Source organism: Streptomyces sp. NPDC058052 (genome assembly GCF_042885515.1).
Classification (GTDB): domain Bacteria; phylum Actinomycetota; class Actinomycetes; order Streptomycetales; family Streptomycetaceae; genus Streptomyces.
Genome location: NZ_JBHVRX010000035.1, coordinates 1 through 56,195 on the forward strand (window position 1 = coordinate 1; position 56,195 = coordinate 56,195).

The window sequence follows — 56,195 nt, forward strand, 5'->3', positions numbered from 1 at the left end:
ACTGCAGGGGGGACCCTGTGGGAGAGTAGGACGCCGCCGAACAATTTTTAGCCTCAACCCCCGGACTCTGTCCGGGGGTTGAGGCATTTTTGCGTGGTGCGTCCCTTCACTTCTCCGGGGGGCGGGCCTACCGTCGGCGGCCGGCGCGACCGACGTACGGACCAGAGGAGAGCTGCCGTGACCAGACGCTCAGCCGTGGCCGCTGTCCTGGGGGCCGTCCTGCTGGCCGGTTCGGCGCCCGTCGTCCAGGCCGAGGAGATACCCCTCGCGCTCGGGCACCGGCTCGTCGACCACTACGAGGGCGCCCCCGGGACCGCGCGGCCCCTGCCCGGAGCGGGGCCCGCCCAGCATCCGTACCTCGCACCCAACGGGCGCAGCGGGATGCACGCCGACGGGGCCGGCAGCGGGACCCACCCCTTTCCGGGGCCGCTCGGGAGGAGGCCCGAGGTGGTGAGCGAGAGGATCGCGGCGGTGGGAGGGGAGTGCGCCACCGTCACCTTCGACTCCGGCGGGCGGCTGGTCACCGTCTGCGGGACCTTCGGCGGGTTCCTGCTCAAACTGCTCGACCCGCGGAGCCTCGACACCCTCGCCGAGTACCGGTTGCCGCAGCGGTCCTCCACGGTGGAGGCTCTCACCCGTCTCGACTTCGGGAAGATCTTCAAGGACACCTCGGGAGGGGCGTACTTCTACCTGGACGACCGTGACCGGGTGGTCCTCGCCGACTCCCGGCAGCACGTGCTGCGGATCGCCCACGGGCGGACGGCGGACGGGGGCTGGGAGTTCAGGGTCGAGGACGACTGGGACCTCACCCCGCTCGTGCCGCACGACTGCGTCAGCTGGACCAACCTCCTCCCCGACGGGGTCTGCGATCCCGTCACCTCCGTGATGCCGGACTGGGACGGGCGGATCTGGTGGGTCACCCGGCTCGGACGGGTCGGGACCGTCGACCCCGGGAGCGGGGCGGTGCGGGCGACGCGACTGGAGGGGGAGGAGATCCAGAACTCGTTCTCCGTGGCCGAGGACGGCGTCTCGATCGTCACCGATCACGCGCTGTACGGCTTCCGGGCCGGCGCCGACGGGACCCCGAGCGTCGTGTGGCGGGAGGCGTACGACCGGGGGAGCGGGACCAAACCCGGGTCGGTGAACCAGGGGTCGGGGACCACGCCCGACCTCTTCGGCCGGCGTGACGCCTACGTGGCCATCACCGACAACGCCGACGACCGCATGAACGTGCTCGTCTACCGGCGCGGGGCGGACGTCGCCGCGGGGGAGCGGCTCGTCTGCGAGGTGCCGGTCTTCCGCTCCGGTGCCTCCACCACCGACAACTCGCTGATCAGCTGGGGCGACAGTCTCGTCGTGGAGAACAACTACGGGTACGAGAACCCCTCGTCGCTCGGGTTCGGGCGGAGCGTCACGGGCGGGGCGACGCGGATCGACGTGCGGGCCGACGGGAGCGGCTGTGACGTCGTCTGGGAGAGCGACGTGCGGTCGCCGTCCACCGTCCCGAAGCTGTCCGCCGCCAACGGGCTGCTCTACTTCTACGAGAAGCGCCCCCACCCCTTCGGCATCGACGCCTGGTACCTCACCGCCGTCGACTTCCGCACCGGCGCCCGGGTGTACTCGCGCTTCACCGGGACCGGGCTCGCCTACGACAACAACTGGGCACCGATCACCCTCGGTCCCGACGGCACCGCCTACGTCGGCGTCTTCAACGGGATCCTCGCCGTGCGCGACACCGCCTGAGCCCGCGGAGCACGGGAACGGCGCGGAACCCTCGGCCGGGCGCCGCGCCGTTCCCCGTACCCTCCGGCTCACTCCATCGGCGGCATCTCGCCGACGGTCGTCCGGACGTCGATCACCGCGAACGCGGCGCCCTGCGGGTCCATGAGGGCGGCGAAGCGGCCGAAGGGGCTGTCCATCGGGCCGAAGAGCTTGCGTCCGTCGAGCCGTTCGGCCGCGCCGACCGCCAGGTCGCAGTTGTCGACGGCGAAGTAGATCTGGATGTACGACGGGATCTCCGGAGGGAACTCGTCGGGGGACATCCGCATCCGGCCCAGGAGCGGATCGCCGCCGAGGTCGAAGACCTTGAAGTCCATCTTCTCGTCGGCCATCTTCTTCGCGTTGTAGCCGAAGACGCTCGTGAAGAAGGCGTCGGACTTCTCGGGCTCGCGGGTGAACACCTCGGCCCAGACGTACGAGCCGGACTCCCCTTCGAGCTCGAAGCCCTCGTGGACGCCGGCCTGCCAGAGGCCGAAGACCACGCCCGCCGGGTCCTGGGCGAGGCACATCGAGCCGAAGTCGCCGACCTTCATCGGCTCCATCAGCACCGTGCCGCCCGCGGCCTTGATCTTCTCCGCGGTGGCGGCGACGTCGTCCGAGGCGAAGTAGAGACACCACGCGGACTGCGGTGGGGTGTCGCCGCCGGGCATCGGCGGGACGACGGCGGCGACCGCCTTCCCGTTCTTGTACGCCTGGGTGTAGTTGCCGAACTCCGTCGACTCCTCGCCGAAGGTCCAGCCCAGCACGTCGGCGTAGAACGTCTTGGCGCTCCCGGCGTCGGTGAACATCGCGTCGGTCCAGACCGGGGTGCCTTCAGGTCGTGCGGCCATGACGTGACTCTCGCTTCCGATCGGTGACGTTTTGCGTGGCTCGTGGCCCCCGCCCACGCTAGTCACGACCCGCCCGTCCCGCGCGGTGACGCGCGGTCCGGCTCAGCGCGGCGGCCGTCCGAGGGTGTAGCGGTGGAAGGGGGCCTCCGGCAGGGCGAGGTCGGGCCGCCACACGGCGAGGACCTGCGCGGAGGGCAGGAACAGGGCCGCCGGCAGCTCGTCGGGGGAGGTCCACCGCCAGCGCACGATCTTCTGCGGCTCGGCCACCGCCGGGCTCCCCGAGAAGGTACGGACGACCGTCGCCGCCGTCATGCGGGTCAGCTCCGGAGAGGTGACCGTGTCGAGGAGCAGGCCGAGGACCTCCACGTCCGCCGCTCCGGTGACCAGGGTGGTCTCCTCGGCCAGCTCGCGGGCCGCCGCCTCCTCGATCGACTCGCCCGGCTCGACCCCGCCGCCCGGAAGCTCCCACACGCCGGAGCGGTCCAGGCCGAGCAGGACCCGGCCCCCGGCGTCGAGCACCACGATCCCGGCGCCCAGCGCGGCGGTCGGGGTCGGCGGGCGGGTGTTGCGGGAGGCGGCGGCGGGATCGGGGGCGTACGCGTCGGACGTCATGCGCCCTGTCTACCAGCCGTGACCGACAGCGAGGTCACGTCCCGGCGGCCGGCGGGACCACCGCCACCGGGCAGGCGGCGTGGTGGAGCACCGCGTGCGCCACCGAGCCCACCAGGAGCTCCGCGATGCGGTGCCGGTGGTGCCGGCCGACGACCAGCAGAGCCGCGTCGGCGGAGGCGTCCACGAGCAGACCGGCCGCGTCGCCCGGGGCCACCGTGCGCACCAGCTCCACGCCGGGCCGGCGCTCGGCGAAGGGGCGCAGCCGGGTCTCCTGTTCGCGCCGGGCCTCCGCGAGGAGCTCCTCCGTGTCGTCCGCGAGCGGGATCGGCGGGGGCATCTGGAGGGCCGGGGAGGGGGCCGCGACCAGCGTGGACGGGTTCGGCGGGAGCCGGAGCGCGGTCATCGCCTCCAGCGGGACGCCCCGTAGCCCGGCGGTCTCGAAGGCGAAGGCCACCACCTCGTCCGGAGTCTCCTCCGGGTGCAGGCCGAGCAGGATCCGTCCGGCGTCCGGGCCGCTGTCCAGGGAGGCGGTACGGGCCTCGTGCGGGACCACGACCAGAGGGCAGGGGGAGCGGGCGGCCAGGGCCCGGCCGGTGGAGCCCAGCAGGAGGCTGGCGAAGCCGCCGTGCCCCCGGGAACCGGTCACCAGGAGGCGGGCGCCCCGGGCCGCGTCCGGCAGTACTTCGGTGACCGTCCCGTCCAGGGAGGCGTACCGCACCGGCACCGTGTGCCCGCGCTCCTCCACCACGGTGCGGACGGCGTCCAGGACCGTGTCCGGCAGCTCCGGCTCCTTGCCCAGCGAGGCGATGCGGGCGGCGCCCAGCTGGAGCGCCTCGGAGCGGACGTGTGCCACGACCAGGGGGGCGCCCATGGCCTCGGCGGCGCCCAGCGCCCAGGCGAGGGCGCGCAGACTGTGCTCGGAGCCGTCGACGGCGGCGACGACGGGCGGGTCGGTTACCTCGTTCATGAGGGGATGCCTCCCGCGCCCGGCGCCGCGCCACACCGGCGGCGGCGCCCGGGTACGTCAGGCGTTCTGCTCGCGGGCGGTCTGGTCGGCCGCGCGCTGGGCGTTGCGCTCCTTGATCCGCACGTTCTCCTTGCGGACCTCGGACTGGGTGGCGCGCTCCTTGGTGAGCCACTCCGGGGCCTCGGCCTTGAGGGCTTCGATCTGCTCGGTGGTGAGCGCGTCGGTGACCCCGCCGCGGGCGAGACCGGAGATGGAGATGCCGAGCTTGGCGGCGACGACGGGGCGCGGGTGCGGGCCGTTCTGGCGCAGCTCCTGGAGCCAGGCCGGCGGGTTGGCCTGGAGCTCGTTGAGCTCGCCGCGCGTGACGACACCTTCCTGGAAGTCGGCGGGGGTGGCGTCGAGGTACACACCCAGCTTCTTCGCCGCGGTCGCGGGCTTCATCGTCTGGGAGTTCTGGTGCTGCGTCATGGTGTCCAGGGTATCGAGCACACGGGGCTCCGCCGACCACGGCCGCCCGCCGACCTGCGCCGACGGGGCGGACCGGCGGGTAATCTTGCGGGGTGACTGACTCCTCCCCGTCCCCCACGACCTTCCGGCTCGCCTTCGTGCCCGGTGTGACGCCCTCGAAGTGGGTGCGGATCTGGGAGCAGCGGCTGCCCGACGTGCGCCTCACGCTGCTCCAGGTGACGCCCGGTGAGTGCTTCGGGACGCTCCGGGAGGGGGCCGCGGACGCGGCGCTGCTGCGGCTGCCGGTCGACGGCGAGGACCTGGCCGCCATCCCGCTGTACGAGGAGACCACGGTGGTGGTCGTGCCGAAGGACCATCTGTTCGCCGCGGCCGAGGAGCTGAGCCCGGCGGATCTGGCGGAGGAGCTGGTGCTGCACCCGCTCGACGACACCCTGGAGTGGGAGGCCCCGCCGGGGCGGCCCGCCTTCCAGCGGCCGGAGACCACCGCCGACGCGATCGAGCTGGTCGCCGCCGGTGTCGGCGTGCTCGTCGTCCCGCAGTCGCTGGCCCGGCTGCACCACCGCAAGGACCTGACCTACCGCACGATCACCGGCGTCCCCCAGTCGCGGGTGGCGCTCTCCTGGCCGAAGGCGGAGGAGGCGCCCGACCTGGTGGAGGAGTTCATCGGGATCGTCCGCGGCCGGACCGTCAACAGCACCCGCGGCCGGCGGGCCGAGGCCCAGAAGGGGCAGAAGACCGCCAAGCCGGCGCCGAAGGCCGCGAAGAAGGCCGCCGGGGCGAAGCCGCAGCGGCAGCCGGCGAAGCCCGCCCGGGGCAAGGGCGGAGCCGCGGGGCGCGGCGGGAAGCCCCGCCGCGGGCGCTGAGCCGGCCGCTCGGCATACTCCTCCTGACGATCAAGCGCCCACTCCCGTGGGCGGTGAGAAGAGGAGAAGCCCTTGGCCGCCAGTTTCAGGACCGTGATCGAGGTGGCGCCCGCCCACCTCGACGAGGCCCGGTCGATCGACCGGGTCTTCCAGGAGGCGATCGCGCCCGCCACCGTCAACTTCGATTTCGGGGCCATCCACCGGGCGGCCGCGGCCGTCCCGGACTGCACCGTCGTGCGCATGGTGCGCGGCTGGGGTCTCAAGGAGCACGCGCCGCTGCTCGTCATGGTGCTCTCGCTGAAGGAGGCCGTCCGCCAGGCCCTGCCGACCGAGTGCGCGGAGGCGGGCTTCTGGGCGACCGTGGAGCGGGAGCTGGTCGCCGCGTTCACGGGGCTCGGTGAGGCGGCGGAGCAGGCGGGGCTGTCGTTCTACGAGGAGTCGGAGCAGCGCACCCGTTACTACCGGGACCTGTTCTTCGCGCTCCAGGACGAGGGCTCGGGCGACGCGCTGCACGCGCTCGCGTTCTGTGTGGACGTCACCGTCGAGCTGCCGAAGGAGCAGGTGCTCGGGCTCGGTCTGACGGACATCGCGCCGTTCTCGGTCGGGCTGAACGCGATCGTGCTGCGTCGCCCGCTCCCCGTCGCGGCCTGATCCGCCGCTTCCGCCGGCCCGCCGTCCCGGGCCGGATCCCAGGAGCGGTCGCTCAGTGCGGCCAGGGGCCGTAGCCGTCCTCGGCCTTCCTCTCGTCCCCGTCGTCGTCCTTGCCCTGGAGCCGGGTGACGATCGGCACCACGAACCAGCAGAGCCCCACCCACGCCGCCATCCCGATGAGCAGCCACATCGCGATGCCGTTGTCCAGCACCATGCGCATGATCAGCAGGAACGTCGACATGATCGTCAGGTAGAGCAGCACCATGCCGACCAGCGTCAGGCGCGCCGCCCACTGCACCGTCTCCGGTTTGAGCCGGCGCCCGGCGACCAGCCGGTGGACCGCCACCGGCGCGACCAGCGCACCGGTGGTCGCCGCCCCCAGGCAGAACGTGACCACGTAGATCATCCGGTCCGTCGTGCCCAGCTCCGTGAAGCGCGGCTGGAAGACGACCGCGACCAGGAAGCCGAACAGGATCTGGGTGCCGGTCTGGGCCACCCGCAGCTCCTGGAGGAGTTCGTTCCAGCGTCGGTCGGCCCGCTCCTCGCGGCTCTCGCCGCGCCCGTCGTGGTGGCGGATGGTGTTTTCCGTGGACATACGGGGCGAATGCCCTCGCATCCGCCCCGTATGCGTGCCGTACGCGTCCCGACCGGGGTCAGCCCACCGGTCCGCGCAGCCGGCCGCGGCGGGCCGCCGCGACCAGTTCGGGGACGGTGGCGAGCTTGACCCGCGGCCGGCCGGCCGCCGCGCCCCGGGCCCGCTCGGCCCGGTCGATGGCGGCGAGCCCGCGGGCGTCCACCAGCCGGCCGCTGCGGTCGCGGGCGAGGCGCCCGAACGCCTTCGCGGAGCCGGCCGGCTTCGGCAGCCGGCCGTCGACGGCGTCGGCCAGGAGGCTGCCGACGGTCTCGGCGGCGCAGGCGCGGTTGGCGCCGATGCCGCCGGAGGGGCCGCGCTTGATCCAGCCGACGACATAGGTGGCGGTCATGCCGTCGACGCGTCCGGCGGTGTGGGGGACGGTGCCGGTGGCCTCGTCGAAGGGCAGTCCGGCGAGGGGGACGCCCCGGTAGCCGATGGCGCGGACGAGGAGGCCGGCGGGGATCTCGGCGGGGCCTTCGGCGCCGCCGGTGCGGACCGCGCGGACCGCGTCGGGGCCGAGGGCCTCCTCGGGCGCCGAGTGGAAGCGGAGCACGATGCGGCGGCGGCCGGTGTCGGGTCCGCGCGTCCAGTCCACGGTCTCGCGGGCGACGTCCTTCAGCAGGGCGGCCCTGCCGTCGGGGGCCGCGGCGTCGATGGACTCCGCGATCCGGGGGTCGTGGGTGTCGACGACGAGGTCGACTCCGGGTAGGTCGCCGAGGGCGAGGATCTCGGAGGCGGTGTACGAGGCGTCCTCGGGGCCGCGCCGGCCGAGCAGGACCACTTCGCGGACCCGTGAGGCGCGGAGGGCGGCGAGCGCGTGGTCGGCGATGTCGGTGCCGGCGAGGGCGGCGGGGTCGCGGACGAGGATCCGGGCCACGTCGAGGGCCACGTTGCCGGTGCCGACGACCACGGCCCGCTCGGCCGTGCCGAGGGAGACGGCTTCCGGCGCGGTCTCCGGGTGGGCGTTGTACCAGGAGACGAGGGAGGTGGCGGAGAGGCTGCCGGGCAGGTCCTCGCCGGGGATGCCGAGGCGGCGGTCGGACGGGGCGCCGACGGCGTACACGACCGCGTCGTGGTGGGCGGCCAGTTCCCGCGGGGTGATGTCCTTGCCGATCTCCACGCCGAGCCGGACGGTGGCCCGGGGGTGGGTGTGGAAGCGGGCGAGGGTGTCGCCTGCGCCCTTGGTGCCCGGGTGGTCGGGGGCGACGCCGTAGCGGACGAGCCCGCCGGCCACCGGGAGCCGGTCGATGAGGGTGACCTCGGCGTTGGTGTGGAGCAGCAGGTCCTCGGCGGCGTACATGCCGGCGGGGCCGGTGCCGACGACGGCGACCCGGATCGGGGCGAAGTCGGAGGGCAGGGAGCGCGCGAAGGAGGGTCCGCCCCAGGGGTGGAAGGTGGGGGAGGCGAGGACGGGGGCGGGTTCGCGGCCCTCGTAGTGGGCGGCGTTGATCGCCTCGTACTTCTTCAGCGGCTCGGTGAGCCGGTCGGCAGGGAAGATCGCGTCGACGGGGCAGGCGTCGGCGCAGGCTCCGCAGTCGATGCAGCTCTTGGGGTCGATGTAGAGCATCTCGGTGGTGCCGAAGTCCGGCTCTTCGGGCGTCGGATGGATGCAGTTGACCGGGCAGACGGCGACGCAGGTGGCGTCGGAGCAGCAGGTCTGGGTGATGGCGTAGGTCATGGCGGCGGCTCGGCTCGGCTCGGCGGGGTCAGAGGAGGTGGGCGCGCTGGTAGAAGCGGACGGCGGGGCGGGTCAGCATGCCGACGTCGCCGAGGAACTCCATGAGGCCGGAGCAGCTGGCGCGGAGCCGCGCCTTGTAGTGCTCGTTGGACGCCGCTTCGCGGCGGGCGCGCTCGGGGTCGAGGCCGGCCCGGACGTACACCTCGGGGTTCACCAGGCTGGTGATGATGTAGTACGCGGCGACGGCGACGATCAGTGCCTGGAAGTGGCGGCGGGCTCGGCCGGCGCGGGCGAGGTGGCGGCGGGTCTCGTCCCGGGCGAACTTCATGTGCCGGGATTCCTCGACGACGTGGATGTTGTTGATGGTCCGGACGAAGGGGACGACCCGCTCGTCGCGCATCCAGTCGCGCTGCATGACGTCGAGGACCTCCTCGGCGACGAGGATGCCGGCGTAGGCGGCCTCGCCGAAGCCGACGGTCTTCATGACCCGGCCGAGTTCCATGATGGCGCGCTTGGGCCGGTAGGCGGGGGCGCCGAGCTTCTGGGAGCCGCGGGCGAACATGATCGAGTGGCGGCACTCGTCGGCGATCTCGGTGAGCGCCCACTGGAAGCGGGGGTCGGTGTGGTCGGTGCGGTAGATGTCCCGGAGGATCATCTGCTGGAGGATCATCTCGAACCAGATGCCGGTGGAGGCGACGGAGGCGGACTCCTGGCGGGTCAGCTCCTTCTGCTGCTCGTCGGTCATCTCGTTCCAGTAGGCGGTGCCGTAGAGGCTGTTCCACTCGGGGCTCTGTCCGTGGAAGGACTTGTCGAGCGGGGTGTCCCAGTCGACCTCGACGGCGGGGTCGTAGCTGAGCTTGGCGGCCGACCGGAGGAGCCGCTCGGCGACGTCGTCGTGGTCGTGGTGGTCCGGGCGAACGGTGCTGCTGGCCATCGGTGCGGCTCCTTGGGTCACGCGGTCGGCTCGTGGTCGTTCCTCCGCTTGTTAGACGTGGTGTCTAGCAAGCTTGTTAGACGGAACGTATAGCAAGGGTGTCGCGCGGGCTACCCCCCGGTACGGACTTTCTCGCCGATCGCCGCGCGGGGGCCCGTTCCCGGGCACGCGGAAGGGGCCGGAGCGTGGTCCGCTCCGGCCCCTTCAGATGCTGTCCGACCGTCAGAAGGTCAGGTTCCAGGCGTCGATCCTGCCGGTGTCCGCGCTGGCGTTGTCGTTCACGCGGAGCTTCCAGACGCCGTTCGCCACCTCGGAGGAGGCGTTGACGGTGTACGTCTGGACGATGTTGTCGGTGCCGCTGCCGGTCCGGTTGTGCACGGTGTAGACCGAGCCGTCCGGGGCGACCAGGTCGACCTTGAGGTCACCGATGTAGGTGTGCTTGATGTCCACGCCCACCTTGAGGGTCGCCGGCGCGTTGCCGGTCACCCCGCTGACGGTGATCGCGCTCTCGACGGTGGTGTTGTCGGCGATCGTCACGTCGGCCAGGTTCTCGAAGTACTTGCCGGGGGGCGGGGTCGAGCCGCCGACGGCCTTCAGCGCGTCCACGCGGCCCTCGCCGAAGAAGCCGTTCTTCGCCGTGGTGCCGGTGCAGCGGCTGTCCGAGGGGCAGGCCAGGTCGGTGGCGTGCTCGCCGAGCTTGGCCCGGATGTCCGCCGGGGTGTACGCCGGGTTGGCGCTGGCCAGCAGCGCGGCGACGCCCGCCACGTGCGGGGAGGCCATCGAGGTGCCGCTCAGCGAGGAGTACTTGCCGCCGGGGACGGTGCTGTAGACGGACTCGCCGGGCGCGGAGACCTCGATGACGTCGCGGCCGAAGTTGGAGAACGACGCCTTGGACGTGCCGCTGGTGCCGTTGGCCGCGACCGTGACGACGCCCGGCAGCTCGGCCGGGATGTCGAGGCAGTCGTTGGTGATGGTGCGGGTCACCGGCGTCGAGTCGTTCGGGCTCGACGAGTCGGTGGTCTTGTTGGCCAGGTCCACGTTGGAGTTGCCCGCCGCGGCGACCTGGAGCGAGCCCTTGCCCTCGGCGTACGCCTGGGCGCGGCCCACGCCCTCCAGGATGGCGGCCTGGTCCAGGTTGTTCGGGCAGTTGAACTGCCACGGGTCCGTGTAGTAGCTGTTGTTGGTGACCTTGAAGCCGTGGTCACCGGACCACACGAGGCCGCAGATGGTGTTCTCCGCGAAGAACAGGGTGCTGCCGGGCTCGGCGATGCGGACCGAGGAGATCTTCACGCCCGGCGCGACGCCGATGGCGCCCTTGCCGTTCTTGGCGGCCGCGACCGTGCCGGCCACGTGCGTGCCGTGCTGGTCGACGTCGCGCCAGGCGCCGGCGCGGGTGTCGGCCTTGCCGTAGGCGCAGGAGACCGAGTCGGCGGCGTTGAAGTTCGGCGCCAGGTCCTGGTGCTGGTCGTCGACGCCGGTGTCCAGGATGCCGACCTTGACCGAGGCGGAGCCCGGGTTGACGGCCCACGCCTGGTCGGCCTTGATCTGGGTCATGTCCGAGCGCACGGGCTCGGTCGTCGGAGCCGCCGACTGCGACGGGTTGGACGGGAGGGCCGGGTTGTACGCGTCGGCCGGGACGTCCGAGGTGCGGGTCGCGCCGACCTTCTGCACGCCCGCGACGCCACGCATGGTGGTGGCGAAGGAGGCGGAGGTCGAGTGGGCGACGATCACGCCGATGGCGTCGAAGGAGGAGAAGACCGAACCGCCGTTGGCGGCCACGGCGTTGCGGACCGCGGTGGTGTCACCGGGAGTGGTGATGACCAGGTAGGCGCGGGTGCCGGCGGCCCAGGCGGCGGAAGCCGCGGGCGCCTGCTGCGCGGCGCGGGCGGTCGCGGTGAAGGCCGCGAGCGGCTCGTTGTCGAGCGGGGCGGCCTGGGCGAGCGAGACCGGGCCCGCGAGCGCCAGCGTCGAGCCGAGGGCGATCGCCGCGAATCTCATCCGGCCGGATATGTGGGAAAACAATGCGTCCTCCGATGGCCCGGTGGCGCGGGTGGCGCCGGCCGGGCCCTGTGATGTGTGGGGTGGACGCAAGATCCCAGACGGGCGGAGCGGAAGGAAGCCTTCTGCCCGACAAGCCCGTTCATGTAACAGAATCTTGACTTGAACATGGCGAAAAGGGGGCGGATTTCCTCCGCCCGCCCCCTTTGCGCCCCGGTTGTGCGGCTACTTCAGGTAGGGGCCCGCGGTGCCGATCTTCCCGGGCCCGTTCAGGACGTACACCCGCAGGTTGCCCTTGCCGGGCGCGCCGACCGCGAGCGTGCCGCCGGTGACGACCTTGACGTCACCGGTGACGGCGTCGGTGTACGTGCCGTTCGGGATGCCGTTGTACGTGGCGCCGCCCGAGACGGTGACGAGCGCGAAGCTGTCCGTCGAGCCGCTGGTGTAGCGGCGCTTGTACGCCATGCCGCCCGAGATGCCCTCGGTCGAGTACTGGCCCATCTGGAGCGCGGGGACGGCCCGCCGGATCTCGTTCAGCCGCTGGACGTGCTTGACCAGGGGCTGCTGGAGCGTGGTCGCGACCTGGCCGCTCGCCTCGGAGACCTTCGAGAAGCCGGAGGCGGTGACCGTGCCGGCGAGGTGCGCGCCGTAGTAGGCGCGGCCGGTGGTCGCCAGCGGGCAGCTGGGCCCGCAGTCGATCTTCTGGCCCTTCTGGAACTCGATCTCGGAGCCGTAGTAGAGCGTCGGGATGCCGCGGAAGGTCCACATCAGGGACATGTTCTCGGCCCAGGCGTCGGTGCCGCCGGTGTAGCGCTCGCTGGACTTGTTCGGGCCGTAGTCGTGGCTGTCGACGTAGACGACGTTGTAGGTGGCGTCGTTGTAACTGTCGTCCGAGTCCTTGCCGTTGGAGAAGGCGTTGTACGCGTCACCGAAGTTCATGTGCATCCGCATGTCGATCACGTTCATGCCGGAGAAGCGGCTGTGGTCGGGTGCGTGGTAGCTGTTGCCGTCGAGGAAGGCGTTGGTCGAGGTCGGCTGGTTGCCGGTGCCCTGCTGCTGCTCGTAGTCGTACATCTCCAGAGCCGCCCTGGCGTCGTCGGCGGCGTACTCCTTGCGCTCCTTCCAGGTGAAGAACTGGGCGGAGTGGTTCACCGAGCCGCGGTTCCACTTGTCGTTGACGAAGGCCGCGACCTCGCCGAAGACGAAGAAGTTCTTCGCCGCCTCGGCGCCGTGGCGCTGGGTGACGCGCTCCTGGATGGCGGGGAGGAAGCGGCGGTTCCAGGTGGTGCGCGGGATGTGCACCGCGGTGTCGACGCGGAAGCCGTCGACGCCCATGTCGATGTACTTGTCGTACGCGCCGATCAGGTAGTTCTGGACGGCCGCGTTCTCGGTGTTGAAGTCCGCCAGGTCCTCGTGCAGCCAGCAGGACCGGGAGTCCTCGCCCTCCCAGTTGCCGATCCAGCACGGGTGGTAGAGCTCCTTCGGGAACATCCCCGAGGTCGGACTCGGCCACTGGCAGTTGTAGACGGTGTAGCCCTCGGCGCTCTTGCCGCCGGTCGGCTTGCCCCAGTTGACGCAGGTGTTGCCGGCGGGCTCGGCCGTCGACCAGAGGTCGCCGTTGTAGTACGACTTGCCGGTCTTGGTGTCGACGGTCAGGCCGTCGTACTCGAAGCCGGGCTGCTTCTCGTCGTAGTACCAGCTCCACTGGGTGTCCCGGACGCCGTAGACGGTCGGCGTGAACAGGCCCTTGGCGCCCCAGCGGGAGGAGTGGTTGTAGACGACGTCCTGGTAGATCTTCATGCCCTTGGCGTGGGCGGCGTCGATGAGGTCCTGGTAGGAGGCGCCGGCCGACTCCAGGCGCGGGTCGACCTTGTAGAAGTCGTAGCCGTGGTAGCCGTGGTAGTCGTAGTCCGAGCGGTTGAGGACCACCGGGGTGACCCAGACGGCGGAGAAGCCGAGGCCCTTGATGTAGTCGAGCTTCTGGATCAGGCCCTTGAAGTCGCCCCGGAACATGGGGTCGTCGCCGGCCGCGTTGCCCGACTTCACGTGCTGGCTGCCGCCCCGGTTGTTGGAGGCGTCGCCGTCGTTGAAGCGGGCGGTGAGGACGAAGTAGATCGGGTCCTTGCGCGGGTCGGTGCCGAGCGGCTTGCCGTTCGCCGGCGCGGTGGGTCTGTCGCCGGTCGTCGCGGTGGCCGGGGCGGAGGCGGGCGAGACGTTCCCGGCGGCGTCCACGGCCTTCACCGTGTAGGTGTACGCGGTCCGTTCGGCCAGGTCCGTGTCCGACCAGACCGTCGAGCCGACGTCCGTGACCACCGTGCCGGTGGTGCCGCCGACGCGGGTGACCTGGTACTTCGTCACGCCCCGGTCGTCGGTGGCGGCGTCCCAGGAGAGCAGGACGGAGACGCCGTCGGCGGTCGCGGTGACCCGGGCCGGGGCGGTGGGCGCCTGGGTGTCGGGCGGGGTGGCGGCGCAGGGATCGGTCGCGTTCGCGGTCACCACCCGGTCCCGGACGGTGGAGGTGCCGGTGCCGATCGTGTAGTCGGAGCCGCCGTTGTTGTCCCACACGCCGTTGCCGTTGTTGAACGCGGCCTTGAGGGAGCCGGCGGTGCCGAGGGCGAGCTCCTGCTTCCACCAGCCGGTGCAGGCGGCCGTCATGCCGAGCCCGGGCGCGGTCGTCCACGCGCCGCCGGCCGGCTGGTAGTGGACGTTGACCGTGGACCAGCCGAGGGAGGCCGAGGAGTAGTACACCGTCGCCTTGTTCGCGGCGGGCGGCGGCGTGTCGGCGCACGGGTCGGAGTGGGCGACCACACCGTCCTTCACGGTGATGTTCCCGGTGCCGAGGGCGTAGTTGCGGCCGCCGTTGTTGTCCCAGGTGCCGGCGCCGTCGTTGAAGGTGGCCTGGAGGCCGGCGGCGGAGCCGAGGCTGACGGTCTTCTTCACCCAGTCCGTGCAGGCGGGTTCCATCGCTGTGCCGGGGACCGTGGTCCAGGAGCCGCCGTCGGGCGCGTAATGCAGGTTGTGGGCCGGCCAGTTCTTGGTCTTGGTCCAGTAGTGGACGGTCGCCGTGTTCTCGGCGGCGGCCGCCGCCGGAGCGGCGGCGAGCGGGGCGGCGGCGGCCGGTGAGGCGCCGGGCGGCGCCGCGACCAGGCCGGTGAGGCCGGCGGCGACGGCGAGCAGCGCGAGCGCGCGCCGGCGCGGCCGTGTGCGGGTGGGGGACATGAGATCTCCAGACGGGGGCGCGCCGAGGACGGGGGCCGGTGGAGCGGCGGGGATCGGCCCCCGTGGAAGCGCGTGCGGAAAGTTGCGGAAAGTTCTTGCGTCGGCGGGAAGTTACCCCCGTGTGGCGCGCGCGTAAAGGGTCCGCGTCGAAGCGTTTCGAAGGGTGGGATTCACCGCTGCTTGAGGTGGGGGCCCAGCAGGGCGCGCCAGGACGAGTCGATCCGCCGGTACTCGGCCGGGCAGAGCGCGGCGCGGTCGCGGGGCAGCACTCCGTCCGGGTTGCCCTCGGCGTCCACCGCGTCGGCGAACCGCTCGGGATCGGAGCCGTAGAGCCAGCAGGCCCAGTTGAAGAACCGCTGCCCGTCCAGGGAGTGGACGTCGGAGTACGCGGCCACGCCCGGGTCGCCTCCCTCGGACGCCTGCCACATCGCGCCCCAGGCGTTGATGGCGGAGATCGCGTAGTCGGTGTGGCGTTCGTCGCCGGAGGCGAGGAGGAGGACGGCGAGCTGGTCGACCGCGTCCTCCTCGCGGCCGGTGACCGGCAGGTCGTACAGGTCCACGAGGGCGTGCCCGAGCTCGTGGAAGAGGACGCCGTTCGAGAGTCCGACGACGTCCTCGTCGGCGGCGGCGGTCCGCCGCGCCGGGGCGCCGTCGGTGTCGAGGGCGGCGAAGACCTTCCGGGCGTCGGGCACGAAGCCGTAGCAGTAGGTGATCCGCCCGGTCCTCCTGTCCCAGAAGGGGTTGGGCTCCGCGCAGCCGGCCGCGCGGAGCGGTACGTCCCGGGGCAGGGCGATCCGCGCGTCGGCGTAGGCGGCGGCGTCCTCCAGGACCCGGCGCTCCCGGAGGAAGGCGCGGGCGGCGCGCTCCCCGGCGGTCCGCGGCTCCTCGTACGCGACGACCAGCCGGCCCGCGCCCCGGCTCGGGCCGGTCGTGGGGGAGGGGCCCGCCGGGGTCGCCGCGCAGCCGGTCAGGAGGGCGGCGGCGAGGGCGAGTCCGCCGCGGAGGCGGGCGGTGGCGGGCATCGGCGGCACCTCGTCTCGTGGGCGTCCCTGCCGACGAGCCTGGCCGGAGCGTCCGGCGGGGGCGAGTCCGCCGCGCCGGACGGGTGAGGCGGGCCGTGCGGGGTCAGCTCCGGGGCCAGGGCCGGCCCTCCAGGCGTTCGATGTCCCGGTTGAAGCGCTCCAGGAAGTCCGCGAAGGCGGTCACGTCCCGCGGCGACCAGTGCTCCATGATCCGCTGGAGTCCGCCGATGTTGAAGGAGCGGTCGGCCTCCAGGCGGCGCTCGCCCTCGTCGGTGATGCGGAACTTGCGGGCGATGCCGCCGTCCGGGTCCGGGATGCGCTCGACGACGCCGGCCCGGAGCATGGCCGCGGTCTGCCGGTTGAGGGTGGAGGCGTCGAGCCCGAAGGCGTCGCTGAGCTGTCCGATGGACATCGGCCCGTGCATCCGGATCCGGGTGAGGAGCACGTACGCGCTGCGGTCGAGGCCGCCGGCGCCGACCCGGGTGCGGGGTGCGTGGAGGTGCGAGTGCCGGCTGAGCAGCATCGTCTCGAACTCGATGCGATCGGTCGCCTCGTCCGCCTCGTCCGGTGTGTTCACGGGAGGCTCCACGGGCGTGTCCTCGGGCTGGTCCATGGGGTCATTCTCTCCTGCGGCGGTGAGATGTGCATCATGCATGACTTGTGCATCATGCAATTGATGTGCATGATGCACAAGCCTTGCTTTCGTCACCCAGGGAGAAACCCGTGGACCGCGCCCAGACCGACGCACGCCCCGGAGGCGTCGTCGGCGTCCTCGCATTCGCCGGCATCGTGGCGGCACTCATGCAGACCCTCGTGGTGCCGCTCATCGGCGACCTGCCGAGGCTCCTGCACGCGAGCGCCTCCGACGCCTCGTGGGTGATCACCGCCACGCTGCTCGCCGCCGCCGTCGCCACCCCCGTCGCCGGACGCCTCGGCGACACCCTCGGCAAGCGGACCGTGCTGCTCGCCTCCACCGTCCCGCTGATCGCCGGCTCCGTCGTCTGCGCCCTCTCGGACTCCGTCGTCCCGATGATCGTCGGCCGCGGTCTCCAGGGCCTCGGCATGGGCGTCGTCCCCGTCGGCATCAGCCTGCTCCGCGACGTCCTGCCGCCCGAGAAGCTCGGCGGCTCCATCGCCCTCATGAGCGCCTCCATGGGCGTCGGCGGCGCCCTCGGCCTGCCGTTCTCCGCCGCCGTCGCCGAGCACGCCAGCTGGCGCGTCCTCTTCTGGGTGGCCGCCGCGCTCAGCGCCGTCGTCGCCGCCCTGATCTGGCGCCTCGTCCCCGCCGGCCGCCGCAACCCCACCCCCGGCCGCTTCGACGTGCCCGGCGCCCTCGGCCTCGGCGCCGGCCTCGTCGCCCTCCTCCTCGCCGTCTCCAAGGGCGCGAGCTGGGGCTGGGGCAGCACCACCACCCTCGGACTCCTCGCCGCCGCCGCCGTCACCCTGCTCGCCTGGGGCTTCTGGGAGCTGCGCACCCGCGACCCGCTCGTCGACCTGCGGGTCACCGCCCGCCCGGTCGTCCTGCTGACCAACCTGGCCTCGGTGCTCGTCGGCTTCTCGATGTACGCCCAGTCGCTGGTCGTCCCGCAGCTCCTCCAGCTCCCCGAGGCCACCGGCTACGGCCTGGGCCAGTCGATGATGGCGATGGGCCTCTGGATGGCCCCCGCGGGCCTCGCGATGATGCTGCTCGCCCCGCTCGGCGCCAAGCTCTCCGCCGCCCGCGGCCCCAAGGTCACCCTCTCCGTCGGCGCCCTGGTCATCTCCGCCGGCTACGCCTCCTCGCTCGCCCTCATGGGCTCCACCTGGGGCCTGCTCGTCGTCACCCTGATCTGCAACACCGGCGTCGGCCTCGCCTACGGCGCGATGCCCGCCCTCATCATGGGCTCCGTCCCCGCCGAGGAGACGGCCTCCGCCAACAGCTTCAACACCCTCATGCGCTCCATCGGCACCTCGGTCTCCGCCGCCGTCATCGGCGTCGTCCTCGCCCAGATGACCACGACCCTCGGCGGCCACACCCTGCCCTCCGAGAACGGCTTCCGGGCCGCGATGCTCATCGGCGCCGGCGTCGCCCTCCTCGCCTCGCTCGTCGCGGCCCTCATCCCCGCCCGGCACACCGCCGACGCCGGCGCCCCCGCCGAGGCCCCCGCCCCGGCGGCCGCCCGCGCCGCCTGACCCCCGGACACGGGCCCGCGAAGCGGTACGGGGACGAGGCGGCCGGCCCCGTACCCGTACCGCTCACGCCGTCCCGTCCGCCTCCAGCGTGAACAGCGCCCCGTCCGGATCCCGCACCACCACCCGGCGCCCGTTCCCGCCCGCCTCGGGCTCACGCGCCCCGCCCCACTCGCCGCCCGGCACCACGCTGCCGCCGTGCTCCGTCACCGCCGCCACCGAGGCCGTCAGGTCCGGCACCCGGAACCGCACCAGCCAGCGCGGCCGCAGCTGCGGCCGGGGCGAGGCGGCCTCCACCGGCCCGCTGTCCAGGCGGGCCACCGGCACCCCGGCCCGCCGCAGCACCACCCGGTCCTCCTCGTACGAGGTCTCGCAGTAGCCCGGCACGTCGTCCGTCCAGCCCAGCACCCCGCCGTAGAACACGGCCGCGTCGAAGGCGTTCCGGGTGTGCAGCTCCACCCACGCCGGCGCGCCCCGCTCGCCCACCTGCCAGCGCGACACCAGCCGGCCCTCCCACACCGCGAACGCGGCCCCGTCCCGGTCCGTCGCCAGCGCCGCCCGCCCCTGCGGCGGGTACGCCACCGGGCCCACGCCGACCGTGCCGCCCCGCTCCCGGATCCGCGCCACCGCCGCGTCGGCGTCCTCCACCGCGAAGAACACCGTCCACGCCACCGGCAGCGCCAGCTCCGCCGCCAGCGCGGCGATCCCCGCGACCGGCGTCCCGTCCCGCTCGCCCACCGCGTACGCCGACCCCGCCTCCAGGTCGCCCGGTCGGAACGTCCAGCCCAGCACCGCGCCGTAGAACCGCTCCGCCGCGCCCAGATCCCGCGCCGCCAGACTCAGCCAGCACGGCGCGCCCAGCGCCTCCGCCGTCGTCGGCTCCGTCACCGGACCACCTCCTTGACCGAGCGCCCGCCGGCCGGACGCCACCCCGCGCGCCTTCCCGGACCGGCCGCCCGGCACACCCCGCTTCACCCGGCCGGCGGCGGGGGAGACGTCAGGACGCCACCGGCGCGAGCCCCCGGGCCGCGTACGCCCGCACGTCGGCGTCCGGGTCCGCTGCCGCGGTCGCCAGCGCCGCCCGCGCCTCCGGAGCCGGGGCGTGCCCGAGGAGCGCGAGGACGGCCGCCTTGCGCACGTCCGCGTTCCCGTCCGCGAGCCCCTTCGCCAGCGCCGGCACCGCCCGATCTGCCGCGGCCGCCCGCAGCGCCGCCGCCGCCCCCGCCCGCACCTGCCACGCCGGATCGTCCAGCGCGGTCACCGCCCGCTCCGCCAGCGCCGGCGGGCAGCCGGCCGCCGCGAGCGCCCCGAACGCGGCGCCCCGCACCAGCGGGTCGGGATCGCCGAGCAGCGGGACCAGCGGCCCCGGCTCCGGCGACGGCACGGCCGCGAGCCCCCGGGCCACCGCCACCCGCACCTCGCGGGCCGGGTCGGCCGCGGCGCCGGACAGCGCGGCGACCGCGTCCACCGAGACCAGCGCCCGCACCGCCTGGAGCCGCACCTCCGTCGCCGTGTCGGCCAGCGCCGCCGCGTACACCCCCGCGTCCCCGAGCCGGCGGGCCCGCAGCACCTCGACCGCCACCGCCCGCACCGCGGGATCGGGCGTGTCCAGGGCGGCCCGCAGCCCGTCGCCCAGCGCGGCCCCGGCGTCCAGCACCTCCGCGAGCTCGCGGAGCGCCCCCACGGCCGCCGCCCGCACCGCCGTGTCCTCGTCCCGCAGCCGGGCCGCCAGCGCGGGCCCCGTGCCGGCGGGCACGGTCTCCGCCAGGACGGCGACGGCCGCCGACCGCACCTCTGGTTCACGGTCCGTCAGATAGGGTGCCAGAGCGTCGAGTTCAGGGGAGTCCTCGGCCAGCGCGAGCAGCCGCAGCAGCCGGGGGCCCGGGTCGCCGGGCCCGGCCGGCGCGGGCGCCGGAAGGGCCGACGCCGCCACCGGGGAGGCGGGCGGCACCTCGCGCGGTCCCGCCGTCGCGACCGGGACCAGCGCCACCTCGCCCAGCGGCCGCTCCGGGCCGCCGGGCGGCGCGAACTCCGGCACCGGCACCACGTACGGCTCCACCGGCCGCGCCGTGAACTCCATCGCCCCCGAGCCCGACCTGCGCAGGTCCAGATGGAACAGCCACTCCGCGTCGTTCTGCTCCGGGTGGTCGAGCCGCTCGTGGTACAGCCCCCAGCGCGACTCCGTCCGGGCGAGCGAGGCACGGGCCGCCATCTCCGCGCAGTCCCGGATGAACGACACCTCCGCGCAGCGCATCAGCTCGTGCGGCGTCCGCCCGCCCATCTCCGCGATCTCCCCCGACATCCGGTCGAACGCCTCGACCGCGAGCGACAGCCTCGCCCCCGACTTCGGCGGCGCCACGTAGTCGTTCACGAACCGCCGGAGCTTGTACTCGACCTGGGGCTGTGGCGGCCCGTCCGGGTTCCGCAGCGGGCGGTAGACCAGCTCGTGCGCCGCCTCCAGCTGCGCCCGGTCCAGCTCGCCCTCGTACGCCCGGTACCGTGCCGCGTCCTCGCCCGCCAGGTCGCCGTAGACGAAGGCGCCGATCATGTAGTTGTGCGGCACGCACGCCAGGTCGCCGGCCGCGTACAGGCGCGGCACGGTGGTGCGGGCGTGCGCGTCCACCCGCACCCCGGAGGCCGAGTGCCCGCCGCACAGGCCGATCTCGGAGATGTGCATCTCGATGTCGTGGGTGCGGTAGTCGTGGCCCCGGTTGGCGTGGAAGGTGCCGCGGGTGGGCCGCTCCGTGGAGTGGAGGATCGACTCGACCGCGCCGATCGTCTCCTCCGGCAGATGGCTCAGCTTGAGGTACACCGGCGCCCGGTCGGAGGCGAGTTCGGCCGCGAACTCGGCCATCATGTGCCCCGACCAGTAGTCCGACTCGACGAACCGCTCGCCGTGCCGGTTCACCTGGTACCCGCCGAAGGGGTTGGCCACGTAGGCGCAGGCGGGCCCGTTGTAGTCCTTGATCAGCGGGTTGATCTGGAAGCACTCGATGCCGGTGAGGGCGGCCCCCGCGTGGTACGCCATCGCGTAGCCGTCGCCCGCGTTGGTGGGGTTCTCGTAGGTGCCGTACAGATACCCCGAGGCCGGCAGCCCGAGCCGGCCGCAGGCGCCGGTCGCCAGGATCACCGCGCCCGCCCGGACGATCACGAACTCGCCGGTGCGGGTGTGGAGTCCGGCGATCCCGACCGCCCGCCCGTCCTCCGGGTGGGTCAGCACGCGCACCGGCATCACCCGGTTCTCGATCCGGATCCGCTCCCGCATCTCCCGCCGCCGCAGCTGCCGGTACAGGACCTTCTTCACGTCCTTGCCCTCGGGCATCGGCAGCACGTACGAGCCGGAGCGGTGCACCTGGCGGACCGCGTACGCGCCGTGCTCGTCCTTCTCGAACTTCACCCCGTACGACTCCAGGCGCCGCACCATGTCGTAGCCCCGCACCGCCGTCTGGCGGACCGTCGACTGGTCCACCAGGCCGTCGTTGGCACGGGTGATCTCGGCGACGTAGTCGTCCGGGTCCGCCCGGCCGGGGATCACCGCGTTGTTCACCCCGTCCATGCCCATGGCCAGGGCGCCGGAGTGCCGGACGTGCGCCTTCTCCAGGAGCAGGACGTCGGCGCCGTGGCCGGCGGCGGTCAGCGCCGCCATCGTGCCGGCGGTGCCGCCGCCGACGACGAGCACGTCGCAGGAGAGCTCGCGCGCGTCGGCGAGGGCGGGGACGGTGGTCAGGGGCGAGGACACGGAGGGCCTTTCTGGCAGGGGTCGACCGGGCGGGTTCAGAGGGAGTCGAGGACGCGGCGCCGCAGCGCCCGGGTGGCCGGGGCGTCCCGGGCCGAACGGTCCCGGGGGTGCGGCACGCCGAGCACCTCGCCGGACGGCAGCAGGGCGATCCGGTCCCCGAGGTGCACGGCCTCGTCCACGTCGTGCGTCACGAACACGACGGTCGCGCCGGTGCCGCGCAGGATGCCGGCCAGCAGGTCCTGCATCCCGGTCCTGGTGTGCGCGTCCAGCGCGCCGAACGGCTCGTCCATCAGCACCGCGCGCGGCCGGCCCGCCAGCGCCCGGGCCAGCTGCACCCGCTGACGCTGGCCGCCGGACAGCTGGTGCGGCCACTTCGCCGCGTGACCGGCCAGACCCACCCGGTCCAGCCACTCCCCGGCGGCCCGCCGGCGTCCGGCGCGGTCCACGCCCCGGATCGCCAGCGGCAGTTCGACGTTGGCCCGCACCGAGCGCCACGGCAGCAGCGCGTCGTGCTGGAAGACGAGCGCCCGGTCGGCGCCCGGCCGGCGGACCGGCTCGCCGTCCTGCGTGACCCGGCCCTCCGGCGGCGGCAGCAGCCCGGCGAGCGTCCGCAGCAGGGTCGTCTTGCCGCACCCCGACGGGCCGACCACGGTCAGCACCTCGCCCGGCGCGACCCGCAGGGTGAGCGGCCCGCCCAGGACGGTCCCGTCGGGGTGCCCGAGCCGCGCCCCGTCGAGGGCGAGCGCGGCACCCGCGGACGGGGAGGCGGCAGGAGGGGCGGAGGTGGCGCTCACGGGACCGGCTCCTTCTCGGGGACGGGGGTGTCGGTGGGTTCGGCGGGTTCGGCGGGTTTGCTGGAGCCGGTGGGTTCGGTGGATTCGGTGGGTTCGGTGGGTTTGGTGGATTCGGTAGGGCCTGTGGGGTCCGTGGGACTGCTGGGTTCGGTGGGGAGGGTGGGGAGGGGGGCGGCAGCGGGAAGGCCAGGGACAGTGAGGGGCGGGGGCGCGGTGCCGGTGGCTCCGGACTCCTCCGGGGGCCGCCCGGACGCGCCGCCGGCGCGCGGCGTCGCGCCCCGGGCCGCCGGGCCGGGCAGCCAGGCGGTGACCCGGCGCCCCACCCGTTCGACGCCGGTGGAGGTCAGCAGGCCCAGGGCGCCGATGGTGACCATGCCGACGAAGACGCCCGGATAGTCGACGACCGTGTAGTCCTGCCAGGTGCGGTAGCCGACCCCGTACTCGCCGGAGATCATCTCGGCGGAGATCACGCAGATCCACGCCACGCCGATGCCGACCGAGAGGCCGCCGAACACCCCGGGGAGGGCGCCCGGAAGGACCACCGACCACAGCACCCGGGCCCGGCCGCCGCCCATCGTCTGGACGGCCTCCTCCCACACCGGGCTCAGCGCCCGCACCGCGTGCCGGGTGGACACCAGGACGGGGAAGAAGGCGGCCGCGCAGGTGATGAAGACGATCCCCTGCTCGTTCGTCGGCAGCAGCAGGATCGCCACCGGCACCAGGGCGATCGCCGGGACCGGGCGCACCACCTCCACCAGCGGGCCCAGCAGGTCCGCCGCCCACCGCGAGCGGGCGATCGCCGTGCCGGCGGCCACCCCGAGGACCGCCGCCAGCAGGAAGCCCGTCACGATCCGGCGCAGACTGTGCCCGAGGTCCTGCCAGTAGGACGCGGTGCCCACCCGGTTGGCGAGCGCCGAGGCGACCTCGCCGACCGTCGGGAACTGCTCGAACCGCAGCCACAGGTTCACGTCGTACGCGGTGACCACCTGCCACAGGGCCAGCGCGGCGACCAGCGAACCGGCCCGGACCAGGCGGCGGCCCGCCGTCGTGGCCGCGCTCACGAGCCCGCCGCCCGTACCGCGTCCGCGTACGTCACGATCCGGGAGCCGGTGTGGGCCGCCACCCACCGCTCGGCCGCCGCCCGCGTCACGAAGGCGTGCCAGGAGCCGCCGCCGGTGACCCACACCGCCCGGTCCGCGAACCACGGGGTCCCGGTCGCCGCGTCCGGCACGTACGCCGCCCTGACCGTCCCCGGCCCCGCCTGCGCGACCGCCTTCAGCAGGTCGCCCGCCGAACCGAAGGCGCGGGTCGCGGACCGGCCGCGCAGCCACAGCTCCGCCTTGGCCGCGCCCGCCTTCGGATATCCGGCGGCGGCGACCGCGCGCTTCAGCGGTTCCGGGTCGACGAAGGCGTCCACGTCGACGTCCTTCACCAGACCGGCCTCCCGCAGCACCGGCACGTCCTCCTTCAGCGCGGCCAGCAGTTCGGGCTTCAGCTCGGGGTCGAAGGTCGCGATGCCCTGGGCGCCGTTGTAGAGGTAGACCACCTCCGCCGGCAGTCCCGTCTCCTTCGCGACCGACTCGGCGGACGCCACCGGAGCCGACCGCAGCCGGTCCGTGGCCCGCCGCTGCGCCCGGAGGAAGGCGTCCAGCACCCCGGCCCGCTCGCGCGCGAACTCCTCCCGCACGGTGACCCCGTGGAAGGTCGGCAGGTCCAGCTCCGCCCCGTCGTACAGCGCCCGCGCCTTGCCCTGGAAGGCGAGCAGCCCGGGCCAGGCCACGAACTGCGACAGGGCGTCCACACTGCCGCCCGCGAGCGCCGAAGCGCCCACGCTGGGCTGCTGGTTGAGCTTGGCGATGTCCTGCGCCGGATCGAGTCCCGCCCGGCGCAGCGCCCGGACGAGCGTGCCGTCGGCCGCCGAGCCGACGCTCGTCGACACCCGCTTCCCCTTCAGGTCCGCGAGCGACCGAAGCCCCGAACCCGGGGCGGTGACCACGGTGTTGAGGCCGCCGCGCAGGTTGTAACCGGTCACCGAGACGAGCCGGGTGGGCTCCTTCAGCTGCCGGCCCCGGGCCGCGTTGAGCAACAGCGGGAAGTCGCCCATCGACCCGATGTCGATCTTCCCGGCGGTCATCTGCGCGGTGATCGGCGCGCCCGTCGCGTAGTCCTGCCACTGGACCCGGTAGCGGACACCGTCCTTCCGGCCCTGGGCCGCCAGCTCCTCCTCGAAGTAGCCGAGCGAGCGGAGCAGGGTGCCGGCGGTCACCGTGTTGATGGTCTTCGACTGGTAGCCGACGGTCACCGTGACGGTCCCGCCGGACTCCTCGTCCGCGTCCGCGGGACCGCCGCAGGCGGTGGCGAGCGGGAGCAGCAGCGCGAGCGGCAGCAGTGACCGCGTGAGTCTCTTCTTCATGGGAGTTCGGTGCCTTTCACCGGAGCAGGTAGGGCATGTTGACGGTCACCGCGCCGGTGGGGCAGCGGGCGGCGCACGGGCCGCAGTACCAGCACTCGTCCACATGCATGTACGCCTTGCCGTCCGTCTCGCGGATCGCGAGCGAGTCCAGCGGACACATGTCGACGCAGAGGGTGCAGCCGTCGATGCAACGGGACTCGTCGATCGTCACGGGCACGTCGGCACGCTGGGGCACCAGGGGCATGGCGGACTCCGGGAGAAGGGAGGAAGGGGGAAGGGAGGAAGGGGGAAGGGGCGGGGGCGGGGGCTTCAGAGGGAGCGGCGCAGCACGCCGCTCATGGTGATCCGGTCGCCGCGGAAGCGGATGAACTCCAGGTCCACGGGCCGGCCGCACGGCAGATGGGTGAGGCGTTCCAGCATCAGCAGGGCGGCGCCGCGCGGGGCCTGGAGGACGGCCGCCGCGTGCGCGTCGGCGTTCACCGCCTCCAGGGTGATGTCGGCGTGGCCGAGCGGCCCGCCGGTCAGCTGCTCCAGGAGCCGGAACACGTCCGTGTTCTCCAGGTCGCAGCCGAGGAGCTCACCGCCGACGTCCATCGGCAGGTACGACAGGTCGAGCGAGAGCGGCAGCCCGTTCAGGCTGCGCAGCCGCTCCACGCACAGCACGTCGGAGCCGTCCGGCAGCCCGAGCCGGTGGGCCACCGGCCCGGGCGCCCGCACCGGGCCGAGGTTCCGCACCTCGTTGGTGACCCTCCCGTGCTCGTGCAGGGTCTCGGCGAGCCCCTGGAGCCGTTCCAGGCCGTGCGGGTACTTCTCGGCGACGACCACCGTCCCCACCCCCGGCTGCCGCTCCACGAGGCCCTCGCCGCGCAGCAGGTCGAGGGCCTGCCGGACGGTGTTCCGGCTGGCGTGGTGGTCGGCCGCCAGCACGTCCTCCAGCGGCAGCACCCCCCGGGGGAAGGCGCCGGTCAGGATCTGGTGCCGCAGCAGGTCGGCGAGCTGCCGGGCCCGGTCCGCGCGCAGCCGGCGGCGGCGGGCGGCGGCGACCGGGAGGGCGGCGGGGGTGCGTTCGGCGGGCATGGCAGGGAACGTAACCGGGGTGCGGCCCGGTTGGTGTTGCCGCAGTATTGCGCCACCGGAAGCGCGGGGCGTACGGCTCTGACCTGCATGGACGACGGGAAGGGGCGGAGATCCGCCACCACCCCGCCCACCAGCCGGACGGTCGGCCGCCCACCATCCGAACACCCCGGGGCAGGCGGCGCCCGGACCGTGCGGGCCCCGGCCGGTAGGGCATCGGCGGAGGGCCTCGGCTCCCCGGCCGGTAGGGGCATCGGCCGGAGGGCCCCGGCTTCCCGGCCGGAGAGGACGTCGGCCGGCCCGGCCGGGTCAGTCGGCGAGCGCCACCGTGAGGTGATGGTGCAGCAGGCCGAGGGCGGGCCGGTCCGCCGGGAGCAGCGGCACGACGAGCTTCCAGTAGCGGGCCATCACCCCCGTCTCCTCCCGGCCGAGCAGCTCCACCAGACGCCGGCGGAACGCGGGCGAGTCCGGCTCGCCCAGCGCCAGGGCGTAGGCGCCGGCGAAGCAGTCGAGCACGCCCCGGCCGGCGGGCGGCCGGCCCGCCCGCACCTCCGCGGCCGCCAGGCCGTACGCCTCCTCCAGCCCTTCGTACAGGACCGCCGGCCGGTAGCGCTCGCCCCGCAGCGGCGGGCCCGGCGCGTGCCCGGGCCGCGGGTCCGACACCAGGGCGCCCAGCCGGGCGAAGGCCCGCACCTGGCCGGGGGACGGATCGTCCGGCGGCACCGGCACCACCTCGTCCAGGACCCGGGCCACCAGCGGCGCCGGCAGCCGGACCGGCAGCGACCGGCGCCAGAACCGGACCACCGCGTCCGTCTCCGGCGGCAGCGCCGACGCGCCCAGCAGGGGCAGCAGTTCGGTCCGTTCCGCGCCGTCGCACTCCGCGAGCAGCCGCAGCGACGCCTCCCGCCACGCCAGGGCCGCCCGCTCCCGCGCCACGCCCCGCAGCTCCCCGGCGACCACGTCCGCCAGCCGGCCGTCGTCCTCCAGCGCCCGCGCCACCTCCGGCACGCCGAGGCCCAGGGCGCGCAGCGAACGGATCTCCCGCAGCCGGACCAGCGCCCCGGGCCCGTACCGCCGGTGCCCGCCGCCGCTGCGCCCGGCCTCCGGCAGCAGCCCCCGGTCCGAGTAGTACCGCACCGTCTTCACCGTCACCCCGGCCCGTCCGGCCAGTTCCCCGATGCTCCACGTCCCGTCCGTGTCCACCACCCCGCACCTCCCGCCACCGACCCTAGGCCCTGTCCGGACAGCCCCGCCTGGCGCGCGAGGTCCGGCACGTCCGGGCGGCCGGGCCGTGGGGGTCCGGCCCGCCGTTCCGGGGTGGAACCTCCCCCAGGGGGAGTTCCTACCCTGCCGGTGACCGGTCCGGCTCCGCCGGTGAAAGGTCTTGGTCACGAGACGCGAGGAGGCGACGATGACGGCGTACGTACTGGTGGGAGGCGCGTTCACCGGCGGGTGGGTGTGGGACGGGGTCGCGGAGCGGTTGCGCGGAGCGGGGGCCGAGGTCCACCCGGTGACCCTGGACGGCGGACCGGAGGCCGGACTCGGCACCCACATCGCGGAGTTGACCGGTCTCCTCGACCGGATCGGCGACCCGGAGGTCGTCCTCGTCGGGCACGACTACGGCATCCACCCCGTGCTCGCCGCCGCCGACCGGCGGCCGGACCGCGTCGCCCGGATCGTGTACGTCGCCGCCGGGCTCCCCTCGGACGGCGACCCGGCGCTGCTCCTCGTCCGCGACGAGACCGTCCGCGCCCGGCTGGCCCATGACACGGAGCCGCTGCCGCCGCCCCGGGGCCAGGAGTGGGCACGCTGGGGGAGCCTCGACGGCCTCTCCGCCGCCGACCTCGACCGGCTGGACCGGCTGGCGGTGCCCCAGCCCGCCCGCACCCTCACCGAACCGCTGCGGCTCGGCGACGGCGTGGACCGGGTGCCGGCCGCCGCGGTGATGTGCACGGCCGACGGACCGGGCGTCGACGTGGTCGAGATGCTGGTGCGCACGGGCCCGCCGCGGCTGCGGAAGCTGGCCGGCCCCGGCTACGCGTTCTTCGAACTCCCCGCCGGCCACTGGCCGATGCTCACGCACCCCGCCGAACTCGCCGACGTCCTGGTGCGGGCCGCGTCCGGAGAGGGCCGGAGGATCACCCTCGCGGACGACCAGCCCTCCTACGAGGACGTCGAGTTCCTGCTCGACGTGCCGGAGCTCCCGTACGAGCGGCACGGCCGTCTCGACGTGTACCCGCCGGACGCCGAGGGGCGCCGCCCCGCTGTCCTCCTCGTGCACGGCGGCCCCGTCGACGCCGACCGCACGCTCACCCCGCGCGACACCCCCTTCTACCGGGGCTACGCCCGCCACCTGGCCGGTCTGGGTGTGGTCGGAGCCACGGTCGACCACCGGCTGCACGCCCTGACCGACTACGCCCGCGCGGCCGGCGACCTGGCCGAGGCGGTCGACCGGCTCCGTGCCCACCCCCGGGTCGACCCCGACCGGATCGCGCTCTGGATCTTCTCCGGCGGCGGGCTCCTCGCCGCCGACTGGCTGGCGGCGCCGCCGCCGTGGCTGCGCTGCCTCGCCCTCTCCTACCCCGTCCTCGCCGCGCCGCCCGGCTGGGAGACCGTCGAGGTGCGCTTCCGTCCGGTGGCCGCCCTCGCGGGCACCGGTCCGCTGCCGCTGGTCCTCGTCCGCGCCGGGCGCGAACACCCCGCGTTCGCGGCGACGGTGGAGGAGTTCCTCGACGCCGCCGGGAAGCACGGGACGGACGTCGAGATCGTCGACGTGCCGGACGGCCGGCACGGCTTCGAGGCGTTCGACCGCACGGACGCCTCCCGCGCCGCCGTGGTCCGGGCGGTCCGCGCGGTGGTGGACCGGGTGGACGGTGCCCGATGATGGGGCGGTGATCTCCAGGGAACGCGCGGTCGCGCTCGCCGAGTCCTTCCTCGCCCGGGAGCTGCCGACCTGGCCGTGGGAGGGGCCGCCGCCCACGCCCGAGATCCACCACGTGAGCGAACACGCCGTCGGCTGGCTGGTCTTCTGGCGCTCGGCGGAGCAGGCCCGGGGCGAGACCCCGCGCGGCAGCTACGTCGGCGGCCACTACCTCGTGGACCGGCACGACGGGAGCCTCCACTTCGTCCCCGCGGTCCGGTGGGACGACGAGGGCTGGGAGGAGCAGTACCTCGTCGAGGTCCGGGGCGTCCGGCCGCCCGACCCGCTGGCCGCCGCGGTACGCGAAGTCGCCCGTTCCCAGGGCACCGTGGCCGCGATGGGCCTTCTGCGCCGGCAGGCGCCCCGCCTCGGCCCGCGCGAGGCGAAGGCGTACGTCGCGGCGGTGCGGGACGGCGCGGAGCCGCCGGAGGAGCTGGCCGCCCCGACCCGCCGGGAACGGGCGCCGCTCCCGCCGATCGAGACGGTCGCCGGGCCGGTCGCCTAGGCCGCGGCGGGGCGCTGGGCGGGACGGCGGGCGGGTCGGGTCCGGCGGGCGGGGCGGGGTGCCGGGCGTGCGGGGGCGCCCCGGTCGTGGTGCCGTACCCGTACCCGTACCCGTACCCGTGCCCCGGTCGGGTCGTGGCGCCGCCCCCCGACGGCACCACGACGTTCAGGACCGGCCCGCCACCCGCGTCGGGTCCCAGCCGCGCCGGGGCACCGAGTCCAGCAGGAGCCGGGTGTAGGGGTGCTCGGGCGCGCCGAGGACGCGGTCCACCGGGCCGGCCTCCACCACCCTGCCCGCCTTGAGCACGAGCACGTCGTCCGCGACGTGCCGGACCACCGCCAGGTCGTGGGTGACGAAGAGGTAGCCGATGCCGGCCTCGCGGCGGATCTCCCGCAGCAGGTCCAGGATCTGCGCCTGGATCGAGACGTCGAGCGCGGCGACCGCTTCGTCGAGGACCAGGACGCGGGGCTCGACCGCCAGCGCGCGGGCGATCGCGACCCGCTGGCGCTGGCCGCCGGAGAGACCGCGCGGCAGCGCGGCGGCCTCGCGGGCGCCGAGTCCGACCCGGTCGAGCAGGTCCGCCACCCGTGCCGCGCGGGCGGCCGGGGCCAGCGGGGTGTGCAGGCGCAGGACCTCGTCCAGGCAGCCGCTCACGGGGATCCGCGGATCCAGCGACAGGTACGGGTCCTGGAAGACCATCTGGATGTCCCGGGCCCGGGCCAGACGTTCGGCCCGGCCCCGGGGCCGGGCCGAACGGTCGCGGCCGTCGAGCCGGACCGTGCCGCCGTCCGCGCGCTCCAGTCCCACCAGCATCCGGACCGTGGTCGTCTTGCCGCTGCCGGACTCGCCGACGATGGCCAGCGAGCCGCCCGCCGGCAGGGCGAACGACACCCCGTCGACCGCCAGGTGGTCGCCGTACCGCTTCCGCAGCCCCTCGACGACGAGGCCCTTCTCCACGACGGTCGTCACAGCGCGATCCCTTCCTCGGCGCGGAGGCACGCGGCGTAACCCTCGCCGTGCCGTGCCAGTGCGGGCTTCTCCTCCGTGCACCGGGCCACCGCGTGCGCGCAGCGCGGGGCGAAGGCGCAGCCGGCGGGCTGCTCGGCGAGCGACACCGGGCGGCCGGGGATCGGCCGGGGCGCGGGCGCGCCGGCCTCGATCCGCGGGGTGCAGGCGAGCAGGCCCGCGGTGTACGGGTGCCGGGGCCGGTCGAACAGCTCGTCGGTGGACCGGGTCTCCACGATCCGGCCCGCGTACATCACGTACACCCGGTCGCAGACGGCGGAGGCCAGCTCCAGGTCGTGGGTGACGAAGAGCATGCCGGTGCCGCGTTCGGCCCGCAGCCGCGCCAGGATCGAGATGACCTCGGCCTGGGTGGTGACGTCGAGGGCGGTGGTCGGCTCGTCGGCGACGAGGAGCGCCGGTTCGGCGGCGAGCGCGGCGGCGATGACGACCCGCTGGAGCATGCCGCCGGAGAACTGGTGCGGGTGGCGGCGCAGCGCCCCGCGCGGGTCGCGGATGCCGACGGCGGCGAGGAGTTCCTCGGCGCGGGCCGTCGCCTTCGCGGCCGGGGTGCCGGAGGCGCGGAGCCCCTCGGTGAGGAAGTCGCCGACGCGGCGCAGCGGGTTGACGGAGGCGCGGGGGTCCTGGAAGACCATCGCGACCTCACGGGCCCGCAGGGAGGCCAGCCGGGCCCGGTCCATGGTGAGGACGTCGGCGCCGTTGACCAGGACCCGGCCGGAGGTGCGGGCGCCCTTCGGGAGCAGGCCGAGGACGCTGCGGCAGGCGACGGACTTGCCGGAGCCGGACTCGCCGACCAGGCCGACGGTCTCCCCGGGCCGTACGGTCAGGCTGACGCCGTCGAGGATGGGCCGGGCGGCCCGGCCCTCGGGCAGCCGCAGCTCCAGGCCCTCGATCTCCAGGACGGGAGGGGGTGTCGATCGGTTCATGGTGTCTCCTTCTCCCGACGCGCGATGCGGTCGGCGAGGCCCTCGCCGACGATGCCGAAGGCGACCACCGCGAGCACGATGCACACGGACGGCGCGAGGGCCGGCAGCATCGCGCCCTGGAGGACCGCGCCCTGGCCCTCGTTGATCATGGCGCCCCAGTCGGCGGCCGGCGGCTGGACGCCGAAGCCGAGGAAGGACAGCGCCGCCAGGTCCATCAGCGCGTAGCCGAAGTTCATCGCGGACTGCGCGAAGACCGTCGGCGCGATGTTGGGCAGCAGGTGCCGGACGCAGACCGTCCAGCCGGACCAGCCCTGCACCACGTACGCCTCGATGTACGGCCGCGCCTTCTCCTGCCGGGCGATGCCGCGCACCAGGCGTCCCACGTACGGGGTGTACGCGACGGACATCGCGATCACCGGGGCCGTCATGCCCGGGCCGGTGACGGCGACCAGGAGGATCGCCAGCATCAGGCCCGGGATGGAGAAGACCAGGTCCATCGCGCGGGAGAGGAGCGCGTCGGCCCAGCCGCCGCGCCACGCCGCCACCACGCCGAGCAGGGTGCCGAGCAGGGTGGAGACGGCGACGACGAGGAGCGGGCCGAGGAGGCCGGTGCGGGCGCCGTGCAGCAGCCGGGACAGGATGTCGCGCCCGGACTGGTCGGTGCCGAGGAGGTGGTCGCCGGTGGTGCCGACCAGGCTCGCGCCCAGGTCGAGCGCCTCGGGGTCGTACGGGGCGAGCAGCGGCGCGAACACGGCGACGAGGACGAGCACGGCGAGCACCGCGACCGAGACCGTGAAGAGCGGACCCTGCCCGAGGAGGCGCAGCCTCCGCAGGCCCGGCCTGCGGTAGGGCACCGTGGTGAGGGTGGTGGTCATGAGGAGCCTTCCCCGGGGGAGAGACGGGGGTCGATGAGCGGCGCGAGGAGGTCGACCGCGAGGTTGACGAGGACGAAGGCCACGACGCTCAGGAGGGTGACCGCCTGGACGACCGCGAAGTCCTGGGAGGTGACCGACTGCACGAGCAGGGAGCCGAGGCCGGGCACGTCGAAGGCGGTCTCCACGATGGCGGTGCTGATCAGCAGGCCGGCGAGCATGGTGCCGCCGACGGTGACGACCGGGCCCAGCGCGTTGCGCAGCACGTGCCGGCGGACCACCGACCGGCCGGCGACGCCCCGGGCGCGGGCCACCTCGACGTGCTCGCGGCCCAGTTCGTCGAGCATCGCGGAGCGGGTCACCCGGGCCAGCAGGCCCGCGAAGGTGAGGGCGAGCGCGAGCGCCGGCAGGGTCAGCTGGTGGAGCCGGGGTCCGAGGCCCTCGGCGGCGCCGCCGCCGGGTCCCGGGAACCATCCGAGCTGCACGGAGAAGAGCGAGACGAGCGCGATCGCGGTGACGAAGGACGGGGTGGCCGTGGCCACGCCGGTGCCGATGAGCACCGTCTTGTCCAGGAAGCCGGGGCGGAGCGCGGCCAGGATGCCGGCGCCGACGCCGAGCACGGCGACCAGAAGGGCGGCGTAGCCGACCAGCAGCGCGGTGCCGGGGAGCCGTGAGCCGAGGAGCGCCGTGACGTCCTGGTGGTACTGGGCGGAGCGGCCGAAGTCGCCGGAGAGCACGCCGCCGAGCCACTTGCCGTACTGGACCACGAGCGGGTCGTCCAGATGGTGTTCGGCCCGCAGGGCGGCGACGGTCTCGGGGGACGCGGGGCGGCCGTGCAGGAGGAACGTGACCGGGTCGCCGGGGGCGAGGTGGACGGTGCCGAAGACGACGACCGAGGTCACGAGGAGCACCGCCACGAGGCCGGCGAGCCGGCCGGCGAGGAAGCGGGTCATGACTGCGCGGCCCCGATCGTCGCGGCCCACGGGTAGTAGAGCTGGGCGATGCCGGTCGGCGCGCCGGTGATCCGCTTGCCGAGGAAGACCGAGTGCGGGGCCTCGTAGACCGGGATGATCGGCAGCTCGGCGAGGGCGATCTCCTGGACCTTCGCGGTGAGCTCGGTGCGCTTGACGGGGTCGTACTCGGTGTTGGCGCGGTCGAAGGCCAGGTCGTACTCGGCGTCGGACCAGTTGCCGTAGTTGCCGAAGTCCCCGGTGCGCAGGTACTGGTAGAACTCCAGGGGGTCCGGCGTGTTGTCGTAGCCGCTGGTGATCACCAGGTCGAGGCCGTCGCGGGCGGCCGGGTCGACGAAGAGGTTGCTGTACGCGTCCGGGGAGACCGGCTGGAGCTTGACGTCCAGGCCGATCTGGCGCCCGGCCGCCTGCACCGCGTTGGCGACGACGCTGATCTCGGGGGCCAGGGTGCTGGTCGCCAGGGTCACCTTCCTGCCGGTGGCGCCGGCCTCCTCGATCAGCTTCTTCGCCGCGGCCACGTCGTGGGCGGGCTCGGGCAGGGTGTCGAAGAGCGAGGCGGTCTTCTCCGGGACGAGCGACCAGGCACCGCGCGCGGCGGGGGCCTTGGCCGGCACGCCGACGCCGCCGGCGGCCGCCTTCACGATGTTCTTCCGGTCGAGCGCCATGGACAGCGCCTTGCGGACCCGGAGGTCGCCGAGGGTGCCCTTGAAGTCCGTGACGGCGAGGTTGTACGCGCCGGTGTTGGGGCCGAAGTACAGCCGGCCCTTGCCGCTGGTGCGCAGCTGGGCGAAGGAGGAGGACGGCACCATGTAGCCGCCGTCGGCCGTGCCGGAGAGGAAGGCGTTGGCGCGGGCGGCCGAGTCCTCGACGAACGTGAACTTCACGGAGTCCGACTTGGGGGCGAGCTTCGCGTCCCAGTACTTCCCGTGCTTCTTCAGCGTGATGCTGTCGCCCTGCGCCCACTTCTCCAGGGCGTAGGGGCCGGTGCAGTTCAGCCCGCCCTTCGGGGTGCCGTAGTCCTTGCCCTCCTTGGCGAGGGAGGCGGCGCTGACGACGGTGCCGGGGGAGGCGGCCAGGAGCTCGTGGAAGAGGGCGTCGGCCTTGCCGAGCCTGATCGTCACCTCCAGCGGGCCGGACTTCTCGATGGAGTCGACGGCCTTGAAGGCGGAGCCCCACGGGGAACCGGTGGCCGGATCCATCTGGCGCTTCAGGGAGGCGACGACGTCGTCGGCGGTCATCACGGTGCCGTCGTGGAACGTCACGCCGGGCCGGAGGGTGTAGACGAGGGTGCGCGGGTCGGGCTGCGCCCACTTCACCGCGAGGCCGGGCTCGATCTTCAGGTCCGGGGTCACCCGCAGCAGCTGCTCGCAGACGTTGGCGAGCACGGTGTTCGGCGGGAAGTCGTACGCGAGGGCGTAGTCGAGGGTGTACGGCTCCGCGTAGAGCGACCAGGTGAAGGAGGAGAGCGGGCCCTTGGCGGCCGGCGAGGTGGGGGTGACCTCGAAGCCGGCGCCACCGGCGGTGCCGGGCGGCGGCTGCGTGGCGCCGGAGCAGGCGGTGAGGGCGGCCGCGAGGGCGGCGGTACAGGCGAGTGCGATGAATCTGGGCGTGCGCATGCAGACCCACCCCTTTACGGGTGTAGTGACGGGCGCTGGGGGATGGAGCGAGTATTGATGCGGGAACGTTCCCGCACAAGGGTTCCAGCGAGCTTTGCGGGAACGGTTTTGCAATGGTCACGGGGGTGGCAGCATCAGCCCATGACCGAAGCTTCAGAGCACGGCGGAGCACCCCCGGAGCAGGGCGCGACGACCCCGGGGCGTGACGGGACCGGCGCGCGCGACGACGGCACCGGCGGCCGGCGGGACGGCCCGGGCGTCCGGTCCGGGGGACCGGGCGGCGGGCACGAGGGGCCGGGCCCGCGGTGGGACGGGCCCGGGGGCCGGCACGCCGCCGCCGTCCGGCGCGACGACGGTTCCGCCGCCGCCCGGCCCGCCGCCGCCCGCCCCGCCGCACCGCCCGCGCCGCGCGTCCGCCTCGTCGACGTCGCCCGGGAGGCCGGCCTCTCGAAGACCACCGTCTCGGCGGCCCTGAACGGCACCGGTCGGCTCTCCCCCGAGATCCGGGAGAAGGCCCGCGAGACCGCGCGCCGCATGGGCTACCGGCCCAACGCCACCGCGCGCCAGCTGCGCGCGGGGCGGGCCCGGCTGATCGGCTACGTGGTCGGCGAGCTCGCCGACACCCCGTGGACCTTCCTGGAGTCGCCGTACTTCGCCCGCCTCACCGGGGCCACCGCCGCCACCGCGCTCGCACGCGGCTACGCGGTGGTGCTGCTGCCCGCCGGCTCGCTCCAGAGCGAGTGGGCGGCGCTGCCCCTCGACGCCGTGGTCGTCGCCGACCCCGTCGCCGACGACCGGATCGTCGAGGACCTGCTGGCCGCCCGCATCCCGGTCTTCAGCGACCGGTCCGTCGAGGGCCGGCCCGGCGCCCACTGGGTGGACGTCGACGCGGCCGCCGCCGTCGGACAGGCCCTGGACCACGTCCACGCCCAGGGCGCCCGACGGCCGGTCCTCGTCGTCCCCGACTCCACCACCCGCTTCCACCGCGAGGTGGACGAGGCGCACCGGGCGTGGTGCGCGGCGCACGGACTGCCGGAGCTGGCCGTACGGGTCGCGGAGCCCGGCAACGGGCCGGTGATCCAGGCCGTGGAGACCGCCCTGGCCGCGGGGCCCGACCGCCCCGACGCCCTCCTGGTGGTCGCCGAGGCCAGCCCGCCCCTCGTCCTCGGCGCGGCCCGCCGGCACGGCTACGACGTCCCCGGCGACCTCCTCGTCGTCTGTGTCAGCGAGGACGAGACCGCCGTGCACACCGAGCCGCCCGTGACGACCCTGAGCCTGCGCCCCGACGCGGTCGCCGAGGCGGGGATCGCCCACCTCGTCGCCGTGCTGGAGCAGGGGCACGAGGAGACCGGCGGGGCGCTCGTGCCGGTCAGGCTCGACGTCCGGGCCTCGTCGCTGCGGCCCGGACCCGGCCCGTCGGGCGGAGCACCGCCGGAGCCGTACGGGGCCGCCGGTCAAGCCCCGTAGACCAGTTCGCCGCCGACGTACGTGCGCTCCACCCGGGCCTCGGCGATCTCGTCGGCCGGCGCGGCCGTGATGTCCCGGTCGAGGACGACGAGGTCGGCGAGGTGGCCCGGGAGCAGGCTGCCCGCGTCGTCGTGGCCGTTCACATGGGCCGCGCCGGCGGTGTACGCGGTGAGCGCGGAGAGCAGGTCGATGCGCTCCTCCGGGTAGAACACCCGGTCGTCCTCGGCCGCCGGGTCGCGCCGGTTCACGGCGACGTGGACGCCTTCGAGCGGGTTCGGGCTGGAGACCGGCCAGTCGCTGCCCGCCACCAGGGTCGCCCCGGCCCGCAGCAGCGAGCCGAACGGGTACTGCCAGGCCGCCCGCTCCGGCCCGAGGAACGGGATCGTCAGGGTGTCCATCTGCGGCTCGTGCGCCGCCCACAGCGGCTGGATGTTGGCGAGGGCGCCGAGCGCGGCGAAGCGGTGCAGGTCGTCAGGGTGGACGACCTGGAGGTGGGCCAGGTGGTGGCGGTTGCCGCGCCGCCCGTTGGCCTCGATCGCCGCCTCGACCGCGTCCAGCGCCTCCCGCACGGCACGGTCGCCGAGCGCGTGGAAGTGCACCTGGAAGTCGAGGGCGTCGAGCTCGGCCACGTGGCCGCGCAGCGCCACCGGGTCGACGAAGCTGAGACCGGTGTTGCCGGTCGCGCAGCCGCAGCCGTCGAGGTACGGGGTGAGCATGGCGGCCGTGAAGTTCTCCGCGATGCCGTCCTGCATGATCTTGATCGAGGTCGCGCGGAACCGTCCCGACGTCAGCTGCTTCCGCCGGTCGACCAGTCCGGGGATCTGCTCGGAACCGCGCTCGCGGTCCCACCACAGCGCGCCGGTCACCCGGGCGGTCAGCGAGCCGTCCCCGGCCGCCGTCAGATAGGCGTCCGCCGGGTCCGACATCCCGTTGAACGACCCCAGCAGGGCGTCCTGCCAGCCGGTGATGCCCAGCGAGTGCAGCAGCCGCTGCGCCCGCAGCAGACCGGCGAGCCGGTCCTCCGCGGTCTTGTCCGGCACCAGACGGGACACCAGACCGGTCGCGCCCTCCTGGAGCATGCCGTTCGGGGTGCCGTCGGCCTCCCGCTCGATCCGGCCGTCGGCGGGATCGGGGGTGTCGGCGGTGATCCCGGCCAGCTCCAGGGCCCGCGTGTTGGCCCAGGAGCCGTGGTGGTCGCGGTTCGACAGCAGGACGGGGCGGTCCGCGACGACCCGGTCGAGGAGCTGCCGGGTCGGCATGCCGCCCTCGAAGCTCTCCATGGACCAGCCGCCGCCGGTGATCCACTCCCGGTCCGGGTGGGCCTCGGCGTAGGCGCGGATCCGCGCCAGGTACTCCGTGACGTCGACGCTCTCCGTGAGGTCGCACTCGGCCAGCTCGCAGCCGCCGCCCACCGCGTGGATGTGGGAGTCCTGGAAGCCGGGCAGCAGCAGCTTGCCGGTCAGGTCCACCACCTCGGTGCCGGGCCCGATCAGTTCGCGCACCTCGTCGTGGCCGACGGCCGTGATCCGGTCGCCGGTCACGGCGAGCGAGGAGGCCCGGCTCCGCGCCGGATCCAGGGTGAGGACGGGTCCTCGGGTGAAGACCAGATCGGCCTGGGGCATACCAGCTCCCTTGCGTGCGGCCGCGCCGGGGAGGGCGCGGGGCGGACGACGGGCCGGCCGGAGCGCGGGAGCGCGGCGCGGCGGGCGTCGGACGGGGTCGCACCGGCCGGCGGCCGGAACGCGGTCCGGTGTCGCCGTACGGGTGACGGGCGCCATGGAAGCCCGCGAGCCGTTTACACGTCAATGGTGTTGACGTAAGGTCCCGGCCATGTCCGCACGCGTCGTACCCGAAGGAAACCGGCAGCGCCGCCGCCCCACCAAGCAGGGTGCCGTCCTCTCCGAACGGCTCATCATCGACACCGCGCTGCGCCTGGTGGCCCAGCACGGCGCCGAAGCCCTCTCCGTACGCAGGCTCGGCGCGGCCCTCGGCGCCGACCCCAGCGCCCTCTACCGCTACTTCCGCAACACCGACGCCCTGCTCCTCGCGATCGCCGACGAGGTCATCGGGCGGGCGCAGGAGGGCTGGGAGGCCACCGGCGACTGGCGGACCGACCTCCGCGCGATGGGCCTGCGCATCCACGGCTCCTACGTCGCCCAGCCCCAGGCCGCCCTGCTGGCCGCGCACCGCACGACCGGCCGCTCCCACGAGACGCGGGCGGTCGAGAAGATCCTCGGCATCCTGCGGGACGGCGGCTTCCCCGACCCCCTGGCCGTCCGCGCCTACCACGCCTTCGTCGACCAGGCGCTGGCCTTCGCCGCCCAGGACGCCGCCGCCGGCGCGATGCCGCCGGCCGCGCGCGAGGCGGACGCCGAGGTCTGGGGGCAGGTCTACGGCCGCCTCGGCGCCGACACCCACCCGCACATCGCGGCGACCTTCCCCCTCCTCGCCGCCGACATGCGCGGCAGCGGCTACCCCTTCGCCCTGGAACTCATGCTGACGGCCCTGGAGACCCTCCACCCGGACGCCCGGGGACCCGCGGAACGGGGCCGGGAGCGGCGCCCCTGAGACGGCGTCAGGCCGTCGGGACCGGGGTGTGACGGCCCACCGACGCGAGATCGGCCGAGATCCGGCCGGCCGTCTCCCGCAGCTGCGGGAGGAGCGTCGCCAGACTCTCCTCCGGGGTCGAACGGCCCGCGTGCAGCGCCACGTTGAGCGCCGCGACCACCCGGCCCGCGCCGTCGCGGACCGGCACCGCGACCGACCGCAGGCCCTCCTCCAGTTCCTCCTCCACCCAGCCGAACCCCCGCCCGGCGGTCGCCGCCACCGCCTCCCGCAGCTCCCCGGCCCCCGTCAGGGTCCGGGAGGTCAGGGCCTCCGGGACGATCCGCCCGAGCCGTGCGTCCCGCTCGGCCTCCGGCAGCGCCCCGAGCAGCACCCGGCCCATGGACGTGGCGTAGGCGGGCAGGCGCGTGCCGACCACGATGTCGATGTGCAGGAGCCGGCTCCCCGCCACCCGCGCCACGTACCGGATGTCGTCGCCGTCGAGCACCGCCACCGACGCCGACTCGCGGACGGTCCGCACCAGCCCGACCAGGTGCGGGGTGGCGATCTCGGGGAGCGTGAGGGCGGAGAGCCGGGCGTGGCCGAGTTCGAGGACGCGGGGGAGGAGGACGAACCCCCCGGCGTCCTCGCGGACGTACCCGAGGTGGCGCAGGGTGATCAGGGCGCGCCGGGCGGTCGCCCGGGGCAGTCCGGCGAGCCGGGCGAGATCGGTGAGCCGGGCCGGCCCGCGGACGGCTCCGAAGGCGCGCAGCACGTCCAGGCCCCGGGCCAGGGACTGGAGGAACCCGGAGCCGAGCTCGTCCTTGAGGACGGGGGCGGCGGAGGGCGCGTCGGGACCCGGCCGCCCGGCGCCGCCGCCGTCGGTGGCGGCTCCGGTGGCGAGCGCGGCCTCCATCGCGGCGACGGTCCGCGTGAGCGCCGGCAGGGCGAGCGCCTCCAGGGCCGTGGCGTCGTGCCGGACGGTGTGGCTGACGACGCTGACCGCGCACACCACCGCCCCCGCCGGGTCCCGCACCGGCAGGGCGACGGCCACCAGGCCCGGCTCGATCAGCTGGTCGTCGACCGCCACGCCCCGCTCGCGGGCCCGGAGCACCCGTGCGGCGAAGCCGGTCCCGTCCGGGTGGCCCCCGCCCCCGGCGGCCGTACGGTGCCGCCCCCGCCACGCGGCGCACCGGGCCTCGTCCCAGTCGGCGGCGAACAGGGCGCCGGGCGCGCAGCGTTCGGCCGGCAGCAGGTCGCCCGGGCGGAAGGAGATCGCCATGGCCCGGCGCCGGGTCGCCTGGGTGAGGAAACGGACCCCGTCCCCGTCGGGGACGGCGAGCGACACCGGCGCGTCGAGCAGCTCGGCGAGCTCGGCTGCCCGCGGGCCGAGGAGGGACGGCAGTCCGCAGTGGTCCAGATAGGCGTTGCCGAGCTCGGCGGCGCCGGGCGCGAGCAGCAGGTCGCGCCCCTCGGCGCGCAGCACGCCGAGGACGGTGAGCGTGGTGGCGATCCGGTCGACCGTGGAACGGGCGAGCCCCGTCGTCCGGGCGATCTCGCCGAGCCCCCGGCGTCCGCCGGGTCCGGCGACCACGGCGCGCAGCACGGCGAGCCCCCGGTCGAGCGGGCCGACCACCTCGTCGGGCTTCGCCGTCGTCATGTTCCCGTCTCCCTCGTCCCGGACGCGGGAGAACCGTACCCGGCCCCGGGACCCGGCGGCCCGCGGGCCCGGGCACGCCGAGGGGGCGGCCGCCGGCACCGGCGACCGCCGCTGAGGGGGGACGAGGGTCAGGCGAGGAAGCGGTAGACCGCCTGGGCCGCGCAGGCCGGCTTCTCGGCGCCGTCGATCTCGACCGTGAGGTCCACGACGACCTCGACGCCGCCGCGGACCTCCTCGACCGAGGCGATCCGGCCGTGCGTGCGGATCTTCGCGCCGACGCGGACGGGGGAGGGGAAACGGACCTTGTTCAGGCCGTAGTTGACGGCCATCGAGACGCCCTCGACCCGGAGCAGTTCGCTCCACATGGGGATGAGGAGGGAGAGGGTGAGGTAACCGTGGGCGATCGTGCCGCCGAACGGGCCGGCGGCGGCCCGCTCCTCGTCGACGTGGATCCACTGGTGGTCGCCGGTGGCGTCGGCGAAGGTGTTCACCCGGGGCTGCGTGATCTCGACCCAGGCGCTGTGGCCGAGGTCGGCTCCGGCCCGGGCGCGGATCTCGTCGATGCCGTGGACGGTGAGGGACATGGTGGTTTCTCCAGAGGGTCAGGCGGTGGGTTCGCTGCCGTAGCGGTCCCTGAGGGGGCCCTTCAGCAGCTTTCCGGTGGCGTTGCGGGGCAGTCCGGGGGCGAGGACGACGCTCCGCGGGATCTTGTAGCGGGCCAGCAGGCCCCCGAGGTGGGCGAGGAGCTCCGCGGCGGTCGGCGCGGTGCCGGCGCGGGGGACGACGATCGCGCGGCCTACCTCGCCCCAGCGGGTGTCCGGGACGCCGATGACGGCGGCCTCGGCGACGTCGGGATGGCGGAGGAGGGCGTCCTCGACCTCGGCGGGATAGATGTTCTCCCCGCCCGAGATGATCATGTCCTTGAGGCGGTCGACGAGCGTGACGTAGCCGTCGGCGTCGACGGTGGCGACGTCCCCGGACCGGAAGCGGCTCCCGTCGCGGAAGGCCGCGGCGGTCGCTTCCGGGAGGTTCCAGTAGCCCGGCGTCACGTTCGGCCCCGAGACCACCACCTCGCCCTTCTCGCCGGGCGCCGCCTCCGTGCCGTCCGGGCGCAACACCCGTACGTCGGTGAAGAAGTGCGGCACGCCCGCCGAACCGGCGTGGCTCGCCGAGTCGGCCCGGTCCAGGACGAGCGCGCCGGGCGCGGTCTCGGTCATCCCGTACCCCTGGACGAAGGCGAGCCCCCGCTCCAGGTACGTCCGGGCGGTCCGGCTCGGCACGGGCGCCCCGCCGCACAGCAGGAGCCGCAGACGGGACAGGTCCGCCTCCCGCCAGCCGGGGGCGGCCGCCATCGCGTCGTACATCGTCGGCACGCCGAACAGCGCGGTGACACCGTGGAACTGGATGAGGCGCAGCGCCCGCTCCGGGTCGAAGGCGGACTCCAGGACCACCGTGCCGCCCTTGAGGAGGGTCGGCAGGCAGCTCATGTTGAGCGCGCCGGTGTGGAAGAGCGGGGCGCTGACGAAGGCGATCTCGTCGGCGGTGATGTCGGTGTCGACGACGACGTTGAGGCTGTTCCAGACGATGTTGCCGTGGGTGAGGACGGCGCCCTTCGCCCGGCCCGTGGTGCCCGAGGTGTACATGATGAGGCACGCGTCCTCGTGCCCCACCTCCTCGTCGAGCGGCTCCGCGGCCGCGGCGGCGAGCAGCTCCTCGTACGACCGTCCGGGACCCTCGCCCTCCACGGAGAGGAGGGTGACGGTCCCGGTGACCGCGGCCAGCTCGGCCACCTTGCCCTCCGGCTGCCGGGCGTGCACCAGCACGCCGCTGCCGGAATCGGTCAGCTGGTACGCCAGCTCGCTCGTGGCGAGACGGGTGTTGAGCGGCACGAAGACCGCGCCGAGGATCCCGGCCGCGAACAGCGTCTCCAGATACGCCGGATGGTTCGGGCCCAGGAAGGCGACCCGGTCCCCGCGCGCCACGCCCATGTCCCGCAGGGCGTGGGCCAGGCGGGCGGAGCGGTCGTGGAGCGTCGCGTAGTCGTACGAGCGGCCCTCGTGGACGAGGGCGGTGCGGTGGGGACTCCTCCGGTTCCGGCGGGCCGGCCAGGACCCGATGCCCTGGTTGCGCATGGCGTCCTCCTCAGGTGGTGGTGAGGCCGAGGAGACGGGCCGCGTTCGACTTGAGGATCTTCGGCCGCACCTCGTCCTTGACCGGCAGCCCGGCGAAGTCCGCGAGCCAGCGGTCCGGCGTCAGGAGCGGGTAGTCGGATCCGAAGAGGACCTTGTCCTGGAGCAGGCTGTCGGCGTACCGGACGAGCTGCGGCGGGAAGTACTTCGGGGACCAGCCGGACAGGTCGATGTACACGTTCGGCTTGTGGGTGGCCACCGCCAGCGCCTCGTCCTGCCAGGGGAAGGACGGGTGGGCGAGGACGATCCGCATGCCGGGGAAGTCGGCGGCGACGTCGTCCACGTCCATCGGGTTCGCGTACTTGAGCCGGATCCCGCCGCCGCCGGGGGCTCCCGCGCCGATGCCGGTCTGCCCGGTGTGGAAGACGGCGATCGCCCCCGCGTCCTCGATGGCCTCGTACAGCGGGTAGGCCATCCGGTCGTTCGGGTGGAACGCCTGGAGGTTCGGGTGGAACTTGAAGCCCTTGACCCCGAACTCCTCGACGAGCCGGCGGATCTGACGGACCGCCGCCCTTCCCTTGAACGGGTCGACGCCCGCGAAGGGGATGATGACGTCCGGGTTCTCGGCGGCCGCCTCGGCGATCTCCTCGTTCGGCACCGGCGCGGTGCCGGTGGCGGACTCCGCGTCGACGGTGAAGACCACGCAGGCCATCGACCGCTCGCGGTAGTACGCGGCGATCTCCGGGAGCGTCGGGTGCCGGTGCTCCGCCTTGAAGTACGTGCCGGCGGCGGCGTCCAGCTCGGCCGAGAGCGACGCCCCGCCCTTCGCGGACACCTCGGCGTGGGCGTGCATGTCGATGGCGACGAGCGCGTCGAGGTCCATCACGGCGCCGCTCACAGGACCGGGGCGGGGATGCCGTAGGTCTCCGGGGCGCGGCCGACCGAGACCGGCCAGGCGGCGGCGATCGCCTCCGCGCTCCAGCCGCCGTCCGCGTACGCCACCGCGATCTCCCGCGGGTGCGACCAGAGGGCGAGTTTGTCGCCGCCGACGCCGATGCACTGGCCGGTGACTCCGGCGGAGGCGTCCGAGGCGAGGAAGGCCACGAGGCCGGCGACATCCTCGGCGGTGCCGAACCCCTCGCCCTTGCGCAGGCTGTCCGGGAGCGGTGTGCCGTCCCGCTCCAGCGCCTCGATGTGCGGGGCGAAGACCGGGATGGTCCTGGTCATGGCGGTGGCGGCGACCGGGATGACCGCGTTGGCCGTGATGCCGGCGCGGCCGAGCTCCATCGCCCAGGTGCGGACCATGGCGGCGATGCCGGCCTTGGCGGCCGCGTAGTTGGTCTGGCCGAAGTTGCCGCGCTGTCCGGCGGGGGAGCCGGCGACCACGATCCGGCCGCCGTCGCCCTGTTCGCGCATGCGCTCCACGGCGGCGCGGACGCAGGTGAAGGTGCCGCGCAGATGCACCTGGACGACGGTGTCGAAGTCGTCGTCGGTCATCTTCCACAGCACGCGGTCGCGGAGCACGCCCGCGTTGGTGACCATCGTGTCGATCCGGCCGAAGCTGTCGACGGCGCGGGCGACGAGCGCCTCGGCGGCCTCGGTCGTACCGGCCGGCACGACCTCGGCGACGGCCCGGCCGCCCGCCCCGGTGATCTCCTTCACGGCCGCGGCGGCGGCCTCCGCGTCCACGTCGTTGACGACGACGGCGGCGCCGGCGGAGGCGAGTGCGCGGGCGTAGGCGAGACCGAGACCACGGCCGCTGCCGGTGACGACGGCCACCTTGCCGGTGAGGTCGATCCGGTTCGCCTGATTCACCTCGTTCGCCTGATGCGGCTGGTTCGTCTGGGGAGTGGTCATGGACGGGGTCCTTCCCGTGAGTCGGGGGAGGCCGGGGGCGGGGCGCGGGATCGCCGCCTCGCTCACGCACCGGCGGCGCCAAAGCTAGGCAACTTCTCGTCTGCGGTCAACAGAGTGCCGAACATTCATGTCGAGGGTGCCCGCCCGGAGAACCCGCCCGCCTACGCTGTCCCCGTGACACCACCCGCCCCGCGGCCCACCCCGGAAGCCGAGCCCGACGCCGGCGAACGGGGCGGCGCGCCCCGCCCCCAGTCCCTGATGCTGAGCTTCTTCGGGATCCACGTGCTCGGCACCGGCACCGCGCTCTCCTCGGCCAGCGTCATCGACGCCCTGGCCCGCGCCGACGTCGGCGAGGACGCCGTCCGCTCCACCCTGACCCGCATGGTCGGACGGGGACTCCTGGACCGGCACAGGCGCGGCCGCCGCATGTACTTCTCGCTCACCGACCGCGCCGCCGCGGTCCTGGCCGACGGCGAGGAGCGCGTCCGGCGCACCGGCGTGGTCAACCACGCCTGGGACGGCACCTGGACCCTCGTCGGCTTCTCGCTCCCCGAGTCCTGGCGCCGGGAGCGTCACGACCTGCGCTCCCGGCTCGTCTGGGCCGGCTTCGGCCCGCTCCAGAGCGGCCTGTGGGCGGCCCCCGGCCGCGTCGACGTCGCGCCCCTCGCGGCGGAGCTCGGGCTCGGGGACCGTATCAGGGCCTTCCACGGCCAGGCCGCCGCGCCGACCGAGGCCGGTCCCCTGCTCCGTACCGCCTTCGACCTCGACGCCATCGCCGACGGCTACCGCGCCTTCCTCGCCCGCTGGGGCGACGACGGGCCCGGCACCTCCGGCGCCCGCGACGACCTCGGCCGCCAGCTCCTGCTGCACACCGACTGGCTGGAGCTCGTCCGCCGCGACCCGTACCTGCCCGCCGGACACCTCCCCGACGCGTGGCCCGCCGAGGCCGCCGAACGCGCCTTCCGCGGACTCTCGGAGCGGTACGACCCCGGTGCCAGGCGCATCGCGGAAGGGCTCCTCGATCGCTGGGACCCTCAGGGCTGAGAGGTGCCGGCGCAGGTCAGGGAGGTGTGTCGAGCCTTACGTCAACACCATTGACCTTGCTCGGCGCGGCCGGGTCTCATGGGCGGCACCTCGGAAGGAACCCCGCGACCGGGCTCCTCCGCGATCCGAAGGACACCCCATGGACCACCTGACCTCGCTGCGGGACGCCGCCCCGACGCCGTTCTGGCTCGACGACCCCCGCCGCCCCCGGGCCACCCCCGCCCTCGTCGGAGGCACCACCTGCGACCTCCTGGTCGTCGGCGGCGGCTACGCCGGCCTGTGGACCGCGCTCGTCGCCAAGGAGCGCGACCCCTCCACCGACGTCGTCCTCATCGAGGGCGAGGAGATCGGCCACGCCGCCTCCGGTCGCAACGGCGGCTTCTGCGAGGCGAGCCTCACCCACGGCCTCGGCAACGGCCTCGACCGCTGGCCCGGCGAGATCGCCACCCTCGAACGCCTCGGCCGCGAGAACCTCCAGGCCATGGAGGACACCATCGAGCGGTACGGCATCGACTGCGACTGGGAGCGGACCGGCTCCCTCACCGTCGCCACCGAACCCCACCAGGTCCCCTGGCTCGCCGAGGAGGCCGAGACCGCCGCCCGCCACGGCGCCGACACCGCCCTCCTCGACGCCGACGCCGTCCGCGCCGAGATCGACTCGCCCACCTTCCTCGGCGGCCTGTGGAACAAGAACGACACGGCCATGGTCAACCCGGCCCGCCTCGCCTGGGGCCTCAAGCGGGCCTGCCTCGACCTCGGCGTCCGCATCCACGAACACACCCCCGGCCTCGCCCTCGACGAGCACGGCGCCGTCGTCGCCGTCCGCACCCCCTACGGCCGGATCACCGCCCGCCGCGTCGCCCTCGCCACCAACGCGTATCCGTCGCTGCTGCGCCGCCACCGCCTCTACACGGTCCCCGTCTACGACTACGCGCTGATGACGGAGCCCCTGAGCGCGGACCAGCTCGCCGCCGTCGGCTGGAAGAACCGCCAGGGCTGGTCCGACCCGGCCAACCACTTCACCTACGTGCGGATCTCCGCCGACGACCGCATCCTGTGGGGCGGCTACGACGTCGTCCACACCTACGCCGGCCGCGTCAGCGCCGACCGCGACCAGCGCCCCGAGACCTTCGCCACCCTGGCCCGCACCTTCTTCACGACCTTCCCGCAGCTGGAGGGGATCCGCTTCAGCCACGCCTGGGGCGGGGCCATCGACACCAGCACCCGGTTCTGCGTCTTCTTCGACACCAGCCACCACGGCAAGGTCGCCTACGCCGCCGGCTTCACCGGCCTCGGCGTCGGCGCCACCCGCTTCGGCGCCGAAGTGATGCTCGACCTGCTGGCGGGCGCCCGCACCGAGCGCACCTCGCTCGAACTCGTCCGCCGCAAGCCGCTGCCCTTCCCGCCCGAGCCCGTCCGATCGATCGGCATCGGCATCACGCAGCGCTCGCTCACCCGGGCCGACCGCGACGAGGGCCGCCGCGACCTGTGGCTGCGCACCCTCGACCGCCTCGGCCTCGGCTTCGGCAGCTGACCACCCCCTGCCCCTCCCCTTTCGTGCGCCGCCCTCCCGAGGGCGGCGCACGAACGGGGGGAGCGCCGTCCCGCGCCCGCGCCGTACGCTGGCCCCCGGACGCGGGAGGGAGCGGTGATGGGCGGACGGCTGCTGCACGTCTTCGACATGGACGGCACGCTGCTGAGGGACACCTCGGCCAGTCTGGAGATCGCCGCCCGGCTCGGCTGCCTGGACGAACTCCGGTCACTGGAGGCCGAGTTCGGGGCCGGAACCGTCGACACCCGGGGCTTCGCCGCCGCCCTGTACGGGCTGTGGCGGGAGCTGACCCCGGACGTCGTCGCCGCCGCCTTCGACGGAGCGCCGTGGATGGGCGGACTCCCGGAGGTCCTCGCGGACATCCGGGAGCGGGGCGACCGGGCCGTCGTCGTCACCATGTCGCCGGACTTCTTCGCCGGCCGGCTGCGCGGTCTCGGCGTCGACGACGTGGTGGCCTCCGGCTTCCCGCCGCCGCCCTTCCGGTCGGCGCCCGACCCGGCCAGGATCCTGGTCCCCGAGGACAAGGTGACCGCCGTGGACCGCATCCGTACCGCCCTCGGCCTCGACCGCGACTCCTGCGTGGCCTACGGCGACTCCGGCTCGGACGTGCCGCTCTTCTCCGTCCTGCGCCACACCGTCGCCGTCAACGCCGCGCCGGGGCTCCGCGCCCTGGCCGGCGCCGGCTACGACGGGGACGACCTGCGGGCCGCGTACGCCCTGGGCAGGGAGCTGCGCGCCCGCACCTGAACGAACCGGTGCGGGCGCGCGGTTCGCGGGTCACCAGGTGACGGGCCTGCCCCCGAAGGCGACGGCCAGCGAGCCGTTCGCGGCGAAGGACCAGCCGAGGGCGCCGGTGTGGTTCGCGCACCGGGAGCCGTTCGTCCCGGACCAGAACTGGTTCGTGGCGTCGGCGTCACCCACGAGCTTGTCGTGGGTGCCGGTGCTCGTGCTCCGGCAGGACGTGTTGCCCCGGAAGACCGACGTGCCCGCCTCGAAGGTGTAGTTGCGCTGCGCGTTGTCGACCGAGATGTTCTCCGAGACCTTCAGCGAGCCGGGGTTGCTGTTGTACGTGAAGCCGTGCTTGCCGTTGCGGTAGGCGATGCTGCGCCGCACGACGTGGTCGACCGCGATGGACTCCCCGCCGAGCTTGTAGCCGTTGCGGTCGCCGTTGGCGTTCACCGTGCCGTCGGAGAGGGTGCCGTTGGTGTACGCGAGGGAGTACTCGATCGTCACCGGGTCGATCGGGCCCGTGTCCGGCTTGGTGTAGAGGTCCCAGCCGTCGTCGATGTTGTGGTGGGCGACGGCGTACCGGAAGACGTTCCCCGGTCCGGTGGTCAGCTTCGCGGCGAAGCCGTCGGCGTTCTCGCCGGCCGTGTCGGCGTTGTCGTGCGACTCGACGCTCACCATGAGGTTGCGGGCCGGCCACCGGTCGCGCGGGGTGCTGGAGGCGATCCGCCCCAGTTGGAGACCGGTGTCCCGGTTGAGGCGGGTGACCGTGCGCTCGATGACGTTGTCGCTGCCGCCGACGTAGATGCCGTTGTCGCCGGCGCGCTGGACGATCAGGCCCTTCACGTGCCAGAAGTTCCCGTTCAGGGCGAGGCCCCGGTGGGAGGAGGACTCGGCCATCGCGGAGAAGTCGAGGACGGGGGTCTCGCCCGGGTAGGCGGCGATCGTCTTGCGGGCGGCGGAGGTGCCGTCGTTGCCCGCGGCGACGGTCACGGTCTGCGCGTGCGCGTACGTGCCGCCGCGCAGGTAGATCGTGCCGCCGGCGCCGATCCGGGTGATCGCGGAGGCGAGCGTCGTCGGGTCGGCCTGGGTGCCGGAGGCGCCCGCGGTCCCGGCGGGCGACACGTAGAGCGCGGGGCCGGAGGGGGCGGGGGAGTCGGCGGTGACGAGCTCGACGTGGTCGACGTTGGGCAGCCCGGCGGCGGTCGTCGGGCTGAGCCGGACGGTGTTGTTCCCCGCCGCGACCGGCACGGTGAACGTCTTCGACGTCCACCCGGTCCAGGTGCCGGTGGACTCGAAGGACGCCCCCGCCGCCACGGTCGTCCCGCCGACCACGACGTCGGCGGGGCGGGCGGCGGTCGTGCCGTTGGCGAACCGTACGGTCAGCGTCGCGGTCCCGGCGGCGGGAGCCGACACGGTGAACTGCGCGGACGCGCCGACGGCGTTGGTGCCGTTGCAGAATCCGCTGCCGGAGAAGCCGGTCCATTCGGAGTCGATCGTTCCGGTGCAGACGGCGGGCGAGGACTCGGCCTCGTACCGGGCCGTCGCGGCCTGGGCGCCGCCGGTGGCGGACAGCGCGACGAGGGTGCCGGCGACGAGGCCCACGCTCACGGCGAGGGAAGGGGTGCGCATCGGTGTCTCCTGGTGGGGGAGGCGGCTCGGACACGGGCGGGAAAGCGCTTTCTCGCATGCGCCGCCGACGGTAGGCGGAGTGTCGGAGACACGTCAATATGCGGGTACGTGATTGAGGTTCATGAATATGAACGAGAAGGGGTCGTCGAGACGCGGGACGCGACGCGGGGTGGGACGCGCGTCGGAGCGCGTGTGGGGGCGCGTGTGGGGGCGCGCGTGGGGGCCGCGCGGGGCGACGCCCGGCGGTCAGTTCGCGGCGTCGCCCGCGCCCGCCGGCGCGGGGTGCGCGCGCAGGACCATGAGCGAGTCCTCCAGGGTCGCCACCATGGCGAACGGGAACCGGTCGAGCTCCAGGCGGAGGGCGACGTCGTCGGGGTGGGCCCCCTCGCGCACCCCCTGGGTCAGCTCGGCGGCGGCCCGCGACGCGCCGGCGCGGCGGAGGAAGCCGGCGGCGTCCGTGCCGGTCCCGGCGGCCCTGCCGGCGACGTACTCGGCGCAGGCCAGGTCCTCGTCGGCCCGCCCGTCCTCGCCGGTGACGACGAACGTGACGGCGCCGGCCGCACGGGCCCGCAGGACCCGGGCGGTCGCCTCCGCGACCACGAACCCGGCGCACAGCACCAGTTCCGCGTCCTTCACCGCGAGGGCGCCGACCGTCCCCGCCGTGGTCTTCTGGACGACGGTCCGCCCGGTGAGGTCGGCGGAGCGCAGCAGCCCGGGCGAGTTGACGAGGTCGAACCCGGGCGCGGGCGGCCCGTCCTTGAGGGCCACCCACTCCGGGTGGCGGGTCCTGAGGGCCAGGGCCTCGTCCAGCGACGCGGCGAGGACGATCCTCTCCGCGCCCCGGGCGAAGGCCCAGGCGGCCACGGTGTAGGCGCGCATGACATCCACCACGACCGCCACGGACGGGACTTCGGTGAGCTCGGTGATGCCGAGGAAACGGGCGTCCATCCGGATCATGATTCCGTACGGGCGCCCCGCGGAGCGCCGGCCGTGAGCCGCTTCACACCCGCGGTCTCGCCGTGCGAGACCGCCACCGCCTCTCAAGTGTCGTTCAGGCGAAGGGAGTCGGCGCAGGGGCCGCGGACGCGGACGCGCGAAAATACCCGGGGCTCCGAAGCGGTCCGCCCTATGATGGCGCGATGCCGTTGATCAAGAACGTCCAGATCACCTTCGACTGCGCGGAACCCGAGCGCGTCGCCCGCTTCTGGTGCGCGGTGCTCGGGTACGACACTCCGCCGCCGCCCGAAGGGTTCGGCTCCTGGGGCGAGTTCGACCGCGCGGAGCCCGGGCGGCGGGGTGCGGACCACGCCGCGATCAACCCCGTGGGCGGCGAGCCGCGGCTGTTCTTCCAGCGCGTCCCCGAGGGCAAGGTCGCCAAGAACCGCGTGCACATCGACGTGCGGGCCGGCACCGGACTCGTCGGCGCGGAGCGCCTGGCGGTGCTGGAGGCCGAGTGCGCGCGTCTGGTCGCGCTCGGCGCGGTGCACGACTACACGCTGTACGCGGACGGCGAGAACGAGTCCTGCATCGCGATGCGGGACATCGAGGGCAACGAGTTCTGCCTCGACTGACCGCGCCCGGACGGGCGTTGGGCCCGCCGAGCCTCCGGCCCTCCGGCCCCCCGCCGCATCCGGATCGCCGGCTCGCACCGGAGGCGACGGGGCGGGCCGGAGCCGTGTTCCCCGCGCGCTCCGGCCGCCGGCCCCGCCCCGTAATTCGTTTGACCGGACCCCGGGCCGCCGCTGCACTGGTCCGGGGCGCCACAGGGCCGTGGTGCCGGCACGAGGAGGCAGCGCCAGCGATGGAGATCCGTTCCACCACCGACGAGGACCTCACCGTCTTCGTCGACACCATGCTCTCCGCCTTCGGGCTCTTCGCCGAGGGCCCGCCCGAGGGCGGCGCCTGGTGGTCGGCGCTGGAGATGGACCGCAATCTGATGGCCGTCGCCCCGGACGGGCGGCCCGTCGGTACCGCGGGCGCGTACACCTTCGAGCTCACCCTGCCCGGCGGGACCGTCGTCCCGGTCTCCGGCGTGACCGCGGTGGGCGTGCTGCCCACGCACCGGCGCCAGGGCGTGCTCAGCGCGCTGATGCGGCATCAGCTCGCCGAGCTGCGGGCCCGGGGCGAGGTCCTCTCCGTCCTGCTGGCCTCCGAGGCCCTGATCTACCGCCGGTTCGGCTACGGACCGGCGACCTCCACCCAGCGGCTGACCGTGCCGCGCCACCGGGGCGCCTTCGCGCCGCTCCGGGCGCCCGGAGCGGACGGAGGGCAGGCGGCGCGGGACACCGGATCGGTCGAACTGCTGCGGAGGGCCGGCTGCGGCCCGGTCCTCGAAGAGGTCTACGACCGCTACCGCCGCGCCCAGCCCGGGGCGCTCTCCCGGCCGCACCGCTGGTGGGCCCTGGGGGCCGGACAGCCGCCGGTCGCGTCGGCCCGGCGCCACGTCGCCGTCCACCGGGACGCCGGCGGGAAGGCGGACGGGTACGCCTCCTACTCCGTCGACTCCGGCACGCTGACGGTCGACGAGATCGTCACCGCCGACGACGCGGTCTTCGCGGCGCTGGCCCGCTTCGCGCTCGGCCACGACCTCGTCACCCAGGTCGTCTTCCGGCACGTCCCGCCCGGCCATCCGCTGCGCCATCTGCTCGCGGACTACCGCGCCGGCGAGGTCGGCCACGACTCCGACTGGCTCTGGGTGCGCCTGCTCGACGTCCCGGGCGCCCTCACCGCGCGCGGCTGGCTCACGGACGGCGAGCTCGTCCTCGACGTCGACGACCCGTTCCTCGGCGAGCGCGCCCGCCACCTGCTGACCGTCCGGGACGGCAAGGCCGACTGCGTGCCCACCGACCGCGAGCCCGACCTGTCGCTGGACGTCGGCGACCTGGGCGCGGTCTACCTCGGCGGCACGGCTCCCGGCACCCTCGTGCGCGCGGGACATGTGCGGGCCCACCACGCGGACGCGGCCGCCCGCGCCGACGCCCTCTTCCGCACGGACCGCCCGCCGCACTGCCTGCACTGGTTCTGACCGGACGCGCGGGTCCTCCACGAGGGGGCCCCGCGCCCCACGGCTGCCGGCACGGGCAGGCGTCACTTCCACGGTCGCCGCCACGGGCAGGCCCCGCGCCCACGGCTGCCGCCACGAGGAGACCCCCGCGCCCGGGCCGCCGCCACGGGGAGCCCTTCCCCCGATCGGATCCGGCGCCGACGGCCTCCCGGGGCGCCGGTTCAGGCATTTCCGGCGGCCCGTCCGGGCTTCAGGCGTTCTCGGGCCAGGCGTCGCTACGCCATTCGCGTTCCTCGACGCCCCGGTCCCGGTGCGCGGCGAGCGCGGCGGCGAGGTCGCCGTGGACCTCGATGACCACCAGGCCGTCGCCGAATCCGGCGTCCGCCCCGCCCTCGGGCACGGCGGCGAGTTCGAGCCCGCGCCCCTCGGCGGCGAGCCGCGCCGCGGCCTCGGTCACGGCGAGCCGCCCGCCGTCGGACCATCCGCGCAGCCCGGTCAGGTCCAGCACCACGGGCCCGGTGCCGCGCGCGAGCGCCCAGCCGACGGCCCCCTGGAACCGCCCCACGGCCTCCTGGCCGAGGAAGCCGGCCAAGGAGAGCACACCGAGGCCGGGGTGGATGGTGTACCGCCACTCGATGGTCATGGTCGTCTCTCCTCGCTCCCGGCCATGTCCCGGCCGTCCGCAGCATCCTCACCCGAGAGCGTGTTCCCGTGCACGGCGGTCCACGGATCGGTCACCCGTCCCGATCCGCGGACAGCCCAAGGGGCACCGCCGGCGGTCGGGTCCGCGCTCCCTCCCTACGATGGGCCCATGGCGGATCCCGTGCGTGACCAGGTCGTGTCCCCCGTCCATCCGAGGGCGCCGGGGGCGCCGGAGCTCGCGGCGGCGGCCGAGGTGTTCGGGCTGCTCAGCGACCCGACCCGGCTGCAGCTGCTGTGGGTGCTCACCCGGGGCGAGGCCGACGTCGGCGCGCTGACGGAGGCGTGCGGGGCCGCGCGGCCGGCGGTCAGCCAGCACCTGGCCAAGCTGCGGCTGGGCGGGCTGGTGCAGGCGCGGAAGGACGGGCGGCGGGTGGTGTACGCCCTGCCGGACGGGCATCTGAAGCGGCTGGTGGTCGAGGCCCTGAACCGGGCCGACCACGTGGTGACGGGGGAGCCCTGGCACGACTGAGCCGGAAGGCGGAACCATCGTCTTCACGTCGACATGTGCGCACACATGCACGTGTCGGCTACGGTGGAGGGGACCGCACCCCCGCCGACCGAGGGCGTCCCCATGCTGTCCGTCCTGCGCGACCGCACGTACCGGCACCTCTTCCTCGCCCAGACCGTCGCCCTCACCGGCACGGGCCTCGCGACCGTCGCCCTCGCCCTCCTCGCGTACGACCTCGCCGGTGCCCGCGCGCCCGCCGTTCTCGGCACCGCGCTCGCGCTCAAGATGGCGGCGTACGTCGGCCTCGCCCCGCTCGCCGGGGCGCTGGCCCGCCGGGTGCCGCGCCGGGCCCTGCTCGTCGGCGCCGACCTCGTCCGGCTGCTCACCGCGCTGGTCCTGCCCTTCGTGGACCAGGTCTGGCAGGTGTACGCGCTCGTGCTGCTGCTCCAGGCCGCCTCGGCCGTCTTCACCCCCGCCTTCCAGGCGACGATCCCGCGCGTCCTGCCCGAGGAGCGCGACTACACCCGTGCCCTCGCCCTCTCCCGGCTCGCCTACGACCTGGAGAGCCTCGTCAGTCCGGTCCTCGCCGCCGCCCTGCTCGCCCTCGTCCCGTACGGGTGGCTGTTCACCGGCACCGCGGCCGGCTTCCTCCTCTCCGCGCTCCTCGTCCTGCCGCTGCGTCTCCCGCCGGACGCCCCTCCCGGCCCCCCGGCGGAGCGCGTCACCGGCGTACGGCTCCTGCTGGCCACGCCCCGGCTGCGCGCCCTGCTCGCGCTCGACCTCGCCGTCGCCGCCGCCGGCGCGATGGTCCTCGTCGACACCGTCGTCCTCGTCCAGGACGGGCTGGCCCGCCCGCCCGGCGATGTCTCCCTCGCCCTCGCCGCGTACGGGGCGGGCTCGATGGCCGCGGCCCTGCTGCTCCCGCGCCTGCTCGGCCGGACCGGGGACCGCGCCGTCATGCTCCCCGCCGCGGGCGTCCTCGCCGCCGCCCTCGCGCTGCTGACCGCCGGCCTCGCCTCCGGCTGGGCCGGCCCGCACCGGACGGCCGCCTGGCCCGCGCTGCTCGCCCTCTGGCTCTGCCTCGGCGCCGCGACCTCGGCGGTCCTCACCCCCGGCGGGCGGCTGCTGCGCCGGTCCGCGGCCGATCCCGATCTGCCCGCCGTCTTCGCCGCCCGCTTCTCCCTCTCGCACGGCTGCTGGCTCGTCACCTACCCGCTCGCCGGCTGGCTCGCCGCCCGCGCCGGGACCGCCGCCTCCGCCGCCGCCCTCACCGTCGTCGCCCTGGCCGCGGCGCTCGCCGCCGCCCGCCTCTGGCCGCGCCGCGACCCCGAGGAACTGGAGCACGCCCACCCCGAACTCCCGGCGGGCCACCCCCACATGGCCGCCGCGACCGGCCCGGGCCACCGGCACGTCCACCCCTTCCGCATCGACCCCCTCCACCGCCACTGGCCCACCCCCGCCGGCTGAGGAGCGGACGAGGCAGTATTCCCGCCATGACCTCGCCTCCCGAACCCGCCGTCCTGTTCCCCGACATCGCCGCCGCCGGCAGCCTCGCCGCCGCGCTCCGCGCCGTCGCGGCCGGCGCCCTCGACGACGTACCGCTGACCTCGCCGGCCCGGGAGCCGCTGTCGGGCGCGTCCGCGGGCAGCGTGCTGCCGTACCGGGAGGCGATGCGCGTCTCGGCGTGGAGACACGAGCGGAAGTGGTCGGTCGGCGCGGACGACCCCCTTCTCGGCCTGTCCCTGATCCACGGTGTGACGGACGATCTGGCCCAGGTCGCGAGGGCGCTCCGCGCCTGGCACGACGGCGCGGCCCCGGACGGCGTCCACGCGGTGGCCCCCTTCGCCCGGCCCACCGGCCGCTCCGAACTGACCGAGCCCGACCCCGCCCGTCTGGTGGAGTCCGAGTGGCGGCACCTGCGCACGGAGGCGGCGGAACTCGACACCCCCTGGGCGGACGCGTACCGGGCGCTCGTCGAAGCGGCCCACGCCGAGCCGCGGTTGAGGGCGCTGTATCCGTTCACGAGCCACTGGAGCCTGCGGTTCTCCGCCGCGACCCGTCCGTACCTGGACGTCGTGGGGCCGAACCTGGAGTGCGCGGGGGAGGACGGCTACCGGGTGGCCGTGTTCATGACCGAGCGGGGTCGGCCCTTCGCCACGGCCCCGGAGGCGGTCGCGGAGGCGGTGCGGCTGCTGCCGGAGGAGCTGGGGCCGACGCGGTTCGGCGACGCCCGTCCGGGGGCGGGAAATGCGGTCGAGGCGGCGGAGGAAGCCTGAGAGGGTGGTGTGTTCCCGTGACCGGGGCCGGTCCGGCCCCGGTCCGCCGCCGCCGAGAGGAGCCGCCGTGCCCCGAGCCGTCCGCCTCATCCGTTCCGCCACCCTGTCCGACGTCGCCGAGTACGCGTACGCGGCGACCGCGCCGGCCGGGGCCCGGCTGATCTTCCTGGCGGGCTCCTGTCCGCTCGACGCCGACGGCGCGACCGTCGCCGTCGGGGACGTCGCCGGGCAGGCGGCCGCCTGCGTCGAGAACCTGCGGACGGCGCTGAAGGACGCCGGTGCCGGGATCGAGGACGTCATCAGCACCCGGGTGCTCGTCGCCACGACCCGTCAGGCCGACCTGGTGGCCGCCTGGGAGGTGGTCCGGGACGCCTTCGGCGCGCACGACGTGCCGAGCACCCTGATGGGCGTCACCGTGCTCGGGTACCACGACCAGCTCGTCGAGATCGAGGCCGTGGCCGCCGTCCTCGACGCCTG

At 74.6% G+C, this 56,195-nt stretch carries 49 protein-coding genes and 1 pseudogene (1 of these 50 running past the window's edge); 17 read left to right on the forward strand and 33 right to left on the reverse strand.

What is annotated here, in order from left to right:
* The first annotated feature begins 195 nt into the window (after positions 1-195).
* The gene (locus tag ACFVU3_RS33290) at positions 196-1,743 is read left to right on the forward strand and encodes a hypothetical protein (RefSeq protein ID WP_390072292.1); all 1,548 of its coding nucleotides are present in this window, start codon (positions 196-198) and stop codon (positions 1,741-1,743) included.
* Between the two features lie 68 nt (positions 1,744-1,811).
* Here ACFVU3_RS33290 and ACFVU3_RS33295 read toward each other — a convergent pair whose 3' ends face one another.
* The 4 genes from ACFVU3_RS33295 to ACFVU3_RS33310 form a co-directional block, all read right to left on the reverse strand.
* A complete protein-coding gene (locus tag ACFVU3_RS33295; protein WP_390072176.1) occupies positions 1,812-2,609 on the reverse strand; it encodes a VOC family protein in 798 nt (265 codons plus the stop codon).
* 102 nt (positions 2,610-2,711) lie between these two features.
* Complete coding sequence (locus tag ACFVU3_RS33300) at positions 2,712-3,221, reverse strand: NUDIX domain-containing protein (protein WP_390072178.1); 510 nt, start codon at positions 3,219-3,221, stop codon at positions 2,712-2,714.
* A 34-nt stretch (positions 3,222-3,255) separates the two neighbouring features.
* Positions 3,256-4,188 carry a universal stress protein gene (locus tag ACFVU3_RS33305; protein ID WP_390072180.1) on the reverse strand — a complete coding sequence of 311 codons (933 nt, stop codon included), beginning with the start codon at positions 4,186-4,188 and terminating at the stop codon, positions 3,256-3,258.
* 57 nt (positions 4,189-4,245) lie between these two features.
* Positions 4,246-4,656, reverse strand: a complete 411-nt coding sequence (locus ACFVU3_RS33310) for a DUF5997 family protein (protein ID WP_390072182.1) — start codon at positions 4,654-4,656, stop codon at positions 4,246-4,248.
* Positions 4,657-4,748: 92 nt separating this feature from the next.
* Here ACFVU3_RS33310 and ACFVU3_RS33315 point away from each other — a divergent pair, with 92 nt between their 5' ends.
* Positions 4,749-5,519: a LysR family transcriptional regulator substrate-binding protein gene (locus ACFVU3_RS33315; protein WP_390072184.1), complete on the forward strand. Its 771-nt coding sequence runs from the start codon at positions 4,749-4,751 to the stop codon at positions 5,517-5,519.
* 72 nt (positions 5,520-5,591) lie between these two features.
* Complete coding sequence (locus tag ACFVU3_RS33320) at positions 5,592-6,170, forward strand: Type-2Aa cytolytic delta-endotoxin (RefSeq protein ID WP_390072186.1); 579 nt, start codon at positions 5,592-5,594, stop codon at positions 6,168-6,170.
* 52 nt (positions 6,171-6,222) lie between these two features.
* Here the strand turns inward: ACFVU3_RS33320 and ACFVU3_RS33325 are convergent, their stop codons facing one another.
* The 7 genes from ACFVU3_RS33325 to ACFVU3_RS33355 form a co-directional block, all read right to left on the reverse strand.
* A complete protein-coding gene (locus ACFVU3_RS33325; RefSeq protein ID WP_390072188.1) occupies positions 6,223-6,765 on the reverse strand; it encodes a DUF6328 family protein in 543 nt (180 codons plus the stop codon).
* Positions 6,766-6,823: 58 nt separating this feature from the next.
* A complete protein-coding gene (locus ACFVU3_RS33330; protein ID WP_390072190.1) occupies positions 6,824-8,482 on the reverse strand; it encodes an FAD-dependent oxidoreductase in 1,659 nt (552 codons plus the stop codon).
* Positions 8,483-8,510: 28 nt separating this feature from the next.
* A complete protein-coding gene (locus ACFVU3_RS33335; protein ID WP_390072192.1) occupies positions 8,511-9,416 on the reverse strand; it encodes a diiron oxygenase in 906 nt (301 codons plus the stop codon).
* Positions 9,417-9,638: 222 nt separating this feature from the next.
* A complete protein-coding gene (locus ACFVU3_RS33340) occupies positions 9,639-11,414 on the reverse strand; it encodes a S8 family serine peptidase (protein ID WP_390072194.1) in 1,776 nt (591 codons plus the stop codon).
* Positions 11,415-11,639: 225 nt separating this feature from the next.
* Positions 11,640-14,633, reverse strand: a complete 2,994-nt coding sequence (locus tag ACFVU3_RS33345; RefSeq protein ID WP_390072196.1) for a carbohydrate binding domain-containing protein — start codon at positions 14,631-14,633, stop codon at positions 11,640-11,642.
* A 170-nt stretch (positions 14,634-14,803) separates the two neighbouring features.
* Positions 14,804-15,655, reverse strand: a complete 852-nt coding sequence (locus ACFVU3_RS33350; RefSeq protein WP_390072198.1) for a DUF4344 domain-containing metallopeptidase — start codon at positions 15,653-15,655, stop codon at positions 14,804-14,806.
* 103 nt (positions 15,656-15,758) lie between these two features.
* Complete coding sequence (locus tag ACFVU3_RS33355; RefSeq protein ID WP_390072294.1) at positions 15,759-16,178, reverse strand: MarR family winged helix-turn-helix transcriptional regulator; 420 nt, start codon at positions 16,176-16,178, stop codon at positions 15,759-15,761.
* A gap of 200 nt (positions 16,179-16,378) precedes the next feature.
* Between ACFVU3_RS33355 and ACFVU3_RS33360 the strand changes: the two genes are divergently transcribed.
* Complete coding sequence (locus ACFVU3_RS33360) at positions 16,379-17,827, forward strand: MFS transporter (RefSeq protein WP_390072199.1); 1,449 nt, start codon at positions 16,379-16,381, stop codon at positions 17,825-17,827.
* Positions 17,828-17,890: 63 nt separating this feature from the next.
* Here the strand turns inward: ACFVU3_RS33360 and ACFVU3_RS33365 are convergent, their stop codons facing one another.
* The 8 genes and pseudogenes from ACFVU3_RS33365 to ACFVU3_RS33400 all read right to left on the reverse strand — a co-directional run bounded on the left by ACFVU3_RS33365 (position 17,891) and on the right by ACFVU3_RS33400 (position 27,047).
* The gene (locus ACFVU3_RS33365) at positions 17,891-18,712 is read right to left on the reverse strand and encodes a VOC family protein (protein ID WP_390072200.1); all 822 of its coding nucleotides are present in this window, start codon (positions 18,710-18,712) and stop codon (positions 17,891-17,893) included.
* Positions 18,713-18,821: 109 nt separating this feature from the next.
* Entirely contained in the window at positions 18,822-21,563 is a 2,742-nt protein-coding gene (locus tag ACFVU3_RS33370) for a fumarate reductase/succinate dehydrogenase flavoprotein subunit (RefSeq protein WP_390072202.1), read from the reverse strand.
* A 35-nt stretch (positions 21,564-21,598) separates the two neighbouring features.
* Positions 21,599-22,357, reverse strand: coding sequence for an ABC transporter ATP-binding protein (locus ACFVU3_RS33375; protein WP_390072203.1), 759 nt, complete (start codon positions 22,355-22,357; stop codon positions 21,599-21,601).
* 179 nt (positions 22,358-22,536) lie between these two features.
* A pseudogene (locus tag ACFVU3_RS33380) lies at positions 22,537-23,418 on the reverse strand (ABC transporter permease); the annotation flags it as partial.
* Positions 23,415-24,770, reverse strand: coding sequence for an ABC transporter substrate-binding protein (locus ACFVU3_RS33385; RefSeq protein ID WP_390072205.1), 1,356 nt, complete (start codon positions 24,768-24,770; stop codon positions 23,415-23,417). The gene ACFVU3_RS33385 and the pseudogene ACFVU3_RS33380, both read right to left, overlap by 4 nt.
* Before the next feature lie 16 nt (positions 24,771-24,786).
* Positions 24,787-25,014, reverse strand: coding sequence for a ferredoxin family protein (locus tag ACFVU3_RS33390; RefSeq protein ID WP_390072207.1), 228 nt, complete (start codon positions 25,012-25,014; stop codon positions 24,787-24,789).
* A 65-nt stretch (positions 25,015-25,079) separates the two neighbouring features.
* Positions 25,080-25,847 carry a GntR family transcriptional regulator gene (locus ACFVU3_RS33395; protein WP_390072209.1) on the reverse strand — a complete coding sequence of 256 codons (768 nt, stop codon included), beginning with the start codon at positions 25,845-25,847 and terminating at the stop codon, positions 25,080-25,082.
* 306 nt (positions 25,848-26,153) lie between these two features.
* A complete protein-coding gene (locus ACFVU3_RS33400) occupies positions 26,154-27,047 on the reverse strand; it encodes a MerR family transcriptional regulator (protein ID WP_390072211.1) in 894 nt (297 codons plus the stop codon).
* A 208-nt stretch (positions 27,048-27,255) separates the two neighbouring features.
* Here ACFVU3_RS33400 and ACFVU3_RS33405 point away from each other — a divergent pair, with 208 nt between their 5' ends.
* Both ACFVU3_RS33405 and ACFVU3_RS33410 read left to right on the forward strand, forming a co-directional pair.
* Positions 27,256-28,728, forward strand: a complete 1,473-nt coding sequence (locus ACFVU3_RS33405; protein WP_390072213.1) for an alpha/beta fold hydrolase — start codon at positions 27,256-27,258, stop codon at positions 28,726-28,728.
* Positions 28,729-28,735: 7 nt separating this feature from the next.
* Positions 28,736-29,269, forward strand: coding sequence for a hypothetical protein (locus ACFVU3_RS33410; protein ID WP_390072215.1), 534 nt, complete (start codon positions 28,736-28,738; stop codon positions 29,267-29,269).
* Between the two features lie 165 nt (positions 29,270-29,434).
* Here the strand turns inward: ACFVU3_RS33410 and ACFVU3_RS33415 are convergent, their stop codons facing one another.
* The 5 genes from ACFVU3_RS33415 to ACFVU3_RS33435 are packed head-to-tail and all read right to left on the reverse strand — an operon-like array spanning position 29,435 to position 34,677.
* Positions 29,435-30,238: an ABC transporter ATP-binding protein gene (locus tag ACFVU3_RS33415; RefSeq protein ID WP_390072217.1), complete on the reverse strand. Its 804-nt coding sequence runs from the start codon at positions 30,236-30,238 to the stop codon at positions 29,435-29,437.
* Positions 30,235-31,218, reverse strand: a complete 984-nt coding sequence (locus tag ACFVU3_RS33420; RefSeq protein WP_390072219.1) for an ABC transporter ATP-binding protein — start codon at positions 31,216-31,218, stop codon at positions 30,235-30,237. Before ACFVU3_RS33420 ends, ACFVU3_RS33415 begins: the two co-directional genes overlap by 4 nt.
* Positions 31,215-32,093 (reverse strand): ABC transporter permease, encoded by an 879-nt coding sequence (locus tag ACFVU3_RS33425; protein ID WP_390072221.1) that lies wholly within the window; start codon positions 32,091-32,093, stop codon positions 31,215-31,217. Before ACFVU3_RS33425 ends, ACFVU3_RS33420 begins: the two co-directional genes overlap by 4 nt.
* Positions 32,090-33,043, reverse strand: coding sequence for an ABC transporter permease (locus tag ACFVU3_RS33430; RefSeq protein ID WP_390072223.1), 954 nt, complete (start codon positions 33,041-33,043; stop codon positions 32,090-32,092). Before ACFVU3_RS33430 ends, ACFVU3_RS33425 begins: the two co-directional genes overlap by 4 nt.
* Positions 33,040-34,677: an ABC transporter substrate-binding protein gene (locus tag ACFVU3_RS33435; RefSeq protein WP_390072225.1), complete on the reverse strand. Its 1,638-nt coding sequence runs from the start codon at positions 34,675-34,677 to the stop codon at positions 33,040-33,042. Before ACFVU3_RS33435 ends, ACFVU3_RS33430 begins: the two co-directional genes overlap by 4 nt.
* 141 nt (positions 34,678-34,818) lie before the next feature.
* Between ACFVU3_RS33435 and ACFVU3_RS33440 the strand changes: the two genes are divergently transcribed.
* On the forward strand, positions 34,819-36,144 hold the full coding sequence (locus ACFVU3_RS33440; protein WP_390072227.1) for a LacI family DNA-binding transcriptional regulator: 1,326 nt from the start codon (positions 34,819-34,821) through the stop codon (positions 36,142-36,144).
* On the opposite strand, the gene ACFVU3_RS33445 is transcribed toward ACFVU3_RS33440, so the two are convergent.
* Positions 36,132-37,766: an amidohydrolase gene (locus ACFVU3_RS33445; protein ID WP_390072229.1), complete on the reverse strand. Its 1,635-nt coding sequence runs from the start codon at positions 37,764-37,766 to the stop codon at positions 36,132-36,134. The genes ACFVU3_RS33440 and ACFVU3_RS33445 overlap by 13 nt on opposite strands.
* 208 nt (positions 37,767-37,974) lie before the next feature.
* Between ACFVU3_RS33445 and ACFVU3_RS33450 the strand changes: the two genes are divergently transcribed.
* A complete protein-coding gene (locus tag ACFVU3_RS33450; RefSeq protein ID WP_390072231.1) occupies positions 37,975-38,712 on the forward strand; it encodes a helix-turn-helix domain-containing protein in 738 nt (245 codons plus the stop codon).
* 7 nt (positions 38,713-38,719) lie between these two features.
* Here the strand turns inward: ACFVU3_RS33450 and ACFVU3_RS33455 are convergent, their stop codons facing one another.
* From ACFVU3_RS33455 to ACFVU3_RS33475, 5 genes are all read right to left on the reverse strand, one after another.
* Positions 38,720-40,348, reverse strand: coding sequence for an IclR family transcriptional regulator C-terminal domain-containing protein (locus ACFVU3_RS33455; protein ID WP_390072233.1), 1,629 nt, complete (start codon positions 40,346-40,348; stop codon positions 38,720-38,722).
* A gap of 128 nt (positions 40,349-40,476) precedes the next feature.
* Positions 40,477-40,932: a MaoC family dehydratase gene (locus tag ACFVU3_RS33460; RefSeq protein ID WP_390072235.1), complete on the reverse strand. Its 456-nt coding sequence runs from the start codon at positions 40,930-40,932 to the stop codon at positions 40,477-40,479.
* A gap of 18 nt (positions 40,933-40,950) precedes the next feature.
* A complete protein-coding gene (locus ACFVU3_RS33465) occupies positions 40,951-42,480 on the reverse strand; it encodes a long-chain fatty acid--CoA ligase (RefSeq protein WP_390072237.1) in 1,530 nt (509 codons plus the stop codon).
* A gap of 10 nt (positions 42,481-42,490) precedes the next feature.
* Positions 42,491-43,360 (reverse strand): amidohydrolase family protein, encoded by an 870-nt coding sequence (locus ACFVU3_RS33470; protein ID WP_390072296.1) that lies wholly within the window; start codon positions 43,358-43,360, stop codon positions 42,491-42,493.
* Between the two features lie 11 nt (positions 43,361-43,371).
* Positions 43,372-44,334, reverse strand: coding sequence for an SDR family NAD(P)-dependent oxidoreductase (locus ACFVU3_RS33475; RefSeq protein WP_390072239.1), 963 nt, complete (start codon positions 44,332-44,334; stop codon positions 43,372-43,374).
* Positions 44,335-44,508: 174 nt separating this feature from the next.
* Between ACFVU3_RS33475 and ACFVU3_RS33480 the strand changes: the two genes are divergently transcribed.
* The 3 genes from ACFVU3_RS33480 to ACFVU3_RS33490 all read left to right on the forward strand — a co-directional run bounded on the left by ACFVU3_RS33480 (position 44,509) and on the right by ACFVU3_RS33490 (position 47,677).
* The gene (locus ACFVU3_RS33480) at positions 44,509-45,378 is read left to right on the forward strand and encodes a PaaX family transcriptional regulator C-terminal domain-containing protein (RefSeq protein WP_390072241.1); all 870 of its coding nucleotides are present in this window, start codon (positions 44,509-44,511) and stop codon (positions 45,376-45,378) included.
* A 139-nt stretch (positions 45,379-45,517) separates the two neighbouring features.
* Entirely contained in the window at positions 45,518-46,912 is a 1,395-nt protein-coding gene (locus ACFVU3_RS33485; protein WP_390072243.1) for an NAD(P)/FAD-dependent oxidoreductase, read from the forward strand.
* A 117-nt stretch (positions 46,913-47,029) separates the two neighbouring features.
* Positions 47,030-47,677: an HAD family hydrolase gene (locus ACFVU3_RS33490; RefSeq protein WP_390072245.1), complete on the forward strand. Its 648-nt coding sequence runs from the start codon at positions 47,030-47,032 to the stop codon at positions 47,675-47,677.
* A 30-nt stretch (positions 47,678-47,707) separates the two neighbouring features.
* On the opposite strand, the gene ACFVU3_RS33495 is transcribed toward ACFVU3_RS33490, so the two are convergent.
* The gene (locus tag ACFVU3_RS33495; RefSeq protein WP_390072247.1) at positions 47,708-49,288 is read right to left on the reverse strand and encodes a carbohydrate-binding protein; all 1,581 of its coding nucleotides are present in this window, start codon (positions 49,286-49,288) and stop codon (positions 47,708-47,710) included.
* Positions 49,289-49,534: 246 nt separating this feature from the next.
* Positions 49,535-50,236: a 2-phosphosulfolactate phosphatase gene (locus ACFVU3_RS33500; RefSeq protein WP_390072249.1), complete on the reverse strand. Its 702-nt coding sequence runs from the start codon at positions 50,234-50,236 to the stop codon at positions 49,535-49,537.
* Positions 50,237-50,427: 191 nt separating this feature from the next.
* On the opposite strand from ACFVU3_RS33500, the gene ACFVU3_RS33505 reads away from it, so the two are divergent.
* Together ACFVU3_RS33505 and ACFVU3_RS33510 are read left to right on the forward strand one after the other, a co-directional pair.
* Complete coding sequence (locus ACFVU3_RS33505) at positions 50,428-50,859, forward strand: VOC family protein (protein WP_390072250.1); 432 nt, start codon at positions 50,428-50,430, stop codon at positions 50,857-50,859.
* A gap of 230 nt (positions 50,860-51,089) precedes the next feature.
* A complete protein-coding gene (locus ACFVU3_RS33510; RefSeq protein ID WP_390072252.1) occupies positions 51,090-52,313 on the forward strand; it encodes a GNAT family N-acetyltransferase in 1,224 nt (407 codons plus the stop codon).
* 229 nt (positions 52,314-52,542) lie between these two features.
* Here the strand turns inward: ACFVU3_RS33510 and ACFVU3_RS33515 are convergent, their stop codons facing one another.
* Positions 52,543-52,935 (reverse strand): anti-sigma factor antagonist, encoded by a 393-nt coding sequence (locus ACFVU3_RS33515; RefSeq protein WP_390072254.1) that lies wholly within the window; start codon positions 52,933-52,935, stop codon positions 52,543-52,545.
* Positions 52,936-53,103: 168 nt separating this feature from the next.
* On the opposite strand from ACFVU3_RS33515, the gene ACFVU3_RS33520 reads away from it, so the two are divergent.
* From ACFVU3_RS33520 to ACFVU3_RS33535, 4 genes are all read left to right on the forward strand, one after another.
* Complete coding sequence (locus tag ACFVU3_RS33520) at positions 53,104-53,463, forward strand: ArsR/SmtB family transcription factor (protein ID WP_390072256.1); 360 nt, start codon at positions 53,104-53,106, stop codon at positions 53,461-53,463.
* A 102-nt stretch (positions 53,464-53,565) separates the two neighbouring features.
* Positions 53,566-54,909, forward strand: a complete 1,344-nt coding sequence (locus tag ACFVU3_RS33525) for an MFS transporter (protein ID WP_390072298.1) — start codon at positions 53,566-53,568, stop codon at positions 54,907-54,909.
* 26 nt (positions 54,910-54,935) lie between these two features.
* A complete protein-coding gene (locus ACFVU3_RS33530; protein WP_390072258.1) occupies positions 54,936-55,718 on the forward strand; it encodes a DUF6193 family natural product biosynthesis protein in 783 nt (260 codons plus the stop codon).
* 67 nt (positions 55,719-55,785) lie between these two features.
* Positions 55,786-56,195: the 5' portion of a RidA family protein gene (locus ACFVU3_RS33535; RefSeq protein ID WP_390072260.1), read on the forward strand. It continues 1 nt past the right edge of the window; only the first 410 of its 411 coding nucleotides appear in the window; its start codon is at positions 55,786-55,788; the stop codon is cut by the window's right edge — 2 of its three bases fall inside, at positions 56,194-56,195.

Coding starts and splice junctions, on each gene's coding strand:
- ACFVU3_RS33295 (WP_390072176.1), bottom strand. CDS start 2,609: ATGGCCGCACGACCTGAAGGCACCCCGGTCTGGACCGACGCGATGTTC.
- ACFVU3_RS33435 (WP_390072225.1), bottom strand. CDS start 34,677: ATGCGCACGCCCAGATTCATCGCACTCGCCTGTACCGCCGCCCTCGCG.
- ACFVU3_RS33440 (WP_390072227.1), top strand. CDS start 34,819: ATGACCGAAGCTTCAGAGCACGGCGGAGCACCCCCGGAGCAGGGCGCG.
- ACFVU3_RS33490 (WP_390072245.1), top strand. CDS start 47,030: ATGGGCGGACGGCTGCTGCACGTCTTCGACATGGACGGCACGCTGCTG.
- ACFVU3_RS33475 (WP_390072239.1), bottom strand. CDS start 44,334: ATGACCACTCCCCAGACGAACCAGCCGCATCAGGCGAACGAGGTGAAT.
- ACFVU3_RS33310 (WP_390072182.1), bottom strand. CDS start 4,656: ATGACGCAGCACCAGAACTCCCAGACGATGAAGCCCGCGACCGCGGCG.
- ACFVU3_RS33300 (WP_390072178.1), bottom strand. CDS start 3,221: ATGACGTCCGACGCGTACGCCCCCGATCCCGCCGCCGCCTCCCGCAAC.
- ACFVU3_RS33355 (WP_390072294.1), bottom strand. CDS start 16,178: ATGCTGCTCAGCCGGCACTCGCACCTCCACGCACCCCGCACCCGGGTC.
- ACFVU3_RS33330 (WP_390072190.1), bottom strand. CDS start 8,482: ATGACCTACGCCATCACCCAGACCTGCTGCTCCGACGCCACCTGCGTC.
- ACFVU3_RS33335 (WP_390072192.1), bottom strand. CDS start 9,416: ATGGCCAGCAGCACCGTTCGCCCGGACCACCACGACCACGACGACGTC.
- ACFVU3_RS33495 (WP_390072247.1), bottom strand. CDS start 49,288: ATGCGCACCCCTTCCCTCGCCGTGAGCGTGGGCCTCGTCGCCGGCACC.
- ACFVU3_RS33530 (WP_390072258.1), top strand. CDS start 54,936: ATGACCTCGCCTCCCGAACCCGCCGTCCTGTTCCCCGACATCGCCGCC.
- ACFVU3_RS33340 (WP_390072194.1), bottom strand. CDS start 11,414: ATGAGATTCGCGGCGATCGCCCTCGGCTCGACGCTGGCGCTCGCGGGC.
- ACFVU3_RS33470 (WP_390072296.1), bottom strand. CDS start 43,360: ATGGACCTCGACGCGCTCGTCGCCATCGACATGCACGCCCACGCCGAG.
- ACFVU3_RS33460 (WP_390072235.1), bottom strand. CDS start 40,932: ATGTCCCTCACCGTCCACGGCATCGACGAGATCCGCGCCCGGGCCGGA.
- ACFVU3_RS33505 (WP_390072250.1), top strand. CDS start 50,428: ATGCCGTTGATCAAGAACGTCCAGATCACCTTCGACTGCGCGGAACCC.
- ACFVU3_RS33405 (WP_390072213.1), top strand. CDS start 27,256: ATGACGGCGTACGTACTGGTGGGAGGCGCGTTCACCGGCGGGTGGGTG.
- ACFVU3_RS33345 (WP_390072196.1), bottom strand. CDS start 14,633: ATGTCCCCCACCCGCACACGGCCGCGCCGGCGCGCGCTCGCGCTGCTC.
- ACFVU3_RS33465 (WP_390072237.1), bottom strand. CDS start 42,480: ATGCGCAACCAGGGCATCGGGTCCTGGCCGGCCCGCCGGAACCGGAGG.
- ACFVU3_RS33455 (WP_390072233.1), bottom strand. CDS start 40,348: ATGACGACGGCGAAGCCCGACGAGGTGGTCGGCCCGCTCGACCGGGGG.
- ACFVU3_RS33325 (WP_390072188.1), bottom strand. CDS start 6,765: ATGTCCACGGAAAACACCATCCGCCACCACGACGGGCGCGGCGAGAGC.
- ACFVU3_RS33445 (WP_390072229.1), bottom strand. CDS start 37,766: ATGCCCCAGGCCGATCTGGTCTTCACCCGAGGACCCGTCCTCACCCTG.
- ACFVU3_RS33485 (WP_390072243.1), top strand. CDS start 45,518: ATGGACCACCTGACCTCGCTGCGGGACGCCGCCCCGACGCCGTTCTGG.
- ACFVU3_RS33525 (WP_390072298.1), top strand. CDS start 53,566: ATGCTGTCCGTCCTGCGCGACCGCACGTACCGGCACCTCTTCCTCGCC.
- ACFVU3_RS33500 (WP_390072249.1), bottom strand. CDS start 50,236: ATGGACGCCCGTTTCCTCGGCATCACCGAGCTCACCGAAGTCCCGTCC.
- ACFVU3_RS33420 (WP_390072219.1), bottom strand. CDS start 31,218: ATGAACCGATCGACACCCCCTCCCGTCCTGGAGATCGAGGGCCTGGAG.
- ACFVU3_RS33515 (WP_390072254.1), bottom strand. CDS start 52,935: ATGACCATCGAGTGGCGGTACACCATCCACCCCGGCCTCGGTGTGCTC.
- ACFVU3_RS33450 (WP_390072231.1), top strand. CDS start 37,975: ATGTCCGCACGCGTCGTACCCGAAGGAAACCGGCAGCGCCGCCGCCCC.
- ACFVU3_RS33430 (WP_390072223.1), bottom strand. CDS start 33,043: ATGACCCGCTTCCTCGCCGGCCGGCTCGCCGGCCTCGTGGCGGTGCTC.
- ACFVU3_RS33510 (WP_390072252.1), top strand. CDS start 51,090: ATGGAGATCCGTTCCACCACCGACGAGGACCTCACCGTCTTCGTCGAC.
- ACFVU3_RS33305 (WP_390072180.1), bottom strand. CDS start 4,188: ATGAACGAGGTAACCGACCCGCCCGTCGTCGCCGCCGTCGACGGCTCC.
- ACFVU3_RS33350 (WP_390072198.1), bottom strand. CDS start 15,655: ATGCCCGCCACCGCCCGCCTCCGCGGCGGACTCGCCCTCGCCGCCGCC.
- ACFVU3_RS33385 (WP_390072205.1), bottom strand. CDS start 24,770: ATGAAGAAGAGACTCACGCGGTCACTGCTGCCGCTCGCGCTGCTGCTC.
- ACFVU3_RS33520 (WP_390072256.1), top strand. CDS start 53,104: ATGGCGGATCCCGTGCGTGACCAGGTCGTGTCCCCCGTCCATCCGAGG.
- ACFVU3_RS33390 (WP_390072207.1), bottom strand. CDS start 25,014: ATGCCCCTGGTGCCCCAGCGTGCCGACGTGCCCGTGACGATCGACGAG.
- ACFVU3_RS33425 (WP_390072221.1), bottom strand. CDS start 32,093: ATGACCACCACCCTCACCACGGTGCCCTACCGCAGGCCGGGCCTGCGG.
- ACFVU3_RS33395 (WP_390072209.1), bottom strand. CDS start 25,847: ATGCCCGCCGAACGCACCCCCGCCGCCCTCCCGGTCGCCGCCGCCCGC.